A 51497-nucleotide genomic window follows, 5' to 3' on the forward strand; every position below is an offset into this window, starting at 1 on the left:
TGGGCCTGAGTGCCCGCAGACTTTAAGCGTGTGGGCTGCAGCCGAAGCTGCTCAAGAATTGCGGCCCAGTCTCGCGGATTTTTCGCAAGGAAGCCATTAGTCTTATGCTTGATGCTTAGCTTGAACTCGCCTACCTCCGATGCCAGAACAGGAACTCCTACCGAACCCGCTTCGATAAATTTCACATTTGATTTTGCGCGGTTGAACACGTTGTCGACAAGTGGGACAAGCAGCAAGTCATGTTTGGAGATAAATCCTAGCATCCCGTTATAATCTAATATGGGGTAACTTGATACGTTCGCGAGTGCAAGCAATCGTTCAGAAACTTGTGCCGCACCGAGTACTGAAAGCTTGCAGTCTGCATTTTTCAGGCAAAAATTAAACAGCGTCTCTTCGATAATGTCGAAGTCTTCCTTATGAGAAAACGTTCCAGATGCGTAGATGAGTTTGAAAGAATCTGGTGCGAGGACAGCATCGGTTGAAGTGAATGGTTTAACCTTGTTGCGGTAGACTTCGCAAGGGATTTTATATTCCGATGCTATGTGGGATCTTAGCAGTGGGGTAGAAACAATGCATCCGTCCATTAGCTTAATGAAGTTTTCGTACGCACTGGCAACGAACATTGCTTCATCGATATTCCACTCGCCGCCTGTCACTGAACCAATCGTAGCTACAAACTTAGGGAACACTAAGTCATCAATTTCTCCGACGCACCGTTTGCCATTCATTCGAGCATATTTAAAAAACTCGGCAACGTTCCCTTGCTCCATAAAGCATCGCTGAAAGACAATGACATCAGCTCGATCTATCAATGGCGCCGCGTCGCCGATATCCAAGGCGACGTGCGCAACGGTGCACTCTACTCCAATACTCCCAAGGGATTCAGCCAGGTGGATCGATCTGTAACGGGTTGACCCGTTATCTAGGCCTGCCGAGCTAAAGATCAGAGCATTACAGGTTTTTAGTGGAATTTTGAAATGGACAGGGTCGAAGTAGTCAGCTTTTTCCTTCAGGCAATAGCTTGTATGTGGGTCATCATTTTTAATTAATTCCTGTTTGACTGTAAACTCATGATCCCCCCCGAGCGAAACTTCGAAATTACCCAGGGCAGCCTTGGCAACCAAGTTCTCTGATTGTGCAAGGGATTGAAAAAGTTGAAAAAAGTAATCTCTAGAGATTATTTCAGGGAAGAACGAGGACCGAGCTTTGCCAAATCTTTCGAAGAAAGCCTCCGCCCCTAAATGAATTTTCTGGGCAACGACGAATTCATTCGAGAGAGGATTTGGAATCTTTTTGAATGATATATTGGCTCTACCCGAAACCGGGTTTGTTAGTATTCCCCTGGCCGATGGTTCTGGCGCAGAAAAAAGAATTTCAAAAAGAGTGGTATTTGCTTCTATGAAGTCAGCATAAACATAAGGGTCTCCCTGTTCGAACAAGAATCCAGAGTGAACTACACCCTTGCTCACCCTTTCGCGAGAACCAACATAGCATCCCCTGACGTTTGTTTTCGAGGCTAGTTTTCCGAGGAAGTATTCCAGCCGAGATTGAATATTTAATAGCCACCCGACATCTACGAACAGCACGGATTTTTCGTTCAGAATGCCATTTTCTGAAAGGTATAATTCAAGGTTTTCACGATTTTTTACGTTTGCAGAGTGGATGCGGCCTGAAAGCTGAGTAAGTAAACGGCTTAGGCTATGGTAATCCTGCCATCCAGGCACGTAATCTTCGGATTGAAAACTATCCAGAAGTATTGCTCTGACTCCACTATCTTGCGGGTTGAGTCCTGATTTTTTCAGAAAATACGAGACGTCTTTTTCTTGTAGATGGAGCCCATCAAGAATAAATGCTATGTCGTTGGATGATAGTGGGTTTTGAAAAGTTGCGGGAATAACCGTCGCACGAGAAAGATGCATATAGCACGATGAGATTTCATCCGACGCTAGCTGATCTTTGTAAAGTATGTCGAACGCTTTTTTTATGATTCGGCCATCTCGAGCCATGAATACAATTTTGTGTATGCCTGCATCCTGAGCTTGCGACCTTACGTACATCGCCATCATGGCCGCCAAAGGCCCTGTTATCTCGAACCCGATCTGAGTATAAAAGTCGCATGAAATGCCTGGCGCTTCCTTGTGCCAAAGATCGCTCTGCTGTTCACAGTAGCTATCCCAGATTCTCCCCTTTTGAGAGAGCTTCTTTTTTTGATCGAGAGACAGTCTGAAGATTTTCCGGGAGTGCTCTCCGATAGGCGAAAACCTCTTTGTGTCAAACCCTGCTAGCTTAGGTTGGCGGACATCACCTTCCCAGTTATCCCCGATATGGAAAATGTCCGCTGGGGAATAGTTTGACCTGCCAGCGATATCAATTAGCGACTTGAAAAGTTTGCCGGTTTCTTTCTTCTTACCTAGCGTCGATGACAGGAGTAAATGGTCCCAATGGGAATAGCCGCAGTTCCGTAAAATAGCTTCTATTGTATGTTGGTCCAAGTACATGTCACTTGCGATGTATATTGTTCTTCCCTTCGTTCTGGCGTAGTCGTACAGTTTCTTTCCGAGGGAATGGGGAACGCAGACGCTGAGCTCGACAGACTTTTCGATGGCGGAATTGTTGAAAAAGGACATATGCTCGTAAATAGAGTCGATGGATACATCATCCTTCTCCCCCAGATGGCGCCCCAGTACCATCCCTGCGGTATCCATGCGCTCTTTTAGTAAGGGCAGCGCTGCTGGCTCGTGTTCCGTAAGCTGATATTCTATCAGGTCAAAAATTACTTCTGGATCACGGAACTGCCTTGTTACCAGCGTATCAAATATGTCGAACGATACGACTCGGCATTCGTCGATTTTTTTGATGAAAGCTTCGTAATCCGAGTCCGAATGGTAGATTCCATCAGGTAGAAGTTCGAGGATCTTTGGCGCGACGCTATCTACATAATGACGTTCAGAAACCTTTGTTCGAGCGCGCTCGGCCATTGACAACCTTTTGTCAATATCCTTGATTAATTCGAGCACGCTGGACGCCATGTCTCCGACATCTAGGTATTTAACGACGATCCCAGCATCATCTTCTACAAAGGTATGCATCCCGCCTGCTTCGCTACCAAAGCACACAATCGGCATACCCGCTTCAGCAGCCTCCATGCATACCAATGGGTAAGGATCTTCCCGAGAAGTAAGTAGGAAAATATCGCCTGATGCAAAATATTCTCGCGGGTTTTCTTTTGGCCCAACCCACTCCACGAAACCTGCTAAATGACGGCTTTCAATTTCGCTTTCAGGATTAAGGTCTTTACCACTGGCAGATCCGATCCAAATCATCTTGAAGTCAGATACACCCCGCCGGAGTAAGATCAGTGCTGTCTCACAAAATAGATCAAACCCCTTCCTTTTCTCCACAGCGCCGCAGCCGAATATTATTGTTTTTTTGCTTTTGAGATGCCTTTTTGAACGATAGAAATCGAAAGGCTCAATGAAGGGCTTTAGAAAAGAAATCTCACGTTCGTCTACATTCCTTTTTCTAAGTGACTCCACTGATCCTGGGGAAACCGCAATGTATTTATTGCATATTTTCGATAAGGACAGGAATTGAGCTTCAAAAACTTCAAACACGTTCTCCATCTCGTGAACGTGAGTAATGAATTCAGCCCCTAGATATTTCAAATGTTCTGCATAAGAGCCGGATGCGATTGTGTTGACATAGATTGACTGAACGTTGCTGCCGCAAAAGTCCCGAAGTTCTGCGGTCAAGCCATTCTTGTGTGCGTGGTCTAAATAAAAGCAAGGGGCGATTTCCTCAAATCGCTTGTTCCAGACCCCTTGGGAACCAATAATGATCGAAAATTTAATACTAGTATTTTTTTTCACCCAACGCATTAGAGACAACAAAACCGCTGGTGCGCCTGTCTGAGATGCTTCATGGCTCAAAAAAATAACTGTCGGCTGATGAGCGCCAGGGTCATATAAAGGATCGACTTCTACTTTTTTTATTTTTCTTAGCTCGAATTGCCCGTATTGCACCCAGTGAGCAAATGGATTCACTCCAGCTTGTGCAACGTCCGCGTTGGTTCCTAAATAATAATGTGTGTTAAATTCTTTATTAGGATTCCTGTGCTCTTTCCAGCCGTGTTGACAGTAATGTTCTATTGGGTCTGCGCCTGATGCCGCTACATCCTCATAGTTTTCGTAGTAATAGTTATGGCTGAAAAGACCGCTCAGCGCGATCAATTCATGATCCTCGGAGGTGTAATGAGGTCCAATATCGTTGGCCGCGCGCTCTTCCGTTCTACCTTGTTCAGGGCCGGTGGTGAATATTGACAGCGCTGTGCCTTCTGGGTCGTTGCTGCGTAGCCAATGCTTACGTCCCATCCTGATATTGATGTCAATGACTTCAGCGAGCTCAGGATTTTCCTGTACAGCTTTCTCATAATATGAGACCGCACGCGCGTATTCGCCGTTTCGGAAAGCTGCGTTCGCCTGTGATAGGGTGGAAGTCATATATTCGCTTGTCATTTAATCAGCACCAGCATTAAAAGTTCTTTATTGAGCACATAAATCATTTTGGAATTCATGGTGTTGGCCTATCAGGCGGTTATTTTCTTTGCGGCAATTTGTTTGATAGAATTCGCCAACATTTGCCACTCGTTCCAATCCGTTTTAACCAGCTCATTAGAGTGCTCGAGATCACTTAACTGGTTTCCGAGACTGCTGATGAGTCCCGCGATTAATAATTTGTCGTTTTCCGCCAGCGCGCTCCACACTTGTAAATCCATCGCATCAGGTTTTGCGAATCGCAACTCCAAACGCTGACCTCTGGCGTCCTCTGTCTCTGCAAACCAATTTTGCAGTGCCGATTTCGAGTCCTGTGGGAATTCCAATCGGGGATTAGTGCCAAAAGTAACCCCTGAGTCGTCTAGCGTCGCCAGGCGATAAGACAGCCTGTCCCAGCTGGATGTGCCAATAGTTAAGTTGGATATTGAGATGCCCAAGCTGCGATAGTCTCCCTGCTGAAGGGTATCCTTTAGAGTGATTTTGTCGTATCTAGGCACCATAGGCCATGCGTTTAGAGTCTCGTAGAGAGCGCTTAGTGCTTTTCTGATCTGAGATAACTTAGTTGGAAATTGGTGCTTGTTCGCACCTGAGTTGACATAAGACTTTAGCTTTTTTAGCAGCTCTAAAAGTGCCGACCAATCCGTTGGGCCCAAACGACTGATGACTGCGTTCGGCCCTTGGTAAAGCGCGCCTTGACGCGGCTCTATTGTCAGCCACTCAGTCGCGGAGTTCTTCATGCAGCTAAGCCAGTCTAAAGTAGTCGGCTTAACGCTAATGCTGGGCATATCTGGGTTGAGCGAGACCCTGATTGTAATACCTTCAACTATCTTATAGTTCACTTCGGCATTAGTGAGGCGTATTTCGACAACGCTGTTGGGCTCACTCTCTTTCAATATGCTGGTGGATATCGCTTCAACATTCCAGTAATCAGGGAAGGCACTGTATACCTTTTCCAAGGCTAGACGCTGGGCAATTATTAATGAAAGATATTCTTTATTTGATACCAGCTTTTGTTCAAGTTCTTCCTGGATCATATGTAGCTTTTGCGTCAGCTCTCGATTCTCTTCTTGTAAATCTAGCAATTCATCCCCGATGCCTGAGTAGTCGTCGCCATAACTTCCCTTCGACGGGCATCCTTCGTCGTCTACTGACTTCGCTGCACGATCATTATGCCCAACTCCGACCATATCCAAGCCTAAGGGTGAGGTATTCAGAAGCACGCTTTGGTAAAGTTGACTGTGCAGCTGTGCAATTCTGGACTCATTGGCTATATAGCTTTCAAACTTGTTAGACACCTCATTCGACACAGGATTTTCAGATGGAACAGAATGCTCGAAGACAAGCTTCAGCTTGTTTTTCAGATTTTCAAGGCCTGCTCGGATCGCTTGCGGCGTATCCGCGCTGACAATCAGACAGCGGTCCGGGATTCGTTGAGATAACAACATCAACTGTTCAGTATCCTGACGCCATTTCTTAAGAGTACCCTCCACATCGACTATCAGTTGCCCAGAGCCTGATGTCACGGCATTCAATGTTTCCACAGGTGAAGTGTAAACTAGGACAAACTGAGTGTGTTTACCCAAGTCTTCCCAGGACTTAACTACTTCCTCGATCATCTTGGGTTGCCAGTACCAAGCCTCAAAAGTCGCATTATTGCGTTTGAATATAAGTTCTAGATCTGTCTTGGCATCTGACCCGTGGGCGTTGGCACCAAAATCCTGCAGATGCTCGAAATCTGAGGTGACGTCAGTGAGCTGTCCCAATGGCGTAGCTTTGGAGTGAAGTAGCTCAGCAAACCAAGCTGTCCTCCCGGCACAGTTTCCCACGATACAAAAGTTTTTAATGACTTCTGCCTTTTGAGCCTTTTTTACTGTGCTTTTACTCTTCATCAATCATTTGCTCATTATGTCGCAGCTTGTTGAAAAACAAGATGCCAAGTAGGTCAAAAATCGGTTTAGTACAAGGTGCTCAACGAGCTGGTTTTCGAGCTTTGAGATCTTTTGCTGGCAAGGCCAGGCCACCATAAGCCCCGCTTAGATAATCATGACTCAGCGCCGGATGATAATAAGGATCGACCTGTCCGTGCAGTGACCATTTCTCGATAAACCCCTGCTGCTCGCGATGGGCCCGTGCTCGCTTCTCCGGGGTCTGATCCTTCCCACGACTTGCGGACTCTGCGTGAATCAACTTCGCAAAGGCCGTCCAGACCAGATTCAGCCCTGACTGCTGTATACGCAAACACAGGTCCACATCATTGAACGCCACCGGGAATGCTTTTTCTTCGAGCCCGTCGAGGTCTTCATAGACCGACTTGCGCATCAACAAGCAAGCCGCGGTCACAGCGCTTTGGCGCCGAGTGAGCTGGTTGGTCGCCAGGTAGCCCGCGTCGTTTTCTTCAAGATTATTGCCTGCATGGGCAGCCAAGCCATTGATGCCGACGACAACGCCGCCGTGCTGCACCATCCGGTTGGGCCACAGCAACTTTGCACCCACTGCGCCGACGTTCTCGCGCAGCAGCTGGCTGAGCATTTCCTTCAACCAGCCCGCTTCGATGATCTCGATATCGTTGTTGACCAAGCCAATGATTTCCCCGCTCGCCTGTTCCACCGCGCGGTTGTTGATCGCCGAGTAGTTGAAAGGGAACGGGTGCGGAAGCACTTTCACGCCTTGGGTTGGCAGGTAACGCAGGTATTCCAGGGCTTCAGGGTCGCTGGACTGATTGTCGACAACGATGATTTCCAGTTGCGGGTAATCAGTGTTGTTGAGCAGGCCTTCGATGCACGTTCGCAACAGTCCCACCTGGTCGCGCGTCGGCACGATGAGACTGATGCGAGGTAGCGTCAGCGGCAGGGGCCAGCGAGCGCGCAGCAATGCCGGGTAGTTCGGCAGCGCGCTGACCGTTGTGCCCGGTGTCATGCTCTGGCACAGCCAACCGATCGCCTGATGACGGTCCATCGACGGCCACGCCAGTTCAGGGCTGGCCGAGCACTGGTGGTGTCGGTGATAGACGACCTGCGGCAGGTGGACCACGCTGGCTTGGAGCCGCTCGGTGGCAAGTACGATGCCTGCGATGAGGAAATCCCAGTTCAGCGAGTGCAATTCGTTGGCTGGCGCCAGCAGTGAAAGCGCCGCCTGCACGATGTCTGCGCTAAAGATAGCGCCGGGGGTAAAGATATCTGCGCCAACGAACAGGTCTACGTCCCACACGGGTTTGAGCCAGGGGAGGGTGCGTTCGCCTTGCGGGCCGTCGCGGTCGCAGTCGGCGTAACCCCATGCAACGCCTTCGTCGAGCAGGCCGACCAGATGGTCCAATGCGCGAGGCGCGAAGTGATCACCTGCCCGGATGGGAACGATGCAGTCGCAACCCGTTTCCAGCAGGTCTCTGACTTCTGGCAGCAGGTTATCCACCGACGTCCTTGCGACTTTTAGAGGCGCAGCGCTGTGCGCGCGCAAACTCGCAAGGCTGAGACCCTCCAGCGTCATGTCGCCGTCACTGATCAGCAGTACACCGATCTTGGTTTTCAGGGGGCTCGCATTCCGTGGAGGCGTGTGCTGAAAGACCTCGAACCACTGCGGGTAATGATGGAAGCCGGCACTTTTCGGTAGGTGGAGTGATTGCTCCCTTGCGATCTGGGTGAGCAGCGCCATGGTCTGTTCGTCAGGGCCGTGATCGTCATGCTGACGCAGCAACCCTTCAATACCCTCGGGCCAGCAGCACATTCTGATCGGGCTGCCTGAAAGAGGATGGCCAAGGTCATTTTCAACGTGGAGGATATGGACCTCACCATCTGCCAGTTCCCACGGAAGGTCGAGATTGAAGCCGTGGTCGCTGGTCGGTCGCTCAGCGAGCGCATGGTGATGGATGTCGCAGGATGCACGACCCACGACTCGATCGCCCTCACGAACGACCACATCAACATGGCGCGAAGGCGCATCGGGGTCCCAGGACCATCCGTTCAGGCGCAGTCCGCCGCTGTGCCAGACTCGCGAGGCCACGGGGGCCGGGTCTTTACTGGGGCGCGTCGGCAGTTGCAGATCGCCAGCGAGGCAAAAGTCCTGGTTCGCAATCCGAGCGCTGATGTGTTTCGCGCCCTCCAGCCAACTCTGCCGCAGTTGCACGGCAAAGCCATGAAAATGGTCACCGATCTCGGCGTTCGGTTGAAACTGATCCGCGCGGGTTAAAGCTACGCACGCGCCATCGATCATCGCTTCGACGACCAGGCGCTGTTCCGGCTGCGCATCGTCCAGCGCCCAGCCTTGCAGGACATCGCCATAGAGGCCAGTAACTGCGCCGCGCATTGTGGACGATTGACTGGCTTGGCAAGTGGCAGTTGGTTTCGTTAGCACGTCTTCTGACATCACGCCCGGCTCAGTGAAAAAGGAAGGTGGTTCATCGGCAGCGCGCCAGCCTCTTTGGCGACTGCGCTGGTCATCGCATACAGCGGCAGTCCTAGGGTTGAGGCAAGGTCCGGTGCGTGCCAGCCTGCACCGGGCGCGGCATTGAGGCTCAATGCTGCATCGCAACCCGTCAGCGACAGGCAGTCGATCTTGTCCAGGCCTTGCACTTCAGGCAATGCATGAACTGCGCCAGTGGCGATCAGGGTTTTCAACCACGGGTGGTCGCCGTCGGCTAGCAGCACCACGGGAAGGTTATCCCGAGTCACGGATCTGGCGAAGTCGATCCATCGCCCCGCGATTTCCGCATCGCGCAGGTCATCGGCGATCAGCAGTGTGTGCGGTGCTTGCCCTTTTGCACGTACCGCCCTCGCATTTTTGTCGATCACAATTCGTGCATTTGGCAGTGCCGCAGCATAGCGCTGGCGGAGGGCTTGCCAAGGCAGACTCACACTCTGTGCCTGCCGCGCAAATTCTCTCCACCCACGATCGGCGCGCTGTGCCAGCAGTTCGTCATCGCTGCAGCGGATGCGGTATGGCTTATCGAGCCGTGCCGCGAGTGTCAGCAGTTCTGCAGGGCAGCCTGTCAGCTGGCGGTATACGAGGTCTTCCAGTGGCAGGCCGCGGAGGTCGGTGACCAGTTGGTCTGCATCTTCCGGGAGCCGGTATTCAAGGGCCAAGTCCAGAGGCGCCCATTTTGCGCGCACTGTCGCCATGGTGTGGGACGCCTGATGACGCCACGTCAGGCTCAAGGATTCGTCAACGTCGGCGCCGTGGATGTGCAGGCTCTTCAGGGCCGGCACTTTTTCGGCTGCCGCTGCCGCCAAGTGCGCTGAAAGGTGGTTGATACGTGCGCGCTGCAGCGCCTGGCGCGCAGGTTTGATCGGGTCGCGCAGGCAGAATGCCTGGTAACGGTCGGATGCGTTCGGATAGCGACGTTTGAGGATGGCGTTGTTGTGCGCGACGCGCATCGACTTCTCTTCACCAAAGGAAATGCCTCCCTGGTGGGCCACAAACACATTGGGTGCTCCCATGTGGCGCCATCCAAGTGAGCGTGCACGCAAGCACCAGTCTGTTTCTTCGCCATAGCCGCGCAGCAGGTGTACCTCATCAAGGTAACCCACCTCGGTAATCGCATCGCGCTTTATATAGAGGCAAAACCCGCAACCTGTTTCGATCTCCATGGCGGCCGCATTGGCAGTCTGCGCCAGTTGGTCGAGCTCGGCCTGTTGTTCGGCGGTGGGCATGCTATGGCTGACGCGGCTGACCGGAAAACTCATCAGTTCACCGTTATTGGTGAAAGGCGTGACTGAGGCGATGTCCTTGTCGCTGTACGCAACAGCGCGTAGGCGATCCAGCCAGTCGCCGTGCACGCGGGTGTCGGCATTGAGCCAGACCACATCGCGCTCGGTGTGCAGTGCCATTCCACGGTTGACGTTGCGAATGAAGCCCAGATTGGAAGCATGTTGGATATGTTGTATCTGGCCATCATCGGCCAGCCTTTGCAGGGCTGTGCGTAGCTCCGCATTCGGAGTCGCATCGTCGAGCACGATCAGGCGATGCGCGGTCCGATTCAGGCTTCGGTTGCGCAACACGCTGTTGATGCATTCCAGAGTTTCTTCGTAACCGTCGTACACCGGGACGAGGATATCGACCGGCTCCAGGCGACTGGTTTTTTTGCCCACTGGCGAAGAGGGATTGAAAGGCGGGAGGTTGGAAAGTGGACTGCCAATAAGGGGCGTGCCGTCGGTGCATCGGACGTGCAGCGTTGGTGCAGGATCGGCCACTCTAACGCGCAGACCTCCGTGTGCTTCACAAATGCCTGCTTTAGAGAGCAGCGGGTGCGGCAGGTCAGCGAAGTGTGTGATGCGCTGCCCCCCGGATTCGATCTGAATGGAAACAACCGAGGCAGGGGATCTCAGGCTCACCGCCCACCCGGTGATCTCATTGCTCTGCGGGTCGAAGCGCGCAACGCCGACTTCGGCCGGTGCGTCGGGCTGAGCGGCCAGCATCTTCAGCACCAGCCCCAGTTCGGCAGCGTCGTCTATCTCAGGTAGGTGCGTGAAGATCAATCGACGCAGTCTGGCAGGTGGCATGCTTTGACTGCGGGCGTGCCACAACATGATTCGCAGGCCAGGGTCCGTAGGCATCTGTTGCCATGCAGAGGCCAACAAGCGAGTCGCGAGTTCTGGCTGTTGAAGTGCCAGGGCGCTGCGACCGGCGAGCGCCCGCACATCGGCGCGGCCCGGCAGTGCCTGAGCAGCGGAGCCGAGGAACAGGAAGGCATGGTGCAAGCGTTGCTGTTGCAGGGCCTCGATGCCCTTCCAGATCAGGGCTTCGGGTCGGTACTCGGGGGTCTGGAGCGCTTTATCAATTAAAAACATGGCACTCCCATGTTCGCCAATCTGGCGTGCATGGTGAAATTGCTCCATGAGCGTTCCACGCTCAAGGTCGGTGTGTTCTGAGTGTGCCATGGGGGGGTTCGCATAAAAATAAAGAGGGGCGCCCAAAGGTGCCCCTTTTTTCCGAATACCCCCAGCCTTGCGGCTGAGGGTATTCAAAGTTGCAACGGTGCGAGTGTTTAGACTGCGCCGTGTACCACTACAACGTTGGAGTTGTGATCAACGCCTTCTGGCGAACCGACGATGCCGATAACAGCGTCAGCCTGAGTCACAGCGCCTTGGTCGACAGCGGCAATCCAAGCAGCCTTGCCAGCGTCGGTGTCTGGAACGTTGGCACGGCCCAGTGCGTTGTTGTACAGCGAGTCGATGAACTCGGCGTTGGCGTGGTGAGACGCTTCAGCAGAAGAGTAGATCGAGGTTGCAACGTCAGCACGAGTGCTGCCGCCGATCAGAGTGCCAACCCAGTAGCTGGTGTCAGCAGCGTCTGCAGCACGGCCCAGAGCAGTGGAGTACAGCGACGAGATGAAGTCGTCGTTCGACTGCGCGTGAGCTTGAGCTTCAGCGGAGGTGCTGATTGCAGCTGCCACTTCGGCTTGAGTTTTGCCCGAAGCCAACTGATCCTGCCAGTAGGTTTGAGCAGCATCATCAGCGCCATCAACGCGACCCAGCAGCGTTGTGTAGGTCTGGTCCAGGAAACCGTCGTTGACAGTACCTTTGTACTCGGCGGAAGCCAGGAAGCTGGTAGCGATGGTGCTCAGCGAAGCGCCGTTCTGAACAGCAGTGCTGTAGAACTCGGCACTGGCGTTATCAACATCACGGCCCAACAGGCCATCGAACAGGCGCAGAGCAGCTGCTTCAGCGTCAGTTTCAACGATTGCCAGGGTGTGGTCATCGGTGAAGGTGACGAACTCGCCGCCCTGAATAGTAACGTTGTTGCTGCCGGCGTTAGCACTGGTCAGATTCAGGAAGCTGCCGGTGACGTCAACGGTGAAGTCGGTGCTCGCACCCGAGACGTTGATCACGTCACGGCCTGCGCCAGCCAGAATGACGTCGTTGCCTTCGCCAGTGTTGATGATGTCGTTGCCAGCGCCAGTTTCGATGTGGTCGTTGCCCGCGCCGCCGGTGACGACGTCGTCGCCGCTGCCAGTGATCAGAACGTCGTTACCAGTGCCGCCATCCAGAGTTACGTTGGCAGTGCCAACGTAGGTCAGCTTGTCGCTACCATTGCCGCCGTTGATGACCAGCTCTGTTGCAGCAACTGCTTCAACTGCGAACAGACGAGCTTCTGCGGCTGGAGCAGCTTGCTCAGTAACAGTCAGGCTGACGTTGCTTTCGCTGTCGATAATGATCACTTTAGCGTCGGCCACGTCTGCTGGCAGAACCAGAGTAGTGTTGGTGCCGGCAGCGCCAGTGGTTTTGATTGCCAGAACGTCAACAGCCTGACCTTCTGGAGCAGTGATAGCGCCAACGCCATCCCAGCCAGCCAGAACTACGGACGAACCGGCGTTGTCCAGACCCAGCAGCGAGGTGATGGCAGCAGCGGTAGCAGCCGAGATGTCTGGGTTGCCAGCGATAGCGTCTTTGAAATCAGCGCCAGTGGTAGGAGCATCATATTGCAGTGCCATGAGTCATATTCCTGATGTTTCAGGCCAGTTGGCCTATGTTGCTATCTGTCTGCGTAATCGCAGGTTTTTCCCTGAGAGACTTATGGCGGAGAGCGTTGATCTCGGTTTTGGGAGTAATTGAAAGCTGTAGTGCGACCAGCGGCTCACTGCCGCTCGGTCCAAAAAGCATTTGTTCGGCAACGATGGCTTGCGGCGCTGCGCCGGCAAAAACCACATAGCCCGTCAATTCGTAGAGTGCGCGATCCGGACCCGTCAAGCCAAAACCCACGGCGACGAGTGCTGCGCTTTTGTTGCGAGCTCCGGTGAAACTACCGGTAAGAACTTTCTGGCTTGGGCCTGCTCCGGCAATAGTGCTGGTGTAAGCAAGGTCAACCCCGGTCGGTTTGTTGTCCCAATGGACAGAAAAACCTTCCAGCCGCGTTGCGCCTCGCTCATCTCCCAGGCATTCGTCTCCCACTGAGACATCGCCTTTGGATTCAAAGTGACCAGTCAGCTTGAGAACCGCGCGCACTGGCGCAGTCGCGGAAAAAGCTACGGCTTCTGGTGCTGGGGTAGCGGGCATGAAGTTGCGCATGATCGCCGACGACGTGTCGATGCGGTCTATACGCAGGTCCACGGGGTCGATTTCGACATCAGCCAGATAATATTCGGTGATCAGAACAGTTGAAACGCCACCTTTGACACGACCGATAATGCAGTCGCCCAGTCGGGTGAGCATGTTCTTGGAGACGCCTTCGGCAGGGAAAAAATCGATGACACCTTTGCCCAGAGGGGCCTGTTGCAACGCGATGCAGACGCTTCGCTCGGCGATGGGCTGGGAGGCATAACGAAAGATGTACATCCCGGGCTCAAGGAGCGTCACGCGGGAAGTAATTTTCAGGCCATCTAATGTTTGCGACTGCACTCAATAAGCTTCCTTCTTATCCCGAGTTATCAGCAATTGATAGCGATTAATTGATCCATCAACGCTGTAATCGTACTGCACAACTTAGTGGCGCACTGGTGGCATCTGCCGAGGGCGAGGTTAATCGATCCCTCAGAAATGTCAATTCAAACAGTAGGAATTTTCCGCCCCATCAGTACGAATTCGCCGTAGGCATAGTGATATGGATTCACTCGATTGTGGTTACCGTTGGTCAGAAGCGTTCCTATTGTCGTGGGCATTGACCGCACTGGAATCTGATTGGGCGCGTCTTCAGCAGGGCTTGACACCGAAAGGGTGGAGCAAGAGGTGTTAGGGCACTGGATTTAGCCGATGTGCCGGGGATGGTAGGCAGCCATGAAATCCCAAAGATGCGATACCTTCAGATATTCTGCGGCTCTAGCTCGGGCGTTTAAGGCTATCGCCGCACCTGTTTCAGCGTGTTCTCTGGTTACCCGGCTGCGTCAATGAGGTGTGGATTAGCCCCTTTCCCTGAGTCGCCGTCAGGTTCGCCTGTCTGACGTGCTGAGCACTGATGATCGGCTGCAGCGGGGAGGGATCGCTGTCAACGCTATTAATGCCACTGGTTTAAGGTCATGGGTTCGTTTTAAAACGAGCAACGGTAGTGGCGTGGCGTACACAATGCCTGCAACATTGCTGGCATGATCAGTGATGCTTCATCCGATTGGATATCGACATGACGAACTTATTAGATTTTTTTGGAGTGCATCCAAATGCCTTTATTGTCCAGCGTTGCAACATTAAGAAAACTTAATCTCAAAAGCTCGATGCCTCGGCGGCTGATGGCTCTTTGAATGCTGCCTAGCTGGGTAGTCGCTGGTACACTCCCGGGCTTCGCAGCCCTTTCTCATCAGTAATGGATTCTATGAGTCGCTCACACGAAAATAACCTGCAGGCGGCCCTCAAGGCGTGTCGCGGAAGCTTCCTCTCAGTCGGGTTTTTCAGTTTTTTCGTCAACACGTTGATGCTGGTCCCCACGTTCTACATGATCCAGATTTCGGGCCGGGTAGTGCCCAGCAGCAGCACCTCCACCCTGATCATGCTCACCCTTATTCTCACTGTTCTGATGATCACCCTGGGCTCTCTCGAGTGGGTTCGTTCGCGCATCATGGTACGCATTAGTAACCGTCTGGATGTGCTGCTGAGCCGTGATGTCTACCGAGCGAGCTTCAAGAAAGCATTGAGCAGCGGCGGCATGGATGCGTCGGCACAGTCGTTGAATGACCTCACTTCCCTGCGGCAGTTTTTGACGGGCAACGGGCTGTTCGCGTTCTTCGACGCGCCTTGGCTCCCGGCGTACACCGCTGTGATGTTCATGTTTCACCCGTGGTTCGGATGGATGACCGTCATCGCGGCCGTTGTACTGGTGTTGTTGGCTTACCTCAATCACCGCTATACCGGCTCGGCGCTCACCGAAGCCAATAAACAAAGCCTCACCGCCAACCTGCAGACCACCAAAAGCTTGCGCAACGCCGAAGTCATCGAGTCGATGGGCATGCTGGACACCCTGATGGGTCGTTGGGCAACGCGGCAGCGCCGCGTATTGGTCCTGCAGTCCGGTGCCAGCGACAAGAGCGGCGTCATCACATCCATTTCCAAAACGTTTCGGGCCTGGGCGCAGTCGATGATGCTGGCGGCCGGCGCTTACCTGGTGGTCACCCACGATATAAATCCCGGCTTGATGATGGCCGGCTCCCTCTTGCTGGGCCGCGCACTTGCGCCTATCGATTTGATGATCGGCAGCTGGAAAGGCTTCGTCGCTGCCCGTTTGCAGTACCAGCGGCTGAATGACACGCTGGACAAACTCAACGCTGAGCCTGATCGCATGTCCCTGCCGGACCCTGAAGGGCATTTGCAGGTCGAGAACCTCGTTGTAGCGCCACCCGGTGCCAAAGCGGCGGTGATCAGAAACATCAGTTTCGTGACTCCCGCTGGCAGCATCGTCGGTATCGTCGGGCCAAGTGCGGCAGGCAAGTCGACGCTGGCGCGTGCGTTGCTCGGTATCTGGCCGCCTCAGCACGGCGTCGTGAGGCTAGACGGTGCTGACATCAGTACGTGGGACAAACAGAAGCTCGGCCCGCATTTGGGTTACCTCCCTCAGGACATCGAACTCTTTGAAGGCAGCATCAGCGATAACATCGCTCGCTTCACCAAGGTCGACCCCGAGAAGACGGTACTGGCAGCCCGCATCGCCGGTGTCCATGAAATGATTCTGCAATTGCCGGACGGTTACGACACGGTCATTGGAAGCGAAGGCGTCAACCTGTCCGGTGGGCAGCGCCAGCGCATTGGTCTGGCGCGTGCGGTGTATGGCAACCCTCGGTTGATCGTGCTGGATGAGCCCAATTCCAACCTCGATGAGGTCGGTGAGCGTGCATTGGGCGTGGCACTGCAGAAGATGAAAGAGACCGGGGCGACGGTGTTCATTATTTCGCACCGTCCCAATGTCCTCTCGCGACTGGACCGCATCATGGTCTTGAACAGCGGCACGATGACGATGTACGGCCCCCGTGACCAAGTGATCGCCGAACTGGCTCAGCAACAGGCCAAAGCTCAAGCCCAGGCACAGGGTCAAACCCCGCCTCGTGTCGCCCCTGCTGCGACCGGCGCTATTCAGCCCAGCGCCTGAAAGGAACGCATGAATGACCAGTAACTCGATGACCGTGCTCGACGAGCATTCTGACGACATGCCAATTTCCGACCGCGGCATCCGCCGGGTCGGGATGACGATTGTTCTGGTGACCTTCGGTTTGTTCGGCACCTGGGCAGCCTTCGCCCCGCTGGGCAACGCCGTTTACGGTTCAGGTGTTGTCACCGTGCAGAGCTACCGCAAAACCGTCCAGCACCTTGAGGGCGGGATCGTAAAAGAACTGCTCGCCCGCGACGGTGACACGGTGCATAAGGGCGATCCGTTGATCATCCTTGACGACGGGCAGCTCAGTTCAGAGTACGAATCCACCCGAAACCAGCTCATCACCGCGCGCGCCAAAGAGGCCCGCCTTCGCGCCGAACGTGACAACCTGCCCGCTATCCCGGCATTGAAAATCGACGGTGTCGAAAGCGATCGTGCCCGCGAGGCCATCGATGGCGAGGCCCAAGTGTTCAGGTCGCGGCACGACGCGCGCCTGGGTGAAATCTCGGTGCAGCAAGAGCGCATCGGCCAGTTGAAACAACAAATCATTGGCCTCAACGACATGATCGGCACCAAGGTCAATCTTGAGAAGTCTTATACCCGCGAGATCACCGAGCTTAAAGATCTGCTGCGCCAGGGCTTCGTCGATAACCAGCGTTTGCTTGAGCAGGAGCGCAAGCTGGACATGCTCAAGTCGGAGGTCGCCGACCACCAGTCGACCATCACCAAGACGCGTCTGCAGATCAACGAAACCGAGATGCAGATCGTCCAGACCAACCAGAAATTCAGCTCCGATGTTGCCAAGGACCTGAGCGACGTGCAGGCGCAGGTCTTCGACTTGCAGGAGAAGGCGAGTGCGCTCAAGGACAGGTTGTCACGCATCGTCATTCGCGCCCCGGAAGACGGCATGGTGCTTGACATGAAAGTGCACACCATCGGCGGTGTTGTGAGCGCGGGAACGCCGCTGCTGGACATCGTGCCGGAGTCTTCGGAGTTGGTGGTGGAAGCGCACGTTTCGACGAACGACATCGACCGCATCACTCTTGGCAAACTCACGGACGTCCGCTTCAGCGCATTCAATAGCGCCACCACGCCGGTCATTCAGGGGGAGGTCACGCGAATCTCGGCGGACCGTCTTACCGACGAGAAAACCGGCGAGGGCTACTACCTCGTGCGGGTGAAAATCACCGATGACGGCCTCAAGCGCCTGGGCGACCGCAAACTGCAGCCGGGTATGCCGGCGGAAGTGCTGATCAACGCGGGCGACCGCACGATGCTGCAGTACCTGCTCAAGCCTGCGCGCAACATGTTCGCCAAGTCGATGATCGAGGAATGACAGTGGTGCGTTTTATTCCCGGTTTGCTTTTTGGATTGTTCGCGCTCAATGCTCATGCCGCTCAACCTGTAGCCCCGCAGCAAGTCAGCGCCTCGACCTACTCCCTGGACCTGATGACGCTTTACAAAGAGTCTCGCCTTGAGGATCCGCGCATTCTGTCGGCCTATGCCCACGCCCGGTCTGCCAAGCAGCAGGAGCGAGAGGCGTTCGGTGGACTACTGCCCCAAGTCTCGGCGAGCAGCAACTTCAACCGGATTTTGCGCAAGGACGAACAGACGCGAGAAATCTACGACAACAAAAGCTATGGGCTGAACCTCAGTCAATTCATTTACAACAAGGAAGCGTGGGAGCGCTATCAGAAGGCCAAGAGCGTCACGTTGCAAAAGGCGTCGCAGTCCGAGGACTCTCAAGCCGAAGCGACGGTGGACCTGGCTAAACGTTATTTCGCTGCTCTGGCCGCTGACGATGCGCTGGAGTTGGTTGTGGCAGAACGGCGCGCCACCCAAGGCAGCCTTGACCGCGTCAACGCCATGTATGCCAAGCAGATGGCCAAGATTACGGACATGCTGGATCTCAAAGCTCGGGTCGACTCATTGCTGGCCCAAGAGATTGAAGCGCGTAATCAGGTGCGTCTGTCACGGGAAGGGTTGTCAGAAATTGTCGGACGCCCGATCAACGATCGCTTGAGCCGGATTCGAAACGACATCGCGCTTGAGGCGCCCACCTTGCCGCTGGATGCCTGGATCGCGCAGGCGCTTAACAGCAATCCTCTGCTCAAGGCCTATGAGAGCAATCTGGCGGCCGCCGATGCAGCGGTGCGTGAAGGCAAAGGCGGACATTACCCTTCGCTCAGCTTCAACTTGGGTGCTCAGCAGAGTGACGTCGGCTACGACAACACCCTCACCCCACGCAGTGACAGCTATGTCGCAACCATCGGCCTGAAGGTGCCGATTTATAGCGGCGGCTCGACCTCTGCACGTGTCAGCGGGCTATATGACGACCAATATGCGGCCGAGCAGGACCTGGAGGGCGTGCGTCGGCAAGTGGTGAAGGAGACCACCAACGCGTATCTGACCGCTCAGTCTGCTGTGGACAAGATCCGCGCCGGGCAGAATGCATTGTCGTCGGCCAAGCAATCGAGCATCGCGGCGCAGAAAGCGTTCACCTACGGTGTGGTCAACGCCGTGGACGTCCTGACCGCTGTACAGAATGAATTCAAGGCGCGTAGCGATTTGCTGAAATCGCAGTACGACTTCATCACTAACCTGTTCATTCTCAATCGCTGGGCCGGCAAGCTGTCGCAAGAGAGCGTTGCCAGCGTCAACGTGTGGCTCGGTGGCGATGATTCGGAAGCGCTGAAAGACCTCGGTAATTCAGCGCCAAAGTCCAAGTAGTCAGCAGTCAATCAAGCTTGCCGGTGTGCCGCCAACACTTTGCGGTACACCGCCAGGGTCTGCCGCGCGCATTCCTGCCAAGTGAATTGGCGAGCGCGTTCCAGCCCTATTTCAACCCGTTCGGTCCGGAGCGCTTCATTACTCAAGACATCGAGCATGGCGGCCGCGATGCTTGCAGCGTCATTCGGGTCGACGCCCCAGGCGGCATTGCCAGTCACTTCCGGCAGCGACGTGGTGTTCGACGCGATGACCGGGCACTCGGCTGCGAATGCTTCGATGACCGGCAAGCCAAACCCTTCGTATAACGACGCGAACACCAACGCGCTGGCGCTCTGGAGCAGTGCGAACACATCGGATTGCGGCAGATAACTGAGCCAGCGCCCTTCGCCCTGTGCTTCCAGCGCCTTGAGCTGCGGAATCAGGTCTTCGTTGGCCCAGCCATCACGTCCTACCACAATCAGCGGATGCTCTTTGCGCACCGACTCCGGCAACGCGTTGAACGCCTCCAGGACCTTCGGCAAATTTTTGCGCGGCTGCAGCGTGCCGATGAACAGGAAGAAACCGGGTTTGAGTTGATGCTTGTCGAGCACAGCGTCGCGGGTTTCGAGGAGGATGCGCTCGAAATACACCGGGTCCACGCCCAGCGGCGTCACGCTGATTTTCTCGGGGGCAATCCCCATGTGCGTGACCAGATCGTGCTTGCTGTGCTCGGAGATGGTGATCAAGTGGTCGGCACTGTGCACGCTTCGCGCGAACAGCCAGCCCTTGAGGGTTTTGAGGTTCTGTCTGATCCACTCGGGATGGATCAGCGGAATCGCGTCCATGACTGTGGCAATCACGGGCACGCCACTGATTCTCGGGATCTGGTGATCGGAGGCGTGGACGATGTCGACATCGCGAGCGATGGCGGAGGAGTTGGGCAGCGGCAGGCCGAGCAAGCCGCTCGCCAGCACTTGAATGCGGAAATCAGCTGAGAGCGTCTTGGGTACGCCGCACGCCAGTGTGGGCAGATTGCGGCCGAACGCATAAGGCTTGACGGTGATGCCTGGCTCTTCGCTTTGCTTGAGCTCCTCCATCGCCTGCCACAGGGAGCGGGTGTACACGCCGATACCATCCAGATGACCGGCACGTTCACATCCTGCCCAGACGGTGCAGCTCAAACCAATATCCATACGCGTTTCCAAACCAACCCGGTGAGTCATGAAATCAAGGGGCGCGAGCCTATCATGAGTCGCGTTTTCGGGCATTTCCTTCCGCGCATGATCTCACCGCGCCATTGCGTTTCCCTCCCCAACCCCTCACCATCGCTTTCCGTTATCCATTGCCTGATGGACAAGACAAATTGGCGACACGCCCCGCTCAAAAGCGCCCTGGATTATGGATGCTTCTGGCGCTTGCACTGACGTGCACGGCGTGTGTCGGCTATCTGAGCGCGGATTGGGATTTCTCCCTGATCAGCCGCCGCGCCGAGGCGCTGTACGGACCGTTGGGCGCCGGCAAGCAGCGCATCGATGCCTGGCAAAATTTGCTGGCGACCGAGAAGCAGGTCAGCGAGCTGGACAAGCTGAAAGTCGTGAACCTGTTCTTCAACAAGCAGATGCGCTACGCCGAAGACATCGACCTGTGGCACGAGGTCGATTACTGGGCGACGCCGGTCGAGTCGCTGATCAAGGGCGCGGGGGATTGTGAGGATTACGCGATCGCCAAGTATTTCAGCCTGCGCCGTCTGGGCGTGCCCAGCGAAAAGCTGCTGATCACCTACGTCAAGGCGCTGCGCCTGAACCGCGCGCACATGGTACTGACCTATTACTCGAGCCCCAACGCCATGCCGTTGGTGCTCGACAGCCTGATCGACGACATCAAACCCGCCAGCCAACGCACGGACCTGTTGCCGGTGTATGCCTTCAACGCTGAAGGGCTGTGGCTGCCGGGCGCGCAGGGCAACAAGAAAGTGAGCGACACCAAACGTCTGTCCCGGTGGCAGGACGTGCTGAAAAAAATGACTGCAGAAGGCTTCCCCACCGAGCCCGAGAATTAGGAGTACTGATGTCTCTGTTCAAACAGCTGTTGATCGCGATCTGTCTGTTTCTGGTGGTTGCCTTTGCGGGGAGTTTTGTCGTCAGCCTGGAAAGCTCGCGGGCGCAGTACGTCAATCAGTTGCGCTCCCACGCCCAGGACGCCGCGACGTCCCTGGCGCTGTCGCTCACGTCCAACATCGACGACCCGGCGATGGTCGAGCTGATGGTGGCGTCGATCTTCGACAGCGGTTATTACGCGAGCATCCGCGTGGTGGATCTGGCCAGTGGCGACGCGCTAGTCGAGCGCAGTGCGACGCCGGACAATCAGGGCGTGCCGCAGTGGTTCATCAACGCTATCGGGCTTGAGCCCGCGGGCGGCGAGGCGATTGTCAGCCGCGGCTGGCAGCAGACGGCGCGGGTCGAGGTGGTGAGCCATCCGATGTTCGCGTTGGCCAAGTTGTGGCAGAGCGCGCTGGGCAGCCTGGGTTGGTTGCTGGTGTGCGGCGTGGTCAGTGCGATTCTGGGCGCGATGCTGTTGCGCCGGCAGCTGAAACCGCTGGATTACATGGTGGCGCAATCCCAGGCGATTGGTCGTCGCGAGTTTCTCGTTCTGCCCGAACTGCCGCGCACACCGGAGCTGCGCCGGGTGGTGCAGGCGATGAACCAGATGGTCGAGAAGCTCAAGGCGCTGTTTCAGGAAAGCACCGAGCGCAGCGAGAAGCTGCGTGTCGAGTCGTATCAGGACAGCCTGACCGGGCTGTCCAACCGCCGTTATTTCGATATGCAGCTCAACGCCCACGTCAGCCATCTGGAAGACGGCCGCGCGGGGTATCTGATGATGTTGCGCGTCAACGACCTGGCTGGCTTGAACCAGCGTCTGGGCGGCAAGCGCACCGATGCCTTGCTGGTGGCGGTGGCTGAGCAACTGGTGCGTCACTGCGAAAAGTACCCTGAAACCCGAAATCTCATCAGCCGCAGCCGTGGCGGTGAGTTCGCCGTGCTGGCGCCGGGTATGGTTCACGATGAAGCCGTGCAACTGGTGCAGAATCTCGACGCGGCGCTGCAGAGCCTGGAAGCCACCGGCGCCTCCGATGTCTCGCCCGTCGCGCACATGGGGCTGGCGCCTTACAGCCCGGGCGATGCCTCGTTGACCTTGCTGGCGCTGGCCGATCAGGCGTTGTCTCAGGCTGAAAGCGGCGGCGAGCAATCGTGGTATTGCATCGAGCGTGGCGCGATTGGCGATCTGGGTGAAGATCAGCACGCGTGGCACAGGACCCTGGATCATGCGCTGGAGCACGGGCGTTTTCAGCTGTTCTTTCAGCCGGTGGTGGCGTCGGGCGATGGCTCGACCGTGATGCATTACAAGGTGCTGTCGCGCTTGGTTGATGCCGACGGCGAGACGATTCCGGCGGGGCGCTTTCTGCCGTGGCTGGAGCGCTTTGGCTGGTCGAGCCGACTGGATTTGCTGATGTTGCAGCAGGTGCTGGCGCATCTGGGCACACACACTGAGCGCTTGGCGCTGAACCTGTCGGCGGCCACGCTCAACGATGCTGCGGCGTTGAATGAAGTGTTCAACGCCTTGCGCCATCACCCCAAACTCGGCGCGCGCCTGACCTTCGAGATCGGCGAGGAACAAGTGCCGGAGCAAGCGGTGCTGGAGAAGCTGACCCGACGCCTGCAAGAAGCCGGTTATTCCCTGGCGCTGCAGAGGTTCGGTGGACGTTTCAGCATGATCGGCAACCTGGCGCATCTGGGGCTGGCGTATCTGAAGATCGACGGCAGCTACATCCGCACCATCGACCAGGAAAGCCACAAACGGTTGTTCATCGAAGCGGTCCAGCGCGCGGCCCACAGCATCGATCTGCCGCTGATTGCCGAGCGGGTTGAGACCGAAGGCGAACACCGGGTGATTCTGGAAATGGGCATCGAAGGGGTGCAGGGCCGGCTGTTTGGGGATCCTGCGCCATGGAAGTGATGGGCTGAAGACTTTGTCTGCCGGTGAGACGCAATAAAGCTGGCCGACGCACGCCTGATCTTTTCGAATCAATCAATGGAAGTGCTCGTATGAAGCTATGGACTGCAGCATTAATCGTGGCAACCCTTTCAGGTTGCGGCACCATCAAGACCCTCAATGATGAAAAAGGGGCCGCGGATACATTGGCGCGCCACAGCTCCAATTGCCAATCCATACCCCGTGCCTACAGCGGTGCGGTTTACCAGTTCTGCACCTTGAACGCCCCGCCAGTTTCCGGCCCACACTGGTCTGCGCCCACCATTGCACTGGACATGGCCCTTTCTGCGGTCGCCGATACCGTGCTGCTGCCCTACACCGGGTATCAGCAATACCAGCAGGGCGACATCAAGGTCCGACGTAAACAGTACTGATCGGTCGTCTTTAATGCGTCGGCTGCGCCTTTGCTCCGCGCGAGATCGCGTGAAATGCCCGCTGACGCGCTCCTACCGGTAGGAGCGCGCTTGCCCGCGAATGCGGTGTGTCAGACGACATCGATGTCATCTGGCACACCGCTTTCGCGACCGTCGTAACCTCCGATTGCTCCTACAGGGGATTTGCGGTCGACGCGGATTTGGATGCGGGTGCAGAAATTGTGGGAGTGAGCTTGCGCGCGATTGCGGTGGGTCAGTCACCTTTCTATCAACCGACAGGACGCGTTCGCCAGCAAGTCGGCTCCTACGGATTTGCATCTGCCGCGAACCTGAATTTTGCACCTGACGCCGCGCGTTCTAGGAGGTGCCGGGGTGGCGCTCCACCTTGTCCCTCGATCGGCTGCGCAGCAGTCGTAAAACCTCGCGACGCTGTACTGGCTGACACACCGCATTCACCGGGTTTACTGCCGCTGCGCGCCAGATCGCGGGACAAGCCACGCTCCTACAGGGGATTTGCGGTCGACGCGGATTTGGATGCGGGTGCAGAAATTGTGGGAGTGAGCTTGCGCGCGATTGCGGTGGGTCAGTCACCTTTCTATCAACCGACAGGACGCGTTCGCCAGCAAGTCGGCTCCTACGGATTTGCATCTGCCGCGAACCTGAATTTTGCACCTGACGCCGCGCGTTCTAGGAGGTGCCGGGGTGGCGCTCCACCTTGTCCCGCGATCGGCTGCGCAGCAGTCGTAAAACCTCGCGACGCTGTACTGGCTGACACACCGCATTCACCGGGTTTACTGCCGCTGCGCGCCAGATCGCGGGACAAGCCACGCTCCTACAGGGGATTTGCGGTCGACGCGGATTTGGATGCGGGTGCAGAATTGTAGGAGTGAGCTTGCTCGCGATTGCGGTGGGTCAGTCACCTTTCTATAACCGACAGGACGCGTTCGCCAGCAAGCCGGCTCCTACGGATTTGTGTGGTTTGATCAACAGGCGTCGTGTCAGGCGTGAAGGACGGCGCGTCGGAAGGTGCATTCGCGGGCAAGCGCGCTGCATTCACCGGGCAGCCTCGTCTGGCCTCTGATTTTTCATAGTTTTGCATCACGCACCCGAACACGGGCTTACCCAGGGTCGGGTAGGCACGTTGCTGAATGCTCTTTACAGAAAAGGGGGCTTCAGATCAGCCGTTGTTCATCGTCATTAATCAAGTCACTCAGGCCGCCCAGTGTTTCCCGGGCCTGGGTTCGATCCATCAATTTCGCCTGTGCGGCGGCGGGGAGGTCGGTGATGTTGAGGATGCCTTTGCTGGTCAGGACCTGAATCAGGTCGTCCAGTACCCGGATCATGTCCATGTCGCTGGACTTGAGCTGGATCAGGCTCTTCTCGACCACTTCGTTGGCAAACCAGGCTTGCACCTGATGGTCATCGGGGGGCAGTTGCTCGCTCGCTTCGGCAAAGGCCGTCGCTTCCACGCGAATTAGCGTGCCATCGGCATCGCGCTGAACGTAAAACATGGCTCATTCCTCAGGGACTGACCGGGCTGGCAACCGTCAGCGACGGATGCCAGCACAGTACAACAGCTCTCGCGACTCAGCTATCAGTGGTGATCGACTTTGATGGTCGGATCCGCACCGCTCACCAGCGAGTTAACCATGGCATTGCTCCAGGTCACGCCCTCCACCTTGATGTGCACGTCGGCCGTGTTGGCAGCGGCGGCTGCGGTCACGTTCGACGCGAACTGTCCGGTGGTGCTGACTTGCAGAATGGTGTCACGGCCATCGTTGGTGACTTGCAGGTACTTGCTGAGGGTGTCGGTGTCTTCACCCTGCAGCAGGTCACGCAGGTCGATCCGGTCGCCTTCGCCCTTGTTGAAGTCCTTGATCACGTCAAAGCCACCGCTGTTGGTGTCGCCTGCTTTCCAGGCGAACGTATCGGCACCTGCGCCACCGGTAAGGATGTCGTTGCCTTTACCACCCATCAGGACGTCGTTGCCGTTGCCACCATTGAGGATGTCGTTGCCACCCTGGCCGAACAGAATGTCATTGCCATTGCCGCCCAGCAGGGTGTCGTTGCCGTCCTGCGACGTCGACGACGAATTGGCCAGGTGAGCCACTGCGTCAAGGTTGTTGGTCACGAACGAATGCAGCGTCTTGTCATCGATGGTCGACACGTTGACGTGCAGCGTGTCCGCCGCAAACGCCTTCAGCGCCGTAATGCCGCCCTGGGTGTTGAAGGTGATCAGGTCACCGAACAGGATGTCATTGCCGTCGCCACCGTTGAGGGTGTCACTGCCCGGCGCGATATCTTTCTGGTCGCCCAGTACCGCTTTGGCCAGATCGTCAGCGTTGACGTTGGTCTGCGCGTGACCGTCGCTGTCGTAGTGATTGAGCGTGCTCGTCTTGACCGCCGAGTTCAGGCCGATCGCTTCGATGGTCGGCGACTGCTTCAGCAACAGTGCGTAACCGGTGTCCGCTTCAGCCAGCACGACGCTGCTGCCGTTGGTTTCAGGCGAATTCAGGCTGTATTCCGTACCGCCCTTGCCGTCGGCATGACTGGCGAGGGTGCCCATCAGCTTGCCGGTCGTGCTGCTGGCGTAGCTGTAAACGTGGCCCACGGTGTCGATGGCGACTTTGCCGTTCACCGAATACGTGCTGCCCAGATGCCAGCTTTCCAGGCCCGTCGCCAATGTGATGGCCGTGCCGTTCACCGTACCGAGCACCGTGCTGGTGTTCTGGTAAACGTTAGGCTCGCCGTCGGTGATGAAGTAGGTGCGGTTCTCGCCCGTCGGGTTGGTGCTGTTCAAACCGGCGAACCAGTTCGCCGTGGTCTTGAAGGCATCTTCGTAGTTGGTGGTACCGCCCGATGTCATGGTCGCCAGAGCAGCGGCCAGGGTTTTCAAGGCGGCAGCCTTGTCAGACATGTCCACAGAAACGGTCGAGCGCACGTTGGTATCGAAATCCACCAGCAGCACGTTGATCTTGCCGGCGTTGGCCGTCTGAGCACCGTTCGCCAGTTTCTCGAAGACCGACTGCAGCTGGGTTTTCGCCGTGTCGAGGGATTTGCCCATGCTGCCCGAGCTGTCGACGATGAAGGCGATGTTGTAGCTCTTGCCCTGCACGATGGTCGTGCCGCTGACGTCGCCAACGATGATGTCGCCGCCGGTGGTGCCAGTGATCGGCGTCGGATCGGTGCCGGCCAGGCCTTCACTCGAGTTGTAGGTCTGAGACTCGACGGTGACGGTGATCGCCTTGCTGTCGCTGGCGCTGGCCACGGCGCTTGGGACGCCTGGAACGTTTGCTTCGGTCGCCGTCGCCGTGACGTTGAGCGTGAACTTGCCGCTGAAGTAATCAGGCGTGGTGATGCTCAGCGTCGACAGGTCGAAGTTGCTGACGTCGATCGTGTCCATCACGGTTTTGCCGTCTTCGACGTGAGTCGTCACGGTGGCCGTGTGGCCCGCTGCGTCGGTCAGGATCGAGCCGGCCGGTGCGCCGCCGCTCAGGGTGGTGACGTGAGTCTCCGAACCGTCGAGGCTGTCACCGAACACCGCTTTGACCGGGCTCAGCTTGATCGCGGTGCCTTCGGTGCCGTGGTTCAGCTCGTAACCGGTGTAATAACCCTCACCGCTGCCAACCGTGCCTTCGTGCAACGGCGAGACGTTCAGGCCGGAAGCCTTGAGGTCATCGACCGTTGCGAACAGCAGCACGTTGCTGCCGTTCAGGGCCACGGTCTGGGAGGCGCCGGTGCTGATGTTCTTGTCGGTCAGGCTGATGTTGTAGCTGCCCGGACCTGCCTGGTTGTAGTGGTAGACGTCCAGGGTGTAGTAGCCGGACTCCGTCGGCGTGAAGCCCGCACTCTGAATCTTGCCGCCCGCGCCCCATGTGGCGTTGGCTGCGGTCTGGCCGCCTACGGTGATCAACAGACTGTCGTCCGCGGTGCCGGAGAAGGTGTAGGTGTGGCCAGCTTCCATGTAGACCAGACCGGACAACTTGGTGCCGGTGCCGACCGCGACGGACGAGTCCTGTGCACCGCTTGCGACGCTATGCGTGGTCGGATCCACGGTGGTGTTGAAGCCGGCCTTGATGGTCGCTTCGTTGGCGCCGTTGCCGTCGGTGCCCATGTTCTTCAGCGTGCCGACATAAACGTCTTTCACCAGACCGGTCGACTGAACCACGCCGGAACCCAGCGTCACCAGCGGTTGGTCGGCAACAGGTGCCACGCTGATGGTGCCGGTGGCGTTGACCGAACTCGCCAGACCCTGATCGTCCACGGCCCTGTAGGTGAACGAGGTGCTGCCCGCCCAATCGGCGGCTGGCTTGAAGTACACCGTTGCAGCGTTGCCGACTGCGACGATGTTGCTCAGGCTGGTCAGCGCGACCTTGCCGGCTGCATCGGCGTAGAAGGTGCCGTGTGCCGCCATGTCGACCAGGTTGAAGTGGTCGATTGTGCTGTCCACGTCGGTGGCGCTGAGCGTTACGGCGATGGCCGGGCTGTCTTCGTTACCACTGCCGGTTGTGGCATCGGCCACTGGCACATCGTTGACCGTCGTGATGTGAATCGTCGACGTGGTGTTGACGATGTTGTTGGTGGCGCTGCCGTCGTTGACGCTGATATTGATGATGCGGTCGTCTTTGACAGGGTCGTGGGACGTGCTGTCGAAGGTGATCGACGAGATCGCCGTCTGGTACTGAGCCGCCGTGCCCGCACCGAACGTGATGACCTTGCCGGTCACAACGTTGTTGGTGACGATATCGGTGGTGGTGACGCTCAGGCCAGCGGTGTTGCCGATCGCCAGCAGATCACCCGCCTTGTAGTTGGTCAGTGTGACCGTAGCGCTTTGCAGCGTCGGGCTGTCGGCATCGCTGACGGTGAAGTCGCGAGCGATCAAGCCTGGGCCTTTGCCCGGCGCAGTGACATCGCCGCCGACCAGGGTTTCGTTCCAGGTGTTGCCGAATTCCTTGCCATCGCCAGTGTGGCCGATGACCGGAGCGTCGTTCACCGCGGTGACGGTGATTGTGCTGCCGGCAACCAGCGAATCCTGCGTGCCCGTACCGTCGCCTTTCGCCCCGGAATCGGTCACTTGGACGGTTACGGCACGGTCACCCGCCTGAGGGTTGTCGCCCGGGCTGTTGAAGGTGATCGACTGGATCAGCGCCTTGTACTGGTCAATGGACGCGATGCCCTTGATCTGGAAGCCGTTCACCAGACCGTCGGCGTTGTGAGTTTCTACCACGCTGACGCCTTTCGGCGCAGTGCCGGTGAACGTCAGCACGTCGCCTGCCTTCACATCGACCGAAACCACGGCCTTGCTCAGGGTGGTGTTGTCGACGTCGGCCAGGTTCAGGTTCTTGACGATCGAGACCGCTGCATCGTTTTCGGTGAAGCCGACCGATGCAGTGCTCACGGTCGGTACATCGTTGACCGTAGTGATGTGGATCGTCGAGGTCGTGGACGCGATGTTGTTGACCGTGCTGCCGTCATCAATAGTGATATTGATGAGGCGGTTTTCTTTCGACGGATCATGGGACGTGCTGTCGAAAGTGATCGACTGAATCGCCGTCTGGTACTGGGCCGCAGTGCCTGCACCAAAGGTGATGGTCTTGCCGGTCACCGCGCCGGAAGCGTCTTTAACATCACTGACGGTGTAGGTCAGGGCGCCCGGTTTGCCGACATTCAGGACGTCGCCGTCCTTGAAGTTGGTCAGCGTGACGGTCGCGCTTTTCAGCGAGGTGCTGTCAGCGTCGTTCAGGGTGAAATCGCGAGCGATTTGACCCGGGCCTTTGCCCGGCGCGGTGACATCGCCACCCACGGCGGTTTCGTTCCAGGTGTTGCCGAACTGTTTGCCGCTGCCGGTGTGGCCGATGACTGGCGCATCGTTGACGGCAATCACGTTGATCTGGCTGTCGTGAACAACGGTCAGGTTGTTGGTGCCATTGGCATCAGCGTCGGTCACAGCGATGGTTACGCCCCGTGGCGCGGTGCTCGGATTGTCGCTGTTGTCGGCGTAGGTGATCGACTTGATCAGGGTTTCGTAATTGGCCACCGAAGCCTTGCCGGTCAGATCGATGACGATGTTGCCGTTGGCGTCGTTGCTCAGCTTGTAGCTGATACCCAGATCGGTGGTACCGGTGGTGCCGTCGCTGCCGCCTTTGTAGTACTGGGAAACGATCAGGTCTTCAGCCTGAATACCGGTCAGCGTGATTTTCGCGCTGGTCAGCTCAGTGCTGTCGACATCAGCGATGCTGAAGTCTTTGACGATCGCAATCGGCGCACCGTTTTCGGTGTAAGTGATGCTGCCGAAGTTGACCATAGGCGCGTCGTTGACGGCCGTGACCGTGATGGTGCCGGTTGCCGGAATCGTGGACGGCAGGCCCTGGTTATCGACGGCGGTGTAGGTGAACGGCGTGCTGCCATTCCAGTTTGCGTCCGGCTTGAAGTAGACCGTCGCGCCGTTGTCGGTGGCGGGGATGTTGGTGGTCCCGGTCAGCGGCTGAGTACCGGCCGCGTCGGAGTAGAACGTGCCGTTGGCAGGCGTGTTGACCAGGGTGAAGTGGTCAATGGTGCCGTCCACGTCAGAGCCGGTCAGCTTGACGGCAACGAGGGTGTCTTCGTTGCCAGTGCCTGTGGCGGTGTTGACCACTGGCGCGTCGTTCACTGCGGCAACGTTGACGGTCAGCGAGCCGGTGGCGGTTGCTTTCTGCCCGGTGAGTTCAGTCGACGTCGAGCTCACCTGCAAGGTGATCGAACCGTTGAAGTCAGCCGGTGGCGTCAGGGTCAGCGTGGTCAGGTCCCAGCCATCGATGACGACTTTGCCGTCGCCGGTCGGGATCGAGGTGTAGCTGTTTTTGCCATCGGTCAGCACAGCGCCAACCGGAATGCCGCCCACGGTCAGGCCGCTCAGGCTTTCCGAACCGTCGGTGTCGACCAGTGCAGTGCTGACATTGATCTGGATCGCGGTGTCTTCATCGCCTTGGGCGTTGCTGACGGTGACGGTCGGGGCATCAGCCACCGGCGTGACGTTGATGGTGCCAGTTGCGGTGGTGCCGGCTGGCAGGTTCTCGTTATCAACAGCGGTGTAGGTGAAGGTGGTATCGCCCGCCCAGTTCGCGTCCGGCTTGAAGTAGATCGTCGCGCCATTGTTGGTCGCAGCGATGTTGTTCAAGTTGGTCAGCGGCTGAGTGCCGGCGGCATCGGAGTAGAAGGTGCCGTTGGCTGGCGTGTTGACCAGGTTGAAGTGGTCAATGGTGCCGTCGACGTCAGAGCCAGACAGCTTGACCGCGATGGTGGTGTCTTCGTTGCCCTGGCCCGATGCAGCGTTGACCACTGGAGCGTCGTTGACGGCGATCATGTTCATCTGGCTGTCGTGAACGACGGTCAGGTTGTTGGTGCCACTGGCATCTGCGTCGGTCACAGCGATGGTCACGCCGCGTGGTGCAGTGCTTGGGTTTTCGCTGTTGTCGGCGTAAGTGATCGACTTGATCAGGGTTTCGTAATTGGCTACCGAAGCCTTGCCAGTCAGATCGATAACGATGTTGCCGTCGGCGTCGTTGCTCAGCTTGTAGCTGATACCCAGATCGGTGGTACCCGCGGTGCCGTCGCTGCCGCCTTTGTAGTACTGGGAAACGATCAGGTCTTCAGCCTGAATACCGGTCAGCGTGATTTTCGCGCTGGTCAGCTCAGTGCTGTCGACGTCGGTGNTGTAAGTGGTGCTGTCGAAGTTGACCACTGGCGCATCGTTCACCGACGCGACGTTCACGGTCAGGGACTGAGTCGTGGTTGCCGATTGGCCGGTCAGCTCGGTGGAGGTCGAGCTCACTTGCAAGTTGATCGAGCCGTTGAAGTCTTTCGGCGGCGTGATCGTCAGGTTGGTCAGATCCCAGCCATTGATGTAGACAGCGCCGTCGCCGGTCGGAATCGAGGTGTAGCTATGGGTGCCATCCGTCAGCACGGCGCCCACTGGAATGCCGGACACCACGAACGGGCCCAGGGATTCCGAGCCGTCGGTGTCGACCAGCGCGGTGCTGACGTTCAGCTTGATCGCCGAATCTTCATTACCTTGGGCGTTGCTGACAGTGACGGTCGGGGCGTCGGCTACCGGTGTGACGCTGATGTTTCCGGTTGCCGGTGTGCTGGCCAGGCCCTGATTGTCGACAGCGGTGTAGGTGAAATCGCTGGTGACGCCCGCCCAGTTTTCGGTTGGCTTGAAGTAAATCGTCGCGCTGTTGTTGGTGGCGGCGATGTTGCTGAGGTTGGTCAGCTCCTGAGTCCCTGCAGCGTCAGCGTAGAACTTGCCGTTGCTGGCCATCGACACCAGGTTGAAGTGGTCGATGGTGCCATCGACGTCAGCGCCAGTCAGGTTGACCGCGATGGCAGTGTCTTCGTCGCCTTGGCCCAGTGCCGCGTTGACGGTCGGGGCGTCGTTGACGGCAATCACGTTGATCTGGCTGTCGTGAACGACGGTCAGGTTGTTGGTGCCGTTGGCATCTGCGTCGGTCACAGCGATGGTCACGCCGCGTGGTGCAGTGCTTGGGTTTTCGCTGTTGTCGGCGTACGTGAGCGACTTGATCAGGGTTTCGTAATTGGCCACCGAAGCCTTGCCAGTCAGATCGATAACGATGTTGCCGTCGGCGTCGTTGCTCAGCTTGTAGCTGATACCCAGATCGGTGGTGCCGGTGGTGCCGTCGCTGCCGCCTTTGTAGTACTGGGAAACGATCAGGTCTTCAGCCTGAATACCGGTCAGCGTGATCTTCGCGCTGGTCAGCTCAGTGCTGTCGACGTCGGTGATGCTGAAGTTGTTGACGATCGCGATCGGCGCACCGTTTTCGGTGTAAGTGGTGCTGTCGAAGTTGACCACTGGCGCATCGTTCACCGACGCGACGTTCACGGTCAGGGACTGAGTCGTGGTTGCCGATTGGCCGGTCAGCTCGGTGGAGGTCGAGCTCACTTGCAAGTTGATCGAGCCGTTGAAGTCTTTCGGCGGCGTGATCGTCAGGTTGGTCAGGTCCCAGCCATTGATATAGACAGCGCCGTCGCCGGTCGGAATCGAGGTGTAGCTATGGGTGCCGTCAGTCAGCACGGCGCCTACTGGAATGCCGGACACCACGAACGGGCCCAGGGATTCCGAGCCGTCTGTGTCGACCAGCGCGGTGCTGACGTTCAGCTTGATCGCTGAATCTTCATTACCTTGGGCGTTGGCGACGGTGACGATTGGGGCATCGGCTACCGGTGTGACGCTGATGTTTCCGGTTGCCGGTGTGCTGGCCAGGCCCTGATTGTCGACAGCGGTGTAGGTGAAATCGCTGGTGACGCCCGCCCAGTTTTCGGTTGGCTTGAAGTAAATCGTCGCGCTGTTGTTGGTGGCGGCGATGTTGCTGAGGTTGGTCAGCTCTTGAGTCCCTGCAGCGTCAGCGTAGAACTTGCCGTTGCTGGCCATCGACACCAGATTGAAGTGGTCGATGGTGCCATCGACGTCAGCGCCCGACAGCTTGACGGCAATCGGCGTGTCTTCGTCGCCCTTGCCTGCGGTGTTGTTCACGACCGGCGCGTCGTTGACCGGCGTGATGCCGATCTGGCCAGTGGCGCTGCCCGACAGGTTGTTGGTGCCATTGGCATCAGCGTCGGTCACTTCGATGGTCACGCCGCGTGGGGTGGTGATCGGGGCGTCACTGCTGTTGGCGTAGGTGATCGAGTTGATCAGCGTGGTGTAGTCAGCGATCGACGCCTTGCCGGTCAGGTCGATGATGATGTTGCCATCGGCATCGTTGCTGAGGTTGTAGCTGATGCCCAGAGTGGTGGTGCCACTGTTTGCACCGGTGTAGTACTGGGAAACGATCAGGTCTTCGGCCTGAATGCCGGTCAGCGTGATTTTCGCGCTGCTCAACTGGCTGCTGTCGACGTCGCCGATTTGCAGGTTGCTGACCAATGCCTGAGGCGCGCCGTTTTCGACGTAGTCAGGATTGGTGAAGGTGACGGTTGGGGCATCGTTGATCGGCCCGACGTTCACGGTCAGCGACTGAACCGTGGTGGCCGAGTCCTTGTTGGCGCTTTCGGTCGACGTCGAGCTCACCTGCAGGTTGATCGAGCCGTTGAAATCTTTCGGCGGCGTGATCGTCAGGTTGGTCAGGTCCCAGCCATTAATGTAGACAGCGCCGTCGCCGGTCGGAATCGAGGTGTAGCTGTGGGTGCCATCCGTCAGCACGGCGCCCACTGGAATACCGGACACCACGAACGGGCCGAGAGATTCCGAGCCGTCAGTGTCGACCAGCGCGGTGCTGACGTTCAGCTTGATCGCGGAGTCTTCATTACCTTGGGCGTCAGCAACGGTGACGATCGGCGCATCGGCCACCGGCGTGACGTTGATGACGCCGTTGGCTGGCGCGCCAGTTTGCAGGCCCTGATTGTCGACCGCGGTGTACGTGAAGCTGGTGTCACCGGCCCAATTGGCATCCGGCTTGAAGTAGATCGTCGCGCTGTTGTTGCTGGCAGCGATATTGCTGAGGTTGGTCAGCGCCTGGGTACCGGCGGCGTCGGCGTAGAACGTGCCGTGCTCGGCCATGGTGACCAGATTGAAGTGGTCGATGGTGCCGTCGACATCAGCGCCGGTCAGGTTGACCGCGATGGCAGTGTCTTCGTCGCCCTGGCCCAGAGCCGCGTTCACGGTCGGAGCGTCGTTGACGGCAATCACGTTGATCTGGCCGTCGTGCACGGCGGTCAGGTTAGTGGTGCCGTTGGCGTCGAGGTCGGTAACCGAGATGCTCACGCCACGCGGTACGGTGCTCGGGTTTTCGCTGTTGTCAGCGTACGTGAGCGACTTGATCAGGGTTTCATAGTTGGCGACCGAGGCGTTGCCCGTCAGGTCGATCACGATGTTGCCGCTGGCGTCGTTGCTCAGGGTGTAGGTGATGCCCAGGTCGGTAAGGCCGGTGGTGCCGCCTTTGTAGTACTGAGACACCACCAGGTCTTCAGCCTGAACACCGGTCAGCGTGATTTTCGCGCTGCTCAGTTGCGTGCTGTCGATGTCGGTGATGCTGAAATTGTTCACCAGCGCGATCGGCGCACCGTTTTCGGTGTACGTCACGCTGTCGAAGTTGACCGCCGGGCCGTCGTTCACAGGCGTCACATTGACGATCAGCGCCTGTGTCGTGGTGGCCGAATCCTGGTTGGCGCCTTCGGTCGACGTCGAGCTCACTTGCAGTGTGATCGGGCCGTTGAAGTCTTTCGGCGGGGTGATCGTCAGGTTGTTCAGGTCCCAACCGTCGATATAAACAGCACCGTCGCCTGTCGGAATCGAGGTGTAGCTGTGGGTGCCATCCGTCAGCACGGCGCCGACGGGAATGCCGGACACAACCAGCGGGCCCAGGGACTCGGAACCGTCGGTGTCGACCAGCGCGGTGCTCAGGGTCAGCTTGATCGCCGAATCTTCATTACCCTGGGCGTCAGCAACGGTGACGATCGGCGCATCGGCCACTGGCGTGACGTTAATGACGCCGTTGGCTGGCGCGCCAGTTTGCAGGCCCTGGTTGTCGACTGCGGTGTAGGTGAAGCTGGTGTCGCCCGCCCAGTTGGCGTTCGGCTTGAAGTAGATCGTTGCGCCGTTGGCGGTGGCGGCGATGTTGCTGAGGCTGGTCAGCGCCTGGGTACCGGCAGCATCGGCGTAGAACGTGCCGTTGGCCGCCAGGCTGACCAGGTTGAAGTGGTCGATGGTGCCGTCGACGTCAGTGCCGGTCAGCCTGACCGCAATGGCGGTGTCTTCGTCGCCTTGGCCCGATGCGTCGATGACGGTCGGTGCGTCGTTGACCGGCGTGATGGCGACTTCGCCGGTGGCGCTGCCCGTCAGGTTGTTGGTGCCGTGGGTGTCCACGTCAGTCACTTCGATGGTCACGCCCCGTGGGGTGGTGATCGGCGCGTCACTGCTGTTGGCGTAGGTGATCGAGTTGATCAGCGTGGTGTAGTCGGCGATCGAGGCGTTACCGTTCAACTGAATGACGACGTTACCGTTGGCGTCGTTGCCCAGCGTGTAGCTGATGCCCGAAGCCGTGGTGCCGCTGTTGCCGCCCTGGAAGGACGGCGATGCGATCAAGTCTTCGGCCTGAACGCCGGTCACGGTGATCTTCGCGCCGCTCAACTGACCGCCGTCGACGTCGCCGATCTGCAGGTTGTTGACCAGTGCCTGAGGCGCGCCGTTTTCGACGTAATCGGTGCTGGTGAAGGACACGGTCGGGGCGTCGTTGACGGCGACGACGTGCACGATGCTGGTGGCCGGTGCGGAGTCGTTCTGGCCGTCATTGACGGTCACAGTGATGGTGCGATCGGCAACGCTCGGGTCTTCGCTGCTGTTCTGGAAGGTGATCGACTTGATCACGGCTTCGTATTCGGCTGCGGTGGCGGCGCCGGTCAGGGTCAGTACGATTTGGCCGTTGACGGTGGCGGTGCTGACCGCGATGTTCGCGTTCGGGCTGCCCACCACCAGGCTGTCGGCGTCCTGAGGGTTGGTCAGGGTGACTTTCGCGCCTTGCAGCGTCGGGCTGTCGGCGTCCGTGACGGTCAACTGGTCGGCGATCGAAACGCCAGCCTGGCCTTCGGTGAAGGTGGTTTCGCTGTTGGTGCCGTTGGCGCCGCCATTGGGATCGACAACCGGCAGAGCGTCGTTGTCGATGATGGTGGTAGTGACGCTGCCATTGGTCGGGCTGACAGCGACGTTTTCGAAGTTGCCGCCGCTGATGGCGCCGATCGCCACGGTGACGTTTTCAACGCCTTCCGGGATCGTGTCATTCAGGGTGTTCAGGTCGAAGGTGACGCTGCTGCTGTTGGCAGGGATCTTCACGCTGACCACTTGCGTGTAGTCGCTGCCGTCGGTAGCGGTGCCGCTGTAGGTCAGGTTGATCGTGACTTCGGTCTGCGCCGGGTTGCTCAGCGTAATGGTGTACGTGGCGGCCTGGCCTTCAATCACCGACTGAGTGCCGGTGATGCTGGCAAAGGTGGTGTCGATGGTGTCGGTGATGGTGGTCACCGCCGGCGTCGGATCGGTCGTCACGATCAGGCCGCCACCGCCCGTTGTGCCAGTGATGGTCGTGCTGATAACTGAAGGGTCGATGTACGGCGTATTGGTGTCAGCCACTTGAACAGTGGTCGAGCCCGACGTGTCGCCGCCACGAATCACAATGGTCGACCCATTGGACAGGGTGACTGTCAGGTCCGAAGTCGGCGCCTGAGTGACGTTTGCTGTGTACACCAGCGCGCCGCCGGCTTCGGTCAGCGTCTGGGTAGCGGTAAGTGTCAGGGTGCCGGCAGGCTGCGGCGCGGCGGGGGTGCCGTTGCCATTGCCGTTGTCGATCGCCAGACCGTTGCTCAGGGTAGGAGGGGGCACAGCGGTTGCCGCCAGGCCGTTGGTCGGGAAGCCGATGGTCGGATTCACTTCGCCCGCGGTCTCGGTGAGCATCACCACGCTGTGGCCGCCGCCTGCGTTGCCGCCATCACCTGGCGCCGCTTGCGGACCTGCCGCAGTGGCTTCGAGGTCTTTGGTCGGATCGGCGCCGGCCGCGATCGCCTGCTGCAATTCAGCAACGGACGGTGCGGCTTGCGCGGTGGCTTCGGCAAGGTTGGTCGTAGAAGCCGGTGCGTCTGCGCTCCACTGGCTGTCACGGCCGATGTCCAGCTGACGGCCATCGGCAAGCTGCAGCGTGACTGCGCCTCCCGGGCCTGTCAGAACCTGCTCGCCGGTGAACAACCGGTCACCCTCAATGAGCACACGACGAATCCCTTCCGGGGAAACTGCGACGACTTGGCCAACAATGCTTTTGACGATGGCAACAACACTGCTCATGGGGGTGACTCTCCGAAATTACCGTTCAGTTGGTATCCATCATGCCGACCGGCCTTAACTAACGCCGCTTCATTACTGGAATACGTAAAGATTCGCATTTGTTCCGGCGCCAGATAACAACTTAGGGAACTAATTAAGTTGCACGTAATCTGGCGCCAATTTATTAACAGCAGGTCGGCACAGGAATTAACTTTCTGCCAAAGTATTGACCTATTCGGCGACATCCTAAACAATCGCTTCCGTAATGTCACATTGATATTTGATGAGATCGCGTATTTCTGCAGTGTGATCGCAAGCGCCCTTCAGAACACTCTCGAAACGATCACTTCAATGGCCATTTTTACGATGCGGCAGTGTGTATTGCTGCATTTTGAACAAGTACGTTCTCGGGAAACCACCAAAATGCGTAAGCACCTCTTCACTGCTGTACCCCTTATCCTTTGTGCCGGTTTCGTTCAGGCCCAGACGCTACAGTCCGCCATGCAGAAAGCCATGGACGAGCATCCCGAGGTGCAGGCCGGCATTAATGCCCGTATCGCCCAGGACTATGCGCTGCGCGCTGCACGAGGCGGCTACCTGCCGCGTGTCGATGTCACGGCGGGCTACGGCCGGGCCGGTTCCGATACGCCAAGCACCCGTGCCTCGACCGGTCGTCACGACTACCAGACGCTGGACCGCGGCGAAGCGCAAATCCGTCTTCAGCAAATGCTGTTTGACGGCTACGCAACAAGTAACGAAGTTGCGCGTCAACAAGCCACCGCCAATTCCCGGGCATACTCGCTGTTAAATACAACCGAACGTACGGCGTTGACAGTTGCGCAGGTCTATCTGGATGTTCTGACTCAACGTGAAATGGTTCGGCTGGCCGAAGAGAACCTGAAGAGTCACGAACGTATTTACGACCAAATCAAACTGCGCACTTCCCGCGGCGTGGGTCGTATGGCCGATATGGACCAGGCCGATGCCCGTCTGGCACAAGCCCGCAACAACCTGATCACCGAACAAACCAATCTGGCCGACGCCCAAACCAATTACTTGAGTGCCGTTGGTCTGGAAGCTGACCAACTTGAAGCGCCGTCGCCGTTCGCGATGATGCCTGCCGATCTGAACGAAGCCCGTCGCCAGATGCTGGAGAACAGCCCGGTGCTGCGCTCGGCCGAATCCGACATCGTGGCCGCTGAAAAGCAGTACACCTCGGCGCAGTCCAATTACTACCCGCGTTTCGATGCAGAATTGGGCCGCAATGCCGATAACAACATTGGCGGCGACGAAGGCCACAACAATGGCTGGGAAGCCATGGTGCGCATGCGCTTCAACCTGTACGCCGGTGGCAGCAACAAGGCTGACCTGCAGTCGAAGTCGTACCTGTCGAGCCAGGCCCTGGATATCCGCAACAACGCGCTGCGTCAGTTGAACGAAGAACTGGGCCTGGCCTGGAACGCCTACAACAACGCCAACGCCCAGCTGCCGATCGCTCAGCAGTACGTCGAGCGTGCCAACAGCGTGCGTACCTCGTACCAGCAGCAATTCAGTCTGGGAGAGCGTACCCTGCTCGACCTTCTCGACAGCGAGAACGAGTTGTTCACCGCGCAACAGCGTCTGATGCAGCTGAAAAACCTGCAGATGTACACCCAATACCGCATCAAGGCAGACATGGGCACGCTGCTGAAAAGCCAGGGCGTCGTCGCGCCGATGGCATCGGTTGTGCAGAACGATGTGAAACCGACCGTTCAACTGCCGGGCATGAACTGATTCTTGACGGGGTCAGCTTCTTTTAACTGTTAAGAAAGAGAGTGTCAGCGTGGACTTGGAATTACCTTCGGCTCAATTAGGTCATGATCCACGCAGCCAGCACGACGATCCGTTACTCGACGGGCTGCTGACACTCTGTGCCCTGCATCACAAACCGGCGAGCCGGGCCATGCTGACCACCGGTCTGCCATTGCCCGACCAACGCCTGAGCCCGGATTTGCTGCCTCGCGCCGCAGCCCGGGCAGGTTTGCAGGGGCGTTTGCTGCAACGCAAACTCACCCAGATTCCCGAGATCGCATTGCCCGCCTTGCTGCTGCTGAAGGAAGGGCGCTCTGCCGTTCTGCTCGGTTGGGAGGGCGAGTCTGCCCGCCTGCTGATCAGCGAAAGCAACGGCGGCGAAGTGCTGATCGAAACCGAAGCGCTGGCGCAGGATTACAGCGGTCGGGTGTTTTTCGCACAGCCGCAACATAAATTTGACGTCACCCAGGGCTCGCTCATCCCGCGCGCTCGTTCCTGGTTCAAGGACACCCTCAAGCTGTCTCGCTGGCTTTACGTCGACGCGATCGCTGCCAGCTTCGTGATCAACCTGATCGCGCTGGCTACCCCTCTTTTTGTCATGAACGTCTACGACCGCGTCGTGCCCAACCAGGCCACCGCAACATTGTGGGTGCTGGCGACCGGTATCTGTGGCGCGTTCCTGTTTGATCTTTTGCTTAAGGGCCTGCGCAGTCTGTGCCTGGACCTGGCCGGCAAGAAAACCGACCTGATCATTTCCGCCACGCTGTTCGAACGTATCGTCGGCATGGCGATGAAGTTTCGCCCGGCCCGGGTCGGCAGCTACGCCCAGAACATCCATGAGTTTCAGGGCATGCGTGACTTCCTCACGTCGCTGACCCTGACCAGCCTCATTGACCTGCCGTTCACGCTGATCATCCTGTTGGTGATCGCGCTGCTGGGCGGGCATCTGGTGTGGATTCCGATCATTGCCTTCCCGCTGGCGCTGGGCATCGGCCACTTCCTGCAAAAGCCGCTGACCTCCACCCTTGAACGCACCATGGCGCTGGGGGCCGAGCGTCAGTCGAGCCTGATCGAAACCCTTGCCGGCCTCGATGCGGTGAAGGTCAACAACGCCGAAAGCGAGCGTCAGTACCAGTGGGAACACACCATCGGCACGCTCAGCCGCCTGGAATTGCGCGTCAAAGTGCTTTCCGGTCTCGCCATGAACATCACCCTGCTGATCCAGCAACTGGCGGGCGTGGCGATGATCTGTTTCGGCGTCTACATGATCATGGACGGCGTCCTCAGCATGGGCGGCCTGGTGGCGTGCTACATGCTCAGCGGTCGCGCTCTGGGCCCCTTGGCGCAACTGTCCGGCCTGCTGACCCGTTATCAGCAAGCGAAAGTGACCATGGTCTCGGTCGATCAGATGATGGAGCTGCCCCAGGAACGCAATTTCGACGAGCGTCCGCTCAGCCGTCAGGTCCTGCAGGGCGCCATGGAATTCCGCAATCTGGAGTTCACGTATCCGAACCAGCAGAACCTGGCTCTGCGCAACATCAATCTGGTGATCCGCCCGGGCGAGAAGGTCGGGATCATTGGCCGCAGCGGTTCGGGGAAAAGCTCCCTGGCCAAACTGCTGGTGGGTCTGTATCAGCCAGACGAAGGCTCGCTGCTGGTGGATGGCGTCGACATTCGTCAGATCGACGTCAGCGAAGTGCGCCACAACATCGGCTACGTGGCCCAGGACATTCAACTGTTATCAGGCACGCTGCGGGACAATCTGATTTCCGGCGCGCGTTACGTGGACGACGAGATGGTGCTGCAGGCCGCTGAACTGGCCGGCGTGCATGAATTCGCCAGCCTGCATCCCCAGGGCTATGAGTTGCAGGTGGGCGAGCGCGGGCAGAACCTGTCCGGTGGTCAACGGCAGAACGTTGCGCTGGCGCGGGCCTTGTTGCTCGATCCGCCGATCCTGTTGCTCGACGAACCCACCAGCGCCATGGACAACACCGGCGAAGAACGTTTGAAGCAGCGCCTGCATGGCGTTATCGAGAAAAAGACCGTGATTCTTGTGACACACCGAGCTTCGTTGCTCAGCCTGGTTGATCGCCTGGTGGTCATCGACCGCGGCCAGATCGTGGCCGACGGCCCGAAAGCCGCCGTTATGGAAGCGTTGAAGAAGGGGCAGATCAGTGTTGCTTAAGTCAGGTCAAAACTCCGGTGGCGGCATTTTCGGCTATTTCAAAGGCTCGCCTTCTCTCGAAGGCCAGGCGCTGCCGGAAGTCAAAAAGGCTTTGGTGGACGACGCCCCGCGCATCGTGCGCCTGACCATCTGGGCCGTGATCCTGTTCTTCGTTTTCTTGCTGGTGTGGGCTAACTACGCCGTGATCGATGAAGTGACGAAGGGCGAGGGCAAGGCCATTCCGTCGACCAAGATCCAGAAAATCCAGAACCTGGAAGGCGGCATCGTCGCGCAGATCTATGCCCACGACGGCCAGATTGTCGACGCCGGCGCCCCGCTGATTCGTCTCGACGACACGCGCTTTGCGTCCAACGTGGGTGAGACTGAAGCTGATCGTCTGGCGATGCAGTTGCGCGTCGAGCGCCTGAGCGCCGAGGTTGACGATCGGCCACTGAACATCAGCGCCGAAGCGCGCAAGTTGGTGCCGAATCAGGCGTCCAATGAAGAATCGCTGTACAAGAGCCGCCGTCAGCAGTTGGTCGATGAGGTCGGTGGTTTGCAGCAGCAACTGATTCAACGCCAGCAGGAATTGCGCGAATTTGCTTCCAAGCAGGAGCAGTACCGCAGCAGCCTGGCCCTGTTGCGCCAGGAGATCGGCATGTCCGAGCCGTTGGTGTCTCAGGGCGCGGTGTCGCCGGTGGACATCCTTCGTCTGAAACGCTCCGAGGTGGAAACCCGTGGTCAGCTGGACGGCACCACGCTGGCGATCCCTCGCGCACAGGCGGCGATTGCCGAAGTGCAGCGCAAGATCGATGAAACCCGTGGCAAATTCCGCAGCGACGCGTTGACTCAACTGAATGAAGCGCGCACCAACCTTTCCAAAGCGCAGTCGACGGCCAAGGGCCTTGAAGACCGCGTGAACCGCACAATGGTGACATCGCCGGTGCGCGGCGTGGTCAAGCAGATGCTGGTCAACACTGTTGGCGGTGTTATTCAGCCGGGCAGCGACATCGCCGAAGTCGTGCCGCTGGATGACACGCTGTTGGTAGAAGCGCGCATTCGCCCGCAAGACATTGCCTTCCTGCACCCGGGGCAGGAGGCGATGATCAAGTTCACCGCGTATGACTACACGATTTATGGCGGGCTGAAAGGCAAGCTGGAACAGATCGGTGCTGACACCATTCAGGACGAAGAGAAGAAGAACACTTTCTACGTGATCAAGCTGCGCACCGACCGCAGCCACCTCGGCACCGATGAGCACCCGCTGCTGATCATCCCTGGCATGGTCGCCTCGGTGGACATCATCACCGGCAAGAAAACCATCCTGAGCTACATGCTCAAACCCGTCCTCAAAGCCCGCGCCGAGGCATTGCACGAGCGTTGATGGTAGATGGTAGATGGTAGTGGTTGATGGCTGTGGGACTGGCCTCTCCCCTTGTAGGACCGGCTTCAGCCGGGAAAGCGTCGGGTGTCACACCGCAGATGTGTGGTATTCACACTGGCCCCGCTCGTTGTAGGACCGGCTTCAGCCGGGAAAGCGTCAGGCGTGACACCGCAGATGTGTGGTATTCACACTGGCCTCTTCCCGGCTAAAGCCGGTCCTACAATAAATCTTCCGCAACCATCACCTTCCGCGTTTGCTATCGATCCTCACCAATCGCCCGCCTTCGAACCGCAAATACTGGTACATCCCGTTGCTCGGGCCGTAGATCCATTCCTGGACTTGCACCTGATCCACCTGGCGGTAGTGATTGACGGTTTCCTTGTAGCCGATGATGTCCTGGCTGACCGGCTGGCCGCATTTCTGCTGCACTTCAAACATCCGGTCGCCCACGCTGATCAGCTGGCTGCCACAGCGCAATGTGTCTGCCTGGGCAATGCCAAGCAGCGCCGTCATACCGAGAATCACCGCCATCCTCGTTATCGCATTCTTCAAAATCATTACTCGCTGTCGAGGTGCAGGGGGCTGATGACGCGGCCGTCTTTTTCCGGCTTGCCAAGGGTGGTGTCGATGAAATACACCCGCTCGTCTGCCAGTTGGCCCTTGTCGACCAGGTAGTCCTTGATGCTTCCGGCCCGCGCCTGGCCCAGCTGACGCAGCAGCAGCGCGCTCGAACTCCAGGATTTGAGCACCGCCTCGCGCAGCTTGTTCTGACGCTCTTCCTTGCCCAGATTCACCCACTCGGCCGGCGGCTGCTGTTTCAGGCGCGTGCGATAAATACCGTCAAGCATCGGCGCCTTCTCATCCGCAGGTACCGTCAGATCACTCGGCTGCGCAGGCACCTTGTCGCCGCGGCGCTGGAGAATCTTGTAGTACGTGCTCTGGTATTCACGCTCCAGTCGTTGCTGGGCAATCAACGGGCCGTCGCTGGCTTCAGCGCTGGTGCCTTCAATCTCAAGACGCAACGCTGGCCGGGCTTTTAAGGCTGCCGCCAGCTTGTCCAGCGAAGCCATCGCCTCAGGGCTCAGCTCCTCAGCCCCTGGCGCGAAGGACACCGTGCCCAGGTCCTCCGATCCGCCACCGCCGCTGATCAATCCACCGATGAATTTGAACGGCGCCGCCGCTGCCTTCACCACCAGATTGCGCAGGGTCTGCCAGACGATCGGCATCACGCTGAACTGCGGATTGTTGAGATCGCCCGTTACCGGCAACTCGATGGAAATCTTGCCATCGGTATCCTTGAGCAGGGCAATCGCCAGTTTCAGCGGCAGATTCACCGCGTCCGGGCTGTCCACCTTCTCACCCAATTGCAACTGCTCGACCACCACCTTGTTCTCAGCCTTGAGCTGGCCCTTGGTAATCAGGTAGTGGAGATCCAGATTCAGACGCCCCTTGCGAATGCGATAACCGGCGAATTTGCCGGAGTAGGGCGTCAACGTGGTCAGCTCCACGCGCTTGAAGCTGGTCGCGATGTCCAGACTCGCCATCGGGTTGAACGGGTTCAGCGCGCCCTTGATGGTCACCGGCGCATAGCGATCAACCTTACCGTTGATATTCACCGTCGCGGGTTTGTCCTGGCGGTTATCCAGCGTGCCGATTTTGCCGCTGAGTTGCTGAACGGCCGTGGCGAAGTTCGGCGTCAGGCTGAAGTCGGCGAAGTTGGCCGAGCCGTTGGTGATGTTCACCTCGCCAATGCGAATGCCCATCGGCTTTTCGCTGCTGGCGGCGGCTTTTGTTTTCGGCGCGGCAGGCGCCTTGTCTGCAGGCTGCGGAATCAGCAGGTCGTCAATGTTGGTCGAGCGATCGTCAGCGATCACGAAGCGCGCATACGGCTGGTCGACATTAATCGAAGCGATGGTCAGGCTATCGCCCAGCTGGAAATTCAGCCCGTCGACGTTCAACCGCTGCCACTTCACGAAGTCCCGCGACTTGAGGGTGTCGAGGGTGTGCAACTGGTCGACCTGCGCCTTGCCGGTAATGCCAAGCGCCAACGGCTCGGTGCTTTTCAGGTCCACGGCCAGATCGCTGTTGAGCATGCCGCTGCGCACTTCCAGGCGAATGAATGGCGTGACGTAGGACTGCGCCACTCGCAGGTCGATGTCGCGCGTAGTGACATTGAGATTGGCGCGAACCGGCGCAAGATTCACCTCGCCCTCGGCGGTCAGCTTGCCTTGCTTGCCCACACCAGTGTCGAGCTTGAGCTTGAAGGGTGACTTGTTGAGGCTGTCGAAGCCGGTCAGGTCCAGGTTCAGCGGGCCGACATCAATCGCCACAGGCTCTTTCGGGACCTTGTCGGCGAGATGAATCCGGTAGTCGCGCAGCTGCGTATCCCGCAGCAACACCTGCCACGGTTTGCTCGGCGTCGCTGGTTTTGCGCTGGCGGTGGTTTCAGCGCCGGTGGCGGTCGCGGGCTGCTGTTTTTCAGCCTCGACTTTCTTGGCTTGTGCTTTGGACGGCTGGCTGGCGAACAGCTTCTGCCAGTCCAGCTCGCCGTCCGACTCCCGCGTCGCCCAGGTTTCCAGGCCTTCGCTGCGAATCTTGCCGACGGACACCAACTGCTTGGCCAGATCGATTGACGTGTCGCTCACGCTCAGTTTTTTCAGGCGCGCCAGCGGTCTGCCGTCCGGGGCATCGATGGCGAAGGGCGCAACACTCAGGGATGTCTTGTCCAGCAGCAGCTCGGTTTCCTTCGCCAGACTGAGTGTGTAATGGGTGTTGAAATTGAGGACGCCGTCTTTGAGGACCAGCGGCAGCGCGTCGCGCACGTAGGGCCACCAGACTTCCATCTTGCCGTCGGTGACTTTTAGCGTGCCTTCGGACGAGAGGGGCACAAGGCTGATACGCCCGACCCAATCGATTTGACCGCCGTTAGGCCCCGCGGCGACGAGGGTCATGTCGGCGTTGTCTTCCGGCAGGGTGCTGAGGTTTTTCAGCTCGAAATTCAGCGCGTCGTAGAGAAACTCGATGGGCTCGCTGGGGCGCATGTCCTGGAAATGCACGTAGCCGTCGGCCAGCTTGATCTCGCCGATGCGCAGCGGGAACGGTTTGCTCGGGGGGGCGTCAGGTTTAACAGGTTCGCTGGCCGGCAGCTTGAACAGCCCGGCCAGATTGAGCGTGCCGTCTTTGGCGAACAGCAACTCGGTCTTGGGTTTATCGAGCTCGACGGCCTTGAGGTGCAGGGCCTTTGTCCACAGGCTGTCGATTTGCAGGTTGGCGTAAAGCCGCGCGAAACCGATTTGCTCCTTGCCCGGCGCCCCGATGTTCAGGCCCCAGAGAGTGACTTCCAGGCTGTAGGGATTGAGTTCGAGACGGTCCAGCCTGGCCGGCACCGTGGCGTAATTCGCCAGCTGTTGATTGATGATTCGCAATGCCACGCCGGGCAGGATCAGAAACCCCAGCACGCTGTAAATGGCGAAGACGGCCAGCAGGGCGCCGATGGCGCGTTTCAATCCTTTGGGCATGTAGGTCGCCGACTCTCTCGATGGGAGGTCCTTGGAGTATGGCACGCCAATCTGGTTCCGAATCCGGTCGCTTCAATCCTTGTGGGAAATTTCCTTAGACCCGATCACGCATCACAGCTGCAAGATCAATGTCTTGAGCGGGGGCTGTTGGTCCTGTGACGGAAAGTCGGCGCCCGGGGTCAGCACCTGGCAGTCGCGCACGGGCCGGCCGATTTTGCTGGCGCAACGCAGCACCTGCTCGCGCCAATCGTCCAGGCTGACCTTCGCCAGATTGTTGCAGCAGATCAGCACGCCGTCTTCGGCGGTGGTCAGCAGCGCGGGTTTCAGCAGGCTCTGGTAATCGCGCAGCAGATCCACCGTGCCGAATGCGCTCTTGGCCCAGGCCGGCGGATCCAGCAGGACCAGATCATATTGGCGTTGCTCGAGGCGCACGTAACTCGGCAGCTTGTGGCCGCGACGGGAAGCGATGGGCAGTCCGGCCAGTTGGCGAATGGCCGGGAAGTAATCGGACTGGACAAATTGCATGGCCGGTAGCTGCGGATTGAGCAGGCCGTTCTCTCGACCGACCGCCAGATTGCCCTCGGCGAAATCCAGGTTGCACACCTCGCGCGCGCCACCCGCCGCTGCGCTCAGGCCGACGCCGCAGGTGTAGGCGAACAGATTGAGCACGCTCTTGCCGGCGGCATGTTGCTTGACCCAGCCGCGGGCGTTGCGCAGGTCGAGAAACAGCAGTGGATCCTGCCCGGCATGACGACCGCGCACCCGGTAATTCAGGCCCCACTCATGGCCGACCAGATCAGCCAGCGCCGCGTCGTCGGCTTTATAGATCGGGTCAGTCCGGTCGACCCGCGAGTTGCCTTGGGAGCGGTCGTTATAAACCAGCATCAGTTCCAGGCCCAGCCGCCCATTGACGGTAGCCTGCAGCGCGAGCAGCGATTCGATATCCAGGCTGTTGTGGAAACTCTGCACCAGCAATTGCGGGCCGTAACGATCGACGGTCAGCCCGCTCGCGCCTTCCTGACTGCCGTGGAACAGGCGATAACAATCGGTGCCTTGGGCGTGCAGTTCCGCCAGCAGGGATTGACGATTATCGAGGGCGACGCTGAGCGCCTGATTCAACGAGGACATGCTCGGCCTTGGGGCAGGAATGAGGGCGTGCGAGTTTATCAGCAAGGCCAATGCCGGTGTTGCCGCCTGTTCGCCAGCAAGCTTCTACGGACTTTCGCACTGCCCTCGCCGCAAACCACTGTAGGAGTGAGCTTGCTCGCGATAGCGGCATGTCAGACGACATCCTCTTCGCAGACATAACGCCATCGCGAGCAAGCTCACTCCTACAGAAACTGAGGTGAATCAGTTCAACCTTTGGGTCTCAGATATGACGCATGTGCGAGCAAGCTCACTCCTACAAGGGGCGTCATCCCCGGTTCCTGAACCTTCCCTGAAGACATCCGCATTAACCCCCACACCCTCCATGCTGGCGATTTACTCTCATACAACCCGGGCGTATGCTTCGCCCGTTTTCAACCAATGCGGAGACCCACAGTGGGTACTTGTTCGAGTGACAGACGTCAGCCGGTGATAACGACCGGCCAATCCTCGGCACGATAACGCGCAGTCTTTTCACTGCCGCTATCTCGCCGACAACGTGAGAAGCGGCGGTGGCCCGCGGACTCTGCTCAGAGCCCGCTTCCCTGTCCTTTCCCTGACGCCCAATCCTGCGTGATGACCGACGCGTCTGTCGTTCGTCTGCGCATCGGACGCGCGTGGCTTTTGCTGCGCGGGCCAGCCTGCGGTGCCTGCTCATGAACGAGCGCGGCGCCTGAGGCGTGCCGTACCCGCTCAAGGTTCCTGTGCTTTCAGCTCCAGCAGCCTTCAGTCCAGGGGACACAACCATGAAGTACATCCTCCTGAAAGAATTCCTCGCAGACTTCGTCCGCACCCGCAAACTCGGCCGGCACTTCCGTCGGCTGGCGACGCTCGACAGCGTGACCGACGCCACCGTCAGCCGCGAAGTGCCGCCCACCCTCGCGCAGACCCTGACCCGCGGCGCCAGCAGCGATGTGCCTGAATTGCTCGCACGCCTGAGCAGCCACGCCGACGGTCTCACCGAAACCGAAGCGCACGAACTGCGCGAGCAACACGGCCTCAACGAAGTCGAGCACGAACAGCCGCTGCCATGGTGGGTGCATTTGTGGCACTGCTATCGAAATCCGTTCAACCTGCTGCTGACCCTGCTGGCGTTCATCTCGTGGCTGACCGAAGACATGAAAGCCGCCACGGTGATTTTCTCCATGGTCGTGCTCTCCACGCTGCTGCGTTTCTGGCAGGAGGCGCGTTCCAATCAGGCCGCCGACGCGCTCAAGGCAATGGTCAGCAACACCGCGACCGTCATGCGCCGCGCCGACAGCTCGTTCGACGCTGCCGATACCGCAAAGCAAAAACGCATCGAGCTGCCGATCAAGCAACTGGTACCGGGCGACCTCATCGTGCTGTCTGCCGGCGACATGATCCCTGCGGACTGCCGCGTGCTCAGCGCCAAGGACCTGTTCGTCAGCCAGGCCGCGATGACTGGCGAATCCATGCCGGTGGAGAAATTCGCGCGGCGTCAGGGCGTCGATACGGGCAACCCGCTGGACCTGGAAAACATTCTGTTCATGGGCACCAACGTGGTGTCCGGCGCGGCGACGGGTATCATCCTGGCCACCGGTAACCACACCTATTTCGGCGCGCTGGCGCAACGGGTCAGCGCCACCGATCGTGCGCCGACCTCGTTTCAGGCCGGGGTCAATAAAGTCAGCTGGCTGCTGATCCGCTTCATGTTCGTGATGGCGCCGCTGGTGTTGTTCATCAATGGCTTCACCAAGGGCGACTGGATGGAAGCGTTGCTTTTCGCGCTGTCCATCGCGGTCGGCCTGACCCCGGAAATGCTGCCGATGATCGTCACTTCGACGCTGGCCAAGGGCGCGGTGTTTCTGTCGCGAAAAAAAGTCATCGTCAAACGTCTCGACGCCATCCAGAACTTCGGCGCCATGGACGTGCTGTGCACCGACAAGACCGGCACGCTGACCCAGGACAAGATTTTTCTCGCACGCCATGTCGACGTATGGGGCGATGAGTCCGACGACGTTCTGGAAATGGCCTACCTCAACAGTTACTACCAGACCGGCCTGAAAAACCTGCTGGACGTCGCGGTGCTGGAGCACGTCGAGATTCACCGCGAGCTGCAAGTCGGCACCGCGTTCAGCAAGGTCGATGAGGTCCCGTTCGACTTCAATCGCCGGCGCATGTCGGTGGTGGTGCAACAGCAGCACGAGCCGCATCTGCTGATCTGCAAAGGCGCGCTGGAAGAAGTGCTCAGCGTGTGCAACCGCGTGCGTCATGGCGATGCCGAAGAAGCGCTGACGCCTGAGCTGCTCGAGCGCATTCTAAGCGTCACCGCCGCGTTCAACGAAGAAGGTCTGCGTGTGGTGGCGGTGGCGGCGCGTCCTATGGAGGCAGGCCGCGACACCTACGGCCTGGCTGACGAGAGCGACCTGACCCTGATCGGTTATGTGGCGTTTCTCGATCCGCCGAAGGAAAGCACGGCGCCGGCGCTTAAAGCGTTGGCCGAGCATGGCGTGGCGGTGAAAGTGCTGACCGGCGACAACGAACGCGTCACCGCGAAGATCTGCCGCGAAGTCGGGCTGGAGCGTCAGGGCCTGCTGATGGGGGGTGATATCGAGCGGATGAGCGATGCCGAACTGGCGGTCGCGGTCGAGACCACCAACGTGTTCGCCAAGCTGACGCCTTCCCACAAGGAGCGCATCGTGCGGCTGCTCAAGGCCAACGGGCACGTGGTGGGTTTCATGGGCGACGGCATCAACGACGCGCCTGCGCTGCGCACCGCCGACATCGGTGTTTCCGTGGACACCGCGGTGGACATCGCCAAGGAAGCCGCCGACATCATTCTGCTGGAGAAGAGCCTGATGGTGCTGGAGGAGGGGGTGCTGGAAGGGCGCCGGACCTTCGCCAACATGCTCAAGTACATCAAAATGACGGCCAGTTCCAACTTCGGCAACGTGTTCTCGGTGCTGGTCGCCAGTGCGTTCATTCCGTTTCTGCCAATGCTGCCCATGCACCTGCTGGTGCAGAACCTGCTGTACGACATTTCCCAGATCGCCATCCCGTTCGATAACGTCGATGAGGAACTGCTGAAAAAACCCCAGCGCTGGCAGCCTGCGGACGTAGGACGCTTCATGCTGTTTTTCGGGCCGATCAGCTCGATCTTCGACATCACCACGTTCGCGGTCATGTGGTACGTGTTCGGCGCCAACACGCCTGAGCATCAGACCCTGTTTCAGTCGGGCTGGTTTGTCGTGGGCCTGCTGACGCAAACGTTGATCGTGCACATGATCCGCACACCGAAAATCCCGTTCCTGCAAAGCCGTGCGGCGATGCCGTTGATGGTGATGACCGGTGTCATCATGGCCGTGGGCATCTTCCTGCCGATGGGCCCGCTGGCGCACTACTTCAAACTGCAAGCGCTGCCACCGCTGTACTTCGCCATCCTGCCGCTGATCCTGATCGCCTACGTGGCGCTGACCCAGGCGGTGAAGGGGTTCTACGTACGCAAGTTTGGCTGGCAGTGATTTGCATGTGATGCCGGTCCCACTGACTGACCGCGTGTATGCAGCGGGAGACTGGCGTCGACCCCCACGGTAGGACCGGCTTCAGCCGGGAAGGCGTCATTCGCTGCACCGCAACAGTGAGGGTGTCCGCACCGGCCTCTTCCCGGCTGAAGCCGGTCCTACTGACTGAGCGCGTTCTCTTAGTGGGGCTGGCTTTAGCCGGGAAGGCGTCAGGCGTCACACCGCAAAACTGCGGGCGTTCACACCGGCCTCTTCCCGGCTGAAGCCGGTCCTACTGACCGAGCGCGTGCTTTTTCTGGGACTGGCTTTAGCCGGGAATGCGTCAGTCGTCACACCGCAAAACTGCGGGTATTCACACCGGCCTCTTCCCGGCTGAAGCCGGTCCTACTGACCGAGCGCGTGCTTTTTGTGGGACCGGCTTTAGCCGGGAATGCGTCAGTCGTCACACCGCAAAATTGCAGTGGTCTAATTTCCCCGGACACCTCGATAAGTGGAAAATACATTTATCGAGGAGTTCTACATGACCAGAAAACG

General features: G+C 58.3%; 22 protein-coding genes and 1 pseudogene (1 of these 23 cut by a window edge). 10 read left to right on the plus strand and 13 right to left on the minus strand.

Features of this window, described 5'->3' with window-relative positions; genetic code table 11:
- The 6 genes from IFT99_RS16570 to IFT99_RS16595 all read right to left on the minus strand — a co-directional run.
- Positions 1-4514, minus strand: the 5' portion of a protein-coding gene (locus IFT99_RS16570) for a glycosyltransferase (protein WP_192133597.1). 115 nt of this gene lie to the left of the window's left edge; only the first 4514 of its 4629 coding nucleotides appear in the window; its start codon is at positions 4512-4514; its stop codon lies beyond the left edge, outside the window.
- Between the two features lie 71 nt (positions 4515-4585).
- Positions 4586-6442 carry a hypothetical protein gene (locus IFT99_RS16575; RefSeq protein WP_192133599.1) on the minus strand — a complete coding sequence of 619 codons (1857 nt, stop codon included), beginning with the start codon at positions 6440-6442 and terminating at the stop codon, positions 4586-4588.
- A 79-nt stretch (positions 6443-6521) separates the two neighbouring features.
- Positions 6522-8912 (minus strand): glycosyltransferase family 2 protein, encoded by a 2391-nt coding sequence (locus tag IFT99_RS16580; RefSeq protein ID WP_192133601.1) that lies wholly within the window; start codon positions 8910-8912, stop codon positions 6522-6524.
- Positions 8912-11380, minus strand: a complete 2469-nt coding sequence (locus tag IFT99_RS16585) for a glycosyltransferase family 2 protein (protein WP_192133603.1) — start codon at positions 11378-11380, stop codon at positions 8912-8914. The genes IFT99_RS16580 and IFT99_RS16585 overlap by 1 nt, the downstream gene beginning before the upstream one ends.
- Before the next feature lie 149 nt (positions 11381-11529).
- Positions 11530-12975 (minus strand): DUF4214 domain-containing protein, encoded by a 1446-nt coding sequence (locus tag IFT99_RS16590; RefSeq protein ID WP_192133605.1) that lies wholly within the window; start codon positions 12973-12975, stop codon positions 11530-11532.
- A 19-nt stretch (positions 12976-12994) separates the two neighbouring features.
- The gene (locus IFT99_RS16595; RefSeq protein WP_192133657.1) at positions 12995-13816 is read right to left on the minus strand and encodes a hypothetical protein; all 822 of its coding nucleotides are present in this window, start codon (positions 13814-13816) and stop codon (positions 12995-12997) included.
- 967 nt (positions 13817-14783) lie between these two features.
- Between IFT99_RS16595 and IFT99_RS16600 the strand changes: the two genes are divergently transcribed.
- From IFT99_RS16600 to IFT99_RS16610, 3 genes are read left to right on the plus strand one after another with little or no spacing between them, the layout of a single operon-like run.
- Positions 14784-16547, plus strand: coding sequence for a type I secretion system permease/ATPase (locus IFT99_RS16600; RefSeq protein ID WP_192133607.1), 1764 nt, complete (start codon positions 14784-14786; stop codon positions 16545-16547).
- A gap of 13 nt (positions 16548-16560) precedes the next feature.
- Positions 16561-17886: an HlyD family type I secretion periplasmic adaptor subunit gene (locus IFT99_RS16605; protein ID WP_192133609.1), complete on the plus strand. Its 1326-nt coding sequence runs from the start codon at positions 16561-16563 to the stop codon at positions 17884-17886.
- Entirely contained in the window at positions 17883-19280 is a 1398-nt protein-coding gene (locus IFT99_RS16610; protein ID WP_192133611.1) for a TolC family outer membrane protein, read from the plus strand. Before IFT99_RS16605 ends, IFT99_RS16610 begins: the two co-directional genes overlap by 4 nt.
- Positions 19281-19291: 11 nt before the next feature.
- Here the strand turns inward: IFT99_RS16610 and IFT99_RS16615 are convergent, their stop codons facing one another.
- Positions 19292-20452, minus strand: coding sequence for a glycosyltransferase family 4 protein (locus IFT99_RS16615; RefSeq protein ID WP_192133612.1), 1161 nt, complete (start codon positions 20450-20452; stop codon positions 19292-19294).
- A 170-nt stretch (positions 20453-20622) separates the two neighbouring features.
- On the opposite strand from IFT99_RS16615, the gene lapG reads away from it, so the two are divergent.
- From lapG to IFT99_RS16630, 3 genes are all read left to right on the plus strand, one after another.
- Positions 20623-21318, plus strand: a complete 696-nt coding sequence (lapG, locus tag IFT99_RS16620) for a cysteine protease LapG (RefSeq protein WP_446731135.1) — start codon at positions 20623-20625, stop codon at positions 21316-21318.
- A gap of 8 nt (positions 21319-21326) precedes the next feature.
- A complete protein-coding gene (lapD, locus tag IFT99_RS16625) occupies positions 21327-23273 on the plus strand; it encodes a cyclic di-GMP receptor LapD (protein WP_192133616.1) in 1947 nt (648 codons plus the stop codon).
- Between the two features lie 89 nt (positions 23274-23362).
- Positions 23363-23683: a YceK/YidQ family lipoprotein gene (locus IFT99_RS16630; protein ID WP_192133618.1), complete on the plus strand. Its 321-nt coding sequence runs from the start codon at positions 23363-23365 to the stop codon at positions 23681-23683.
- Positions 23684-24855: 1172 nt separating this feature from the next.
- Here the strand turns inward: IFT99_RS16630 and IFT99_RS16635 are convergent.
- The 3 genes and pseudogenes from IFT99_RS16635 to IFT99_RS26880 form a co-directional block, all read right to left on the minus strand.
- Positions 24856-25194, minus strand: coding sequence for a tryptophan synthase subunit beta (locus IFT99_RS16635; protein WP_065988311.1), 339 nt, complete (start codon positions 25192-25194; stop codon positions 24856-24858).
- A gap of 83 nt (positions 25195-25277) precedes the next feature.
- Complete coding sequence (locus IFT99_RS26875; protein WP_446731140.1) at positions 25278-31031, minus strand: type I secretion C-terminal target domain-containing protein; 5754 nt, start codon at positions 31029-31031, stop codon at positions 25278-25280.
- 344 nt (positions 31032-31375) lie between these two features.
- Positions 31376-37499 (minus strand): annotated as a pseudogene (locus IFT99_RS26880) (retention module-containing protein); the annotation flags it as partial.
- Between the two features lie 402 nt (positions 37500-37901).
- Between IFT99_RS26880 and IFT99_RS16645 the strand changes: the two are divergent.
- The 3 genes from IFT99_RS16645 to IFT99_RS16655 are packed head-to-tail and all read left to right on the plus strand — an operon-like array spanning position 37902 to position 42817.
- Positions 37902-39251, plus strand: a complete 1350-nt coding sequence (locus IFT99_RS16645; protein ID WP_192133622.1) for a TolC family outer membrane protein — start codon at positions 37902-37904, stop codon at positions 39249-39251.
- A 49-nt stretch (positions 39252-39300) separates the two neighbouring features.
- Positions 39301-41454: a type I secretion system permease/ATPase gene (locus IFT99_RS16650; RefSeq protein ID WP_192133623.1), complete on the plus strand. Its 2154-nt coding sequence runs from the start codon at positions 39301-39303 to the stop codon at positions 41452-41454.
- Positions 41444-42817 (plus strand): HlyD family type I secretion periplasmic adaptor subunit, encoded by a 1374-nt coding sequence (locus IFT99_RS16655; RefSeq protein ID WP_192133626.1) that lies wholly within the window; start codon positions 41444-41446, stop codon positions 42815-42817. Before IFT99_RS16650 ends, IFT99_RS16655 begins: the two co-directional genes overlap by 11 nt.
- A gap of 240 nt (positions 42818-43057) precedes the next feature.
- On the opposite strand, the gene IFT99_RS16660 is transcribed toward IFT99_RS16655, so the two are convergent.
- The 3 genes from IFT99_RS16660 to IFT99_RS16670 all read right to left on the minus strand — a co-directional run bounded on the left by IFT99_RS16660 (position 43058) and on the right by IFT99_RS16670 (position 47463).
- Positions 43058-43348, minus strand: a complete 291-nt coding sequence (locus IFT99_RS16660) for a DUF2845 domain-containing protein (RefSeq protein WP_244160338.1) — start codon at positions 43346-43348, stop codon at positions 43058-43060.
- 26 nt (positions 43349-43374) lie between these two features.
- Complete coding sequence (locus IFT99_RS16665) at positions 43375-46335, minus strand: DUF748 domain-containing protein (protein ID WP_192133628.1); 2961 nt, start codon at positions 46333-46335, stop codon at positions 43375-43377.
- Between the two features lie 111 nt (positions 46336-46446).
- Positions 46447-47463: a class I SAM-dependent rRNA methyltransferase gene (locus IFT99_RS16670; RefSeq protein ID WP_192133630.1), complete on the minus strand. Its 1017-nt coding sequence runs from the start codon at positions 47461-47463 to the stop codon at positions 46447-46449.
- 764 nt (positions 47464-48227) lie between these two features.
- On the opposite strand from IFT99_RS16670, the gene mgtA reads away from it, so the two are divergent.
- A complete protein-coding gene (mgtA, locus tag IFT99_RS16675; protein ID WP_192133632.1) occupies positions 48228-50963 on the plus strand; it encodes a magnesium-translocating P-type ATPase in 2736 nt (911 codons plus the stop codon).
- Positions 50964-51497 lie beyond the last annotated feature (534 nt).

The organism is Pseudomonas sp. CFBP 8772 (assembly GCF_014841665.1).
GTDB classification, from domain to species: Bacteria; Pseudomonadota; Gammaproteobacteria; order Pseudomonadales; family Pseudomonadaceae; genus Aquipseudomonas; species Aquipseudomonas graminis_B.

Coding starts and splice junctions, on each gene's coding strand:
- IFT99_RS16575 (WP_192133599.1), bottom strand. CDS start 6,442: ATGAAGAGTAAAAGCACAGTAAAAAAGGCTCAAAAGGCAGAAGTCATT.
- IFT99_RS16580 (WP_192133601.1), bottom strand. CDS start 8,912: ATGTCAGAAGACGTGCTAACGAAACCAACTGCCACTTGCCAAGCCAGT.
- IFT99_RS16585 (WP_192133603.1), bottom strand. CDS start 11,380: ATGGAGCAATTTCACCATGCACGCCAGATTGGCGAACATGGGAGTGCC.
- IFT99_RS16590 (WP_192133605.1), bottom strand. CDS start 12,975: ATGGCACTGCAATATGATGCTCCTACCACTGGCGCTGATTTCAAAGAC.
- IFT99_RS16595 (WP_192133657.1), bottom strand. CDS start 13,816: ATGTACATCTTTCGTTATGCCTCCCAGCCCATCGCCGAGCGAAGCGTC.
- IFT99_RS16600 (WP_192133607.1), top strand. CDS start 14,784: ATGAGTCGCTCACACGAAAATAACCTGCAGGCGGCCCTCAAGGCGTGT.
- IFT99_RS16605 (WP_192133609.1), top strand. CDS start 16,561: ATGACCAGTAACTCGATGACCGTGCTCGACGAGCATTCTGACGACATG.
- IFT99_RS16610 (WP_192133611.1), top strand. CDS start 17,883: ATGACAGTGGTGCGTTTTATTCCCGGTTTGCTTTTTGGATTGTTCGCG.
- IFT99_RS16615 (WP_192133612.1), bottom strand. CDS start 20,452: ATGGATATTGGTTTGAGCTGCACCGTCTGGGCAGGATGTGAACGTGCC.
- lapD (WP_192133616.1), top strand. CDS start 21,327: ATGTCTCTGTTCAAACAGCTGTTGATCGCGATCTGTCTGTTTCTGGTG.
- IFT99_RS16630 (WP_192133618.1), top strand. CDS start 23,363: ATGAAGCTATGGACTGCAGCATTAATCGTGGCAACCCTTTCAGGTTGC.
- IFT99_RS16635 (WP_065988311.1), bottom strand. CDS start 25,194: ATGTTTTACGTTCAGCGCGATGCCGATGGCACGCTAATTCGCGTGGAA.
- IFT99_RS26875 (WP_446731140.1), bottom strand. CDS start 31,031: ATGAACATGATCGCCGTCAACGACGCTCCAGTGGTCAACGCTGCATCG.
- IFT99_RS16645 (WP_192133622.1), top strand. CDS start 37,902: ATGCGTAAGCACCTCTTCACTGCTGTACCCCTTATCCTTTGTGCCGGT.
- IFT99_RS16660 (WP_244160338.1), bottom strand. CDS start 43,348: ATGGCGGTGATTCTCGGTATGACGGCGCTGCTTGGCATTGCCCAGGCA.
- IFT99_RS16665 (WP_192133628.1), bottom strand. CDS start 46,335: ATGCCCAAAGGATTGAAACGCGCCATCGGCGCCCTGCTGGCCGTCTTC.
- IFT99_RS16670 (WP_192133630.1), bottom strand. CDS start 47,463: ATGTCCTCGTTGAATCAGGCGCTCAGCGTCGCCCTCGATAATCGTCAA.
- mgtA (WP_192133632.1), top strand. CDS start 48,228: ATGAAGTACATCCTCCTGAAAGAATTCCTCGCAGACTTCGTCCGCACC.